Origin of the sequence: Nesterenkonia sphaerica (genome assembly GCF_005771565.1) — a bacterium.
Classification (GTDB): Bacteria; Actinomycetota; Actinomycetes; order Actinomycetales; family Micrococcaceae; genus Nesterenkonia; species Nesterenkonia sphaerica.
Genome location: NZ_VAWA01000005.1, coordinates 111,609 through 169,279 on the forward strand (window position 1 = coordinate 111,609; position 57,671 = coordinate 169,279).

The window sequence follows — 57,671 nt, forward strand, 5'->3', positions numbered from 1 at the left end:
AGGCCAGCTCCTGAAGGCACCCCGGACCTTGACCGCAGTCATGGGCATGAACTTCCTGATTATTCCGATACTTGCTTTCGGGCTGACAGCTCTCGCCATCCCCGGCGACTCCATGCTGCGCTTGGGTGTCCTGATTTACCTGCTTTTTCCGTGTACGGACTGGTTCCTCGGATTCATCCGGATCACCGGGGGCAACACTGTGCTCGGCGCCGCGCTCATTCCGATTAACCTCTGCATCCAGGTGACGCTCTATCCGTTTTGGATCAGCTTGTTCACCGGCGAGCCGATCGGTGCGGTCCTTTCAGCTTTCGGTCCTGCCGCGCTGTACGGCATCGGCATTCCTGTCGGGATCGCGGTCGCGATTCGCCTCGGACTGGGCTTGGCGGCAGACCACAACGCGGCGCAACGGTTCTGCGCCAGGATGTCCAGAGCAGCGCCCTGGATCTTGGCACTGACAATTTTTTCGCTGTTTGCGGCCTTTGGGGAGCTCTCCGTGGCTTCGAAGGATTTCGGGCAGGTGCTGCTGGCGGTGTTCTGCTACTTTGTGGTGACCTTCATTCTCATCGAACTGATCTCTCGGGGGCTGAAGCTGCACCCTCAGGATCACGCACTGCTGACTTTTACCGTGTCTGCGCGCAATGCGCCGTTGATGCTGGCAATCACTGCTACAGCCTTCGGCGATGAGCCTGTGCTGATGGCAGCCATTGTGCTGGGAATGCTCCTGGAATTTCCTCACCTGACGGCACTAACGTGGCTGCTACGGCGGCGTGCCAGCAGCCACCAGGCGCCCTCAGAGATCCGGGTCGGGGTCGGATAGCGTCTCTACGCGCGGGTCTCCGACGGCTGGCACCACCATCACTGGACCCTCGGCCTTGAGCAGGACACCCCGGGAGACCGAACCGAGCACCGCCCCGGAGAAATTACCGCGGCCGTGGGTTCCCAGCACCGTCAGGGCTGCACCACTGGTCTGCTTGCTCATGACCGCGATGGGGTCCCCGGGCTCGAGCACCGTGGTGACGCTCAAAGAGGGGTAGTGCTGAGCAACCCACTGCACTTCCTCATCCAAGAAGTCTTTCAGCTGCGCTGCCCGCCGTTCGAGCAGATCGGTGTCCTTAAGCTCGGGGTACCACAGCAGAGTTCCCGGAAGGGGTAGCGCCATGGTCAGTTGAAGTGAGGTCTCGCGCTCTTCGGCCGCCTGTGCTGCCTGCAGCAGCGCGGCTCGACTCTGCGGCGAGTTGTCCACGCCGACCACTACGGGGGCCTCATGTCCGCCCTCACTGGTCTGTTCAGGGTCAAAGTACCGTGGCACCACGATGGTGGGGCAGTGCGCGTGCCCGGGCAGTCCAGACGCGACAGATCCCAGTATTCGGCCGAGGAACCCTCCTCGGCCGCGTGCGCCGACGATCGCGAGCTGCGCGTCGCGAGACAGATCCACCAGGACCCCGGCGGCGTCCCCGCCCTCACTCCGGTAGCTGACCTCACCTGAATAGTCGCGCAGGTGGTTCCGCGCCTCGCCCAAGAACCGCTCCGAGGCCTCGATCCTCTCCTCAGCCTCGTGCTTTTCGGGGGCAGCGCTGAGCGTGGCGTATATGCTCGGAGGAATGCTGTAAGCATTGACGACAGTCAGTGCTGTGCCGCGACGTCGCGCGATCCGTGCGCCGTAGTGCAGGGCCGCGGTGCTTGCTGCAGAACCGTCGAAACCCACAAGGACGCCGAGCCGTCTCTCCGGGGAATCAAAGGGCAAATTAGCCTCATCTCTACGAATTTCCTTGCTCATGATAGCCTCTTTCTAGAGTGACCAGCATCCAAGTGATCCCCATGGGGTGTTCTCCCATCATATGCTAAGGTTCTCGGTTCGTCATTGGGATATTTCTCTAGTTTTTTTGACACCGCGGGAGGCTCAGTGGAGAAATTCCTCGCTCACCGATGGAAAGGTCATCACATGCATTCGGCCCCGACTTCTCGAGTCGCATGGCGGCTGGGAGGTGCCGTCTCGGCGACTCTGGCCCTGGGATTGGCGGCTTCTCCGGCCGCACACGCCCATGACACGTTGGTGGAATCCGCCCCCGAGTCCGACGAGGTGCTTGAGGAGTCTCCAGACGAGGTGGTCCTGGAGTTCTCCGGTGATGGCATCACCACTGGTGCCGCCATCACCAATGACATCGTGGTGCTGGACTCGGACCAAGAGGATTGGGCCTCCGAAGAGCCGGCAGAGGTGGAGGGGTCCACCATGCGGACTGAGATCCCGGAGCCGTTGCCCAATGGCGAATACGAAGTCCGCTACCGAGTGGTGTACTCAGACGGTCACGACGAGGAACAGGGTTTCACCTTTGAGGTGGAGGCACCGCTGGAGGAGGGGGCGGATGAAGCGACGCTGGGTGACCCGGATGATGCCGAGGCTGCCGAAGAGCCTACGGAGCCCAGCGATGAGAGCCCCAAGACAGCCGAACCCCCGCCGACCGAAGAGACTGATGAGGATGCGGCACTGAGTCAGTCACAGGCCCAGGGTGGAGACGAACGGTGGGGACAGGGACTGTTCTGGGCCGGCCTGGTGGCAGCTTTGGCCGCTATCGTCACCGTCGTGTGGTTCGCGCTCCGCCGCCGCAGCACAGTCTCGGAACCTGGAGGGGGGTCTGAGCGAGGCGGAGACTGAGTCAGCTGACGGGTTCGACCACGGCGGCAAGCCGAGTGTCGCCAAGTCTCGTGATCACCAGCGTCGCGTGGCGAGGCGCGGCCGGCGGCTTTTTCGGCAAGATCTGCCGGCGAAGCCGCTCCGGCACCACATCCACCCCGCGCTTCTTGATATCGACGCTTCCCACGTGGTGGGCTGCGCACCAAAGTTTCAGTCGTTTCGGCGAATACGGCAGCACTTCCAGGACGCGGAACTGCCGTGCCAGCGGTGAGTGGGGTTCACACTTCTCCGCATCGCTGCAGAAGTACGCGATACGCTCATCCAGCAGCCAACCCCCCACCTGCGCGCATAGCTGTGCCACCAGTCCCGAACGGATGACCGCGGGGTCCGGTTCCCACAGCACACCGGTCAGTCCCGCCGGGCCAGCCACAGTCACTGCGGGGTCTTCGCCGAAGTCCGAAACAGCCGTCAGCTCGGTGGCTCCTGCGCTGCGCGAGCCGTGGCCCCGATGGGGAGGTGATGGAGCCGGCTCCGCCGAAGGATCGAGGACGGTGGCGGCTCGTCTGACCCCGGGCCGTGCCAGGTCGTTGAACCACAGGGTCACCTCCACCAGGTCGCCTCCGACGCTAACCCACTCGGCTTCGCATTCGGCAGGTATGAGCTCATGCGGAATGCCGGGGCCCAGTTTCACCCCCAGGGGCACGCCGGTGGAGGCCAGCCGGGTCACGAAGCTCAGTGGGGGGCTGAACTCCTCAGGGTCCCAGATGCGGGCTCGATCGGTCCGGCGTGCCGGATCAAGCCATACTCCCGTGCCGGTGATGGTTCCCGCGGCAAGATGCTCGGCCGCCCACCGCTCAGCCGTGGTGTGGAGGACATGCGCCTCCGGGAACGGGCGCAGATTGATCAGGGCTGCCGCGGCTGTGGGTTCATCGGCCTCAAGGGCCGTGACGTGCATGCCCGCCGAAGCGAAGGCCAGGGAGTCGGCGCCCAGTCCGCACCCCATATCCACCACATGCTCAACTCCGGCCTGACGGAAGCGGTGCGCGTGACCGGCGGCCACCTGCAGCCGCGTGGCCTGTTCCAGGCCCCGCTGAGTCAGCAGCAGCTGATCGGCGAAGGTGCCAAACTTGGCCCGCGCGTCGCGGCGCAATCGCAGCTGTGTGAGCACAGCCGCCACAATCTGCGGATCCCACCCCTGCTTCCGAAGGGTGGTATTCATCGCTGCAGCGCTGTCCTGTGCGTACGGGGGCAAGGAGTTGAGCAGTTCCCACGTCTGCGGCGTCAGCAGGGGCTTCAGAGAATCTGTGGCAGGGTCAGACACCCCTCCACCGTAGCCCAGGCAAGCGGGTGATCCCCCGGGACGGGTCTAGAGCACAACTGTGCGGTTCCCGCTGAGGAACACGCGATTCTGGCAGTGCCATTTCACCGCATTCGCCAGTGCCTTGCACTCGGTGTCGCGCCCGGCTGCGATGAGGTCCTTCGGCTCGTAGGTGTGATCCACCTGAACCACCTGCTGGGCAATGATGGGTCCTTCATCAAGCTGATCATTGACGTAGTGGGCTGTGGCGCCCACAGTCTTTACCCCGCGCTCATACGCTTGATGGTAAGGCTTTGCGCCCTTAAAGGACGGCAGAAAAGAGTGGTGGATATTGATCGCCCGACCAGCCAATGCTGTGGTGAGCTCCGCTGAGAATATCTGCATATACCGGGCCAGCACCACCAGATCAACGTCGAACCGGTCCACCAGTCTCAGCAGCTCGGCCTCCGCCTCCGGCTTCGTCTCCTTGGTGACAGGGATGTGAAAGTACGGGATGCCGTGCCATTCGACCAGCTCACGATGATCGGGGTGATTCGACACCACCGCGACAATTTCGATGGGAAGCTCACCCACCCGGGAGCGGTAGAGCAAGTCGTTGAGACAGTGGCCCGCCTTCGAGACCATGATCATCACCCGGCGCCGTGCGCCGTGGGGCGTCAAACTCCAGTCGGCATCCAGCTCGGCCGCCAGATCTGCGAAATCCTGGTGGAGCGGGGTCTCTTCATCAGTTGCCTCGGTGCTTGTCACTGAGAAATGTATCCGGGAGAAGAAGTGGTCGGTGCGGGCGTCGTCGAACTGTTTGAGTTCGACGATGTCGCCGCCGTGGCGGACCAGGACACCCGTGAGTGAATGGACGATTCCTGCTCGCTGAGGGCACGAAAACGTCAGCACGTACTCCTGCTGAGCCGCTGAATCTGCGCTCTGTGTGGCTGGTGCCATGGTTGCTGTTCTCCTGGATTCTCAACACTCGGTGACATTGACGGCCAACCCACCTAGGGAGGTCTTATTGCATTTGGACAAGATATCCGCGCCGGGCTCCTTCATCGTCGGGATCGCGTCATCCAAGGACACAAGCAGCCGCTGCCGCAGACCAGGAGCCCGACGCCGCACATCAAGTCCGCCGGTGCGCCCCGAGTGGGTGTCTGTGCCTTGTATTCGAATTAGGAGAAAAGCAGCCAGAAGACGGCGGTGGCAGTGCCCGAGCTGACCGCCAGAAAGAGGATGATCCACATCGCAGGCGGAAGCGGCAGCGCTCGCCAGGCTCGGGCGGCTTGGGCGGCGTCGGTCCCAGCGGCGGAGCGGGAGCGGGGGCGCAGATGGACCCGGCAGAGGTCGAGGGTGCCGCGTACCCCGGCCAGCGCATAGAAGACGCCCAGCCCCACCACGGTGGAACCGACGATCTCTGGGTCGTTATGCCACCAGATCAGCCCAGTGCTCAGCGCAGCCAGCAGACAGGAGAGGATGCCCACAGTGTTCCTGGACAGCAGCAGGGCCAGCACCAGCACGGCTTGGTAGGCAGTCAGCGCAGCTCCAGAGTGGCCTGCCGTTGCCAGCCAGACCAGCCCGAGGGCCAGGAACCCAGGAGCAGGGTAGCCGGCGAGGAAGGTGAGCAGGAGGCCGGGACCCTGCGGCCGTCCCCGGGAAACGGTGACCCCTGAGGTGTCCGTGTGCAGCTTGATGCCCGAGACGCGGCGACCGGTCACCCAGGCAGCAAGTACGTGGCCCATTTCATGGACGATGGTCGAGGCCTGCCGCGCGACCCTCCAGATTCCAGGTACAGCGGTGAGCACCACCACCGCGGCCACGAGCACAGTCACGGTTTCCGGGTTCGGAGAGGCCTCCACGCCCCAACGTTCGGCGACGGCGTCCATCGCCGTTCGAGCACCGTCAATCACGCGCGGAGACAGCGGCGGGAGTGAGCGAGCATGTGCAGGTGAACAGCGCCGATGGGTCAGTCCGGAATGGTGGCGAGGACTTCACCAGCTTTGAGACTGGTGCCGGTCTCAATCTTGAGACCTTTGATCTTTCCGGCCTTGTGAGCGGTGATCGGCTGTTCCATCTTCATCGCCTCCAGCACGGCTACGAGGTCGCCTTCCTGGACTTTGGTGCCGTTCTTCACGGCCACCTTCACCACTGTGCCCTGCATAGGTGAGGTAAGGGAGTCGCCGCTGGCGGCTGCTGCTGTGGCGGTGCGGTTGCGCCGCTTCTTCTTCGGCCCGGTCTGGGCGTTGCCGACCAGCTTCCCAGCAGACAGCGCGGCCGGAACGTTGACATGGACACGCTTGCCGTTGACCTCGACCACCACCTCCTCGCGGCCTTCGGCAGCCTCGGGATCTGGGTGCGCGGTGAGGGCATTGAAGGGGGCGATGTCATTGTGGAACTCAGTCTCGATCCAGCGGGTGTGGACCGTGAACTTGTTGGCCCGAGGCGCGGTGAGCTCGGGGGCAAAAGCAGGATCCTCCACCACTTTCCGGTGGAAGGGCAAGACCGTGGGCATGCCCTCAATGGTCATCTCGTGGAGTGCACGACGGGCACGCTGCAACGCCTGCCTGCGGTCTGCACCGGTCACTATGAGTTTCGCGACCATCGAGTCGAACGCTCCGGAGATCGTCTCGCCGGCCCGCACCCCGGAGTCCACGCGTACTCCGGGCCCGGTCGGGAGGTCGAAGCGCTCCAGCCGTCCCGGTGCTGGCATGAAGTTTCGTCCAGCGTCCTCCCCGTTGATCCGGAATTCGAAACTGTGGCCTCGGGTCGGTGGGTCGTCGTAGCCCAGCCGCTCTCCGCGGGCAATGCGGAACTGTTCGCGCACGAGATCCACTCCGGCGACCTCTTCCGTGACCGGGTGCTCCACCTGCAGGCGGGTATTGACCTCCAGGAAGCTGATGGTTCCGTCTGCGCCGATGAGAAACTCGCAGGTCCCGGCCCCGGCATAACCGGCTTCCTTGAGGATGGCTTTGGAGGAGCGGTAGAGCTGCCGGTTCTGCGCCCGGGTGAGAAATGGTGCCGGCGCTTCCTCCACCAGTTTCTGATTCCGCCGCTGCAGTGAGCAGTCCCGGGTGGAGACCACCACGACGTGCCCATGCTGATCTGCCAGGCACTGAGTCTCCACATGCCGGGGCTGATCCAGGAACTTTTCGATGAAGCATTCGCCCCGGCCGAAGGCGGCGGTCGCTTCCCGCACAGCGGACTCGTAGAGCTCAACAATCTCATCGTGCTCCCGGACCACCTTGATGCCGCGGCCACCGCCTCCGTGAGCTGCCTTGATGGCAATCGGCAGGCCCTGCTTCTCGGCGAAGCGGAGCACCTCCTTGGCTGAACTCACCGGCTCTTTGGTTCCCGGTGCCAGCGGAGCGCCCACCTTTTCGGCGATTTGCCGGGCGGAGACCTTATCGCCCAGACGCTCGATGGCTTGAGGACTGGGGCCGATCCACACCAGCCCGGCCTCGGTGACGGCACGCGCGAACTCGGCGTTCTCCGACAGGAATCCGTAGCCGGGGTGCACGGCGTCGGCTCCAGTCGCTGTGGCTGCTGCCAGGATCTTCTCGGCGACCAGATATGAATCCGCGGCGCTGGCCCCGCCCAAGGCATACGCCTCGTCGGCCATCGTCACGTGGACCGCGTCGCGGTCCGGATCGGCATAGACCGCTACGGTGGACAGGCCCTCGTCTTGGGCGGCGCGGATGATGCGCACTGCGATTTCGCCGCGGTTGGCGATGAGCACCTTGGAGAACTCTGTCATGGGGTGTTCCTTACTCCCGTGTAGTCGGTCAAATCATGTCCTAGGCTCGCCAGCAGCCGTTCCACCGCAGCCGGAGAGATCCCGATGACGGCCTCACGGTCACCGTCGACCTGTTCAATGAACTCTGCGGCGCCACCTTCGAGGGTGAACGCCCCGGCACACTGCAACGGCTCCCCGGTCTCGGCGTAGCGGATGATCTGCTCATCGGTGGGGTGCCCGAAGTGCACGTGCGAGGACACCGTCTCACCAGCGGCATTGAGCTGGCGGGTTTGCCCTGTGGGCGCCGAGCCCAGGATGTACTCCAGGCCGGGGGCGGCCCACCGGCTCTTCTTCGACTCGGGGTCCTCGGTGGTATCGACCAGCCAGTGGCCGGTGTGCAGGGTGCCGGTCTTGCCGCGCATGAGCTTCCAACGCTCGAGGACTACGTCAACTTCATACGGCTTGCCGTAGGTGACGCCCTCGAGTTCGAATACGGAGTCGCAGCCCAGCACCAGGGCGCCACGGGCCTCCGGGCTGGCCGCCACATCTTCTGCCTTGGCCCGAGCCAGAAGCAGTGCTTCCTCGGCGGCGCTGAGCGGCCCACCCGCCTCCACGGCTGAGGCGACCACCGCGGGCTCGTCGACGGCGGAGACCACGACGTCGAAGGTGATGCCGGCGTCGTTGAGGATCTGGCGGCGGCTGGGCGAGGCGGAGGCCAGCACCAGGTGGGGCGGAGCCATGCGGGGCCAGATCAACGCAGTCCCCCCGTGGCGTGGTTCCAGGAGCCGCGTCCGGGCCGGCCCCATAGGCCGTGCTGGTCCTGATCCAGACGATGCCTGCGCTGCAGCGCACGGTCGGCCGGGCCCGTGCCGCCGGCATCGGTGGAGTCCGTGGCGGCGGATGCCGCAGTGGCCAGCACAGCGAGCAGGGCCGCCAGCTCAGTCTCCTCCAGATCCACGCCTCTCACCGGCAGCGCCGGTGACTCGGGCTGCGGGGTGTCCGGGGAGTCGGCTGAGGCTGCTGGGGGAGTCGTCATAGGGGGGTGGTGGGGCGGTGTCATGGGGCTACAGCGGGATATTTCCGTGCTTCTTGGCTGGCGGGGTCTCACGCTTGTGATAGGTGGCCTGCAGCGCTTTGCCGATCTGCCACCGGGTTTCGGCAGGCTCGATCACCGCGTCAATGTAACCGAGTTCGGCTGCCTGATAGGGGTTCAGCAGTGCTGCCTCGTAGTCTTCAATGAGCTCTTGGCGGCGGGCTTCCACGTCCCCGCCGTCTTGACTGACCTTGGCCAGCTCCCGGCGGTGGAGAATGTTCACCGCGCCTTGGGCCCCCATCACACCGATCTGTGCGGTGGGCCAGGCCAGATTGATGTCCGCACCGAGCTTCTTGGAGCCCATCACGATGTACGCCCCGCCGAAGGCCTTGCGGGTGATCACCGTGATCTTCGGGACGGTGGCCTCTGCGTATGCGTACAGCAGTTTGGCGCCGCGCCGGATGATGCCGCCCCATTCCTGATCGGTGCCGGGGAGGAACCCAGGCACGTCCACCAGGGTCAGGATCGGAATGTTGAAGGCGTCGCAGAAACGCACGAATCGCGCGGCTTTTTCGGATGCTGCGATGTCCAGGGTGCCGGCCAGTTGACTGGGCTGGTTGGCGACCACCCCCACAGAGCGTCCTGAGATGCGCCCGAAACCGGTGATGATGTTGGGCGCGTAGAGGGCCTGCAGCTGCAGGAAGTAGCCGTCGTCGACAAGCTGCTCCACCAGGGCTGCCATGTCATATGGTGCCGAGGCCGAATCCGGCACCAAACTGTTCAGCGCCTCATCCTCGGCCTCAATCTTGGGGCGTTCCTCAAACGGTTCTTCAGGAGACTCCGCCAGGTTGTTCAGCGGTAGGAACTCCAGCAGCTCTTTGGCGAACTCGATGGCATCCTCTTCGTCGAGGGCCATGTAGGTGGCGGTGCCGGTGGTGGTGTTGTGTGAGCGAGCACCTCCGAGGGCCTCCATGTCGACGTCTTCACCCGTGACGGACTTGATGACGTCAGGACCGGTGATGAACATGTGGGACGTCTTATCCACCATGATCACGAAGTCCGTCAGGGCCGGGGAATAGGCCGCTCCGCCTGCCGCCGGCCCCATAATGAGGGTGATCTGAGGGATCACGCCTGAGGAGTGGACATTGTTGCGGAAGATATCGGCGAACATCGCCAGGGAGGCTACGCCTTCCTGGATGCGGGCACCGCCCCCGTCATTGATACCGATCACCGGGCACCCGTTGCGAGCGGCAAACTCCTGGACCTTGACGATCTTCTCACCGTTGACGGCGCTGAGTGAACCCCCGAAGACCGCGAAATCCTGGGCATAGACCGCCACCATGCGTCCGTCGATGGTGCCGTACCCGGAGACCAGGCCGTCGCCGACCAGCTTCTTCTTCTCCATGCCGAACGCATGGGTGCGGTGCACCGCGAGTGCGTCGAACTCGACAAAGGAGTCCTCATCCAAGAGCATCTCAATGCGCTCCCGGGCGGTGTGCTTGCCCCGGTTGTGCTGCTTGGCGATCGCCTCCTCGCCCGCCGGGGCGAGGGTCTGGTCACGACGACGGCGAAAATCTGCCAGTTTGTCAGCAGTGGTTCTCGGCCGTGCGACACCGGGTGAGGATTTGTCCATAGTGGGCTATCAGGCGCTTTCGTCGTCGTGCTGTACGGGTTCCACAAACTTTGCGCCAGTCTAATGAGCCAGGGGTCCTTTGCGGATGTAGGGACCCTACAAAAACTGAGGCCTTCCAACATTACAATTAACAACGATTCCTACTGATGAGTAAGCTGTGACTATGACCACAAACGCGCTGGCTTCAAAAACCGTTCTCATCTCCGGCGGCAGCCGTGGCATCGGCCACGCTATTGCGGTGAAGCTCGCGGCGGCCGGGGCCAATATTGTGCTGCTGGCGAAGACCGGCCGGGCCCACGATTCACTTCCGGGCACGGTGCACACCGCAGTCGATGATGTGGTCGCCGCCGGCGGTGACGGGCTGGCAGTGGTCGGCGATATCCGCCGCGACGAAGACATCGCGCGGGCAGTGGATGCTGCGCTCGAGCGCTTCGGCGCCATTGACGCGGTGGTGAACAATGCCTCGGCAATTGATCTGAGCCCAGCTGAGCACCAACAGATGAAGCGCTATGACCTCATGCACGACATCAACGCCCGCGGCACCTTCGCCCTCTCCCGGGCCGTGATCCCGCATCTGCGCCACAGCGCGCAACACAGCGGGTGGGTTCCCAAGATCCTGACCCTGTCCCCGCCGCTGAATCTTGACCCCGTCTGGTTCGGCCGGCACCTGGCGTACACCATGAGCAAGTACGCTATGTCCATGACCACTCTGGGGCTGGCCGCCGAGCTGGATGAGGTCGGCGTGAGCGTGAACTCGCTGTGGCCGGCGACGCTGATTGAGACCGCCGCACTGCGCAGTATCCCTGAAGGTGAGCAGCTCGCTCGGGGAGCGCGGTCCCCGCAGATCGTCGCCGACGCCGCCAGCTCACTGCTCAGCGGGGAGGCGGACTTTGGCACCGGGCAGTTTTTGACGGATGAGCAGGTGCTCGCCTCTGTGGGGGTCACTGACTTTGCTCACTACGCCGTGGACCCGGCCAGCGAGCTGGTCCCTGACATCTTCCTGTAGCTGACAGCGATGAGTGCCGACGCTGCTGCCGAACTCGACGACGGGCTGCTGCAGAGCCGACTTGTGGACTCTGGTCTGTTCGCCGCAGTACACCGTGTGGCCAGCACCGGATCCACCAACGAGGACCTCTTGTCAGCTGCCGACAGCGCTGCGGCAGGTGCGGCGATGCCGCATCTGACAGCGCTCACTGCCGAGCAGCAGACCGGCGGCCGGGGGCGTCAGGCCCGCTCGTGGGCTTCGCCGAAGGGGACCTCATTGTCCACCTCGCTGCTGCTGAGGCCGAGCTTGCCGGTGGTGGAACGGCACTGGGTCACCCTCTGCGTAGGACTGGCTCTGGTGCGGGCACTGCGCAGCCGCGGCGTTCCTGGGGCGCTGAAGTGGCCCAATGACGTCCACGTCCGCGGACGCAAGATTGCAGGGATCCTCGCCGCGGTCCCGCTGAGAGATCCTGAGGCTGTGGTGGTGGGCTGCGGCATCAATGTCCTGCTCGACGAGCAGCAGCTGCCCACCCCCACCGCCACCTCCCTGACCCTGGAGCTGGCGCGGGCTGGAGAGCCTATCCCGCTTCCCGGCACGGCCGCTGCCGGGCAGTTGCGCAGCGCGCTGCTCTGCGACTGGCTGGAGGAGGTGGCGATTCTGCTGGAGGACGTCCGGCACCATGGCAGCATTGAACCGGTCCGAGCCGAGATCCTGGCGGTGATCAGCACCGTAGGGCAGGACGTCCGGATTGAGCTCCCCGATGGTACTGCCGTCCGGGGTGCAGCAGTCGCGGTGGAGCACGACGGCGCGCTGACGGTTGAGGTCAGCGGGCGACGTCGGGCTGGTTCCGGGGCCGGTGGGGTGGCGAGCGAGGGTCTGTGGCGCACCGAGCGCACTCCGCAGCGGGAGTCCTTCCATGCCGGGGACGTGGTACACCTCAGGCCTCTCGGGGAGCCCACGTAGACTGGGAGTCCCCGACGGTGCCGAGACAAGACAGGAAGGAGGCGCCTCAGCCGTGCTGTTGAAACTGGTAGAGGGCGAGCAAGCGATCGTGCGCACTCGCGCCCATCACCGCGCCCTGCTTCCGGCCGCGATCAACCTGGTGGTGACCATCGGACTGATGAGCTTCCTGTTGGGCTACGTCACCCGAGACACCCAGCCCGCGTTCCTGCAGCACTACAGCCACATTGCAGTCTTCCTGCTGTGGACAGCGGGGCTGGTGGCAGTAGGCCTGGGCACCGTGAAACCAGTGCTCACGTGGCTGAACCGCCTCACCTACCTCACCACTGAGCGCATTGTGCAGAAGAACTTCCTAGGGGCCCCGCACGCCCGGGTCATCCCACTGGCACTGCTGAGCCAGCATGAGATGCGCCAGTCAGCGCTGCAGGAAATGACGGGGGCGGGTGATCTGGTGCTGCTCCACGGGGCCTACGGCCAGCACCAGCGCACGCGCCTGAGGGACATGCCGGATATCGAACGGTTCAACAGACTTGTGGCCCTGGAACTGGGCGAATACCGGCGCCGTGCCCAAGCCCGGGCTGCAGGCGAGAGGCATGCCCAGCACGCACCGGCGGCCCGTGGCGATGTGCGTGGATCGTCATTCGGGGGCGGACGTGGCTGATGCTGAGCAGCGGGCTCGGCAGCGTGAGCTCGGCATGCACCGGTACATGGACGACGAGACCGAAACTCCTGACCGGGCGGAGCAGACGGAGTACACCGCAGAGGAGCTCGCCGCCGCCCGGGCGGACTGGAGCGACTTCAATGTGCCGCGTCCGGAGCGGCCGAAGCAGACCGCGCCACGGCCCCGCCAGGTGCCCGACCGCGGATTTGCGCCCGAGAGCGTCGCCCCCAGCAGCGCGCACCCCGCGGAACAGCCCACACACGCCCCCGGGGTCGGCGCCACGGCCCCCATTCCCACCCCCAGCTTGGAAGAGCGCGCCTGGCACCGCAACATCCGGGAACTTGAGCACCGGCTGCTCGGAGCGGAACGCACGCTGACCTACCGGGAGATGGCCCAGCGGATGGGTGTCTCCACCCGTTCGGCGCGCAAACTGTGGCGCGCGTTGGGCTTTCCCAACCTGGACGAGGACGTCAAAGCATTCACTGAGGCCGATGCCGAGGCGCTTGCCCAGATGGTGCATCTGGTGGGTGAAGGGCACCTGAACCAGGAGACCGCAATTTCGCTGACCCGTTCCGTGGGGCAGATGACCGACCGCATGGTCGTCTGGCAGATCGAGGCTCTGGTGGAGGACAAGATCGCCAACCAGGAGTATTCCGACGCCGAGGCGCGCAGCCACGTGTTCGACACGCTGCCGAAACTCATCGACCCCCTGCACCAGCTGCTCGGATACGCCTGGCGCCGTCAGCTTTCGGCAGCGCTCCAGCGACTCACGGTACGGGTCGAATCGGGCTTGGCGTCCTTGGACCGCGGCCGGGACCCCGCCGAGCTCGAGCAGTCGCGCGATGACGCGCCGCTGCCGCTGGCCCGTGCCGTCGGGTTCGCCGACCTGGTCTCCTACACCTCGCTGTCCCGGCAGATGAGTGAGCGCACCCTCGCCCATATGGTGCAGCGTTTCGAGTCACGCTGCGCGGAGATCATCTCCATCGGCGGCGGGCGGCTGGTCAAGACCGTCGGCGATGAGGTCCTCTACAACGCAGAGACCCCCGAAGCCGGGGCAGAGATCGCACTAGCGCTTTCGGAGACCATTGCCGCAGACGATGTGCTGCCCGAGGCCCGCGTCTCCGTGGTCTGGGGGCGAGTCCTCTCGCGCATGGGAGACATTTACGGGCCCACTGTGAACCTGGCCGCACGGCTGACCTCGCTGGCCGATCCGGGCACCATCCTGGTGGACGCCTCGACCGCCGAAGCGCTGGAGCTCAGCCAAGATTATCTGCTGGTGCCGCAGCCGCCGCGCCTGGTGCGTGGCTTCGGAGAGGTCTCGCCCAGTCTGTTGCTGCGCGCCCGGACAGGGGGGATCGCACTTGATCACGCCTAAGGCGCACCTGCATCAGGCAAACCCCTTAGTTCGTGACAAGATGGTGCAGTGGACATGAGTGCAGACGCAGGCGCCAGCAGCGCGGTGCCCTATGTTGACTACGGGTACGGGTCCCACGTGGGGCTGCGCCGGGAGCTCAACGAGGATTCATTCGTCGTCACCGACCGGCTCTTTGCTGTGGCCGACGGCATGGGTGGACACGAAGCCGGTGAGGTAGCCTCCTCGCTGGCCGTCCAAGCCCTGGCCCAAGGCTGGGAGTCGTATGCCGGCCAGGTCGGAGAGCGCGAAATCGGGCAGTTCCTTGATGACGCAGACCAGCGGATCCGCTCTGCCACGGACTCTAAGGCCGGCACCACGCTCACTGGCGCGGTGGTGGTCGAAGCGGAGGACAACGCCACCGGTGAAGATACCCAGGGGCAGTGGCAGTGGCTGGTGTTCAACATCGGAGACTCCCGCACCTACCTGCTCAGCGACGGCGCGCTGATCCGCTTGACGCGAGATCACTCCCAGGTTCAGGAGCTGGTGGACTCCGGGATGATCACCGCACAGGAGATGCACTCCCACCCGCACCGCAATGTCATCACCCGCGCACTCGGTGCCGGAGACTCCTGGGGGGCGGACTTCAGCAAGGCCACAGTCCAGCCAGGCCAGCGCCTGCTGGTGTGTTCGGACGGGCTGACGGGGGAGCTTACCGATGAAGAGATCGGCCGAATCCTCAATGCCGGCCGCAATGTGCAAGACACGGTGGATTGGTTGATCCACCAAGCACTTCGTCAGGGCGGCCGGGACAACGTCACGGTGGTGCTGGTAGATGTCAAAGACCACTGAGTCACTACACTGATCCCCGATACCGACACACAACAACTCTCGAGGGAGATTCATGTCTGAGATCTCGCGCGCCGACGTCGAGCATCTTGCCACCTTGGCCCACATCGCCATGACGGACGCGGAACTGGAAAAGATGACCAGCGAACTCGCAGTGATCGTGGATTCCGTGAAGCGGGTGCAAGAAGCCGCTGGGGCCGACGTGCCCGCCACCTCACACCCGCTGCCATTGACCAACGTCTTCCGCGACGACGTCGTCGGCCACGCCTTCACCGCCGAGGAGGCCCTGGCCAACGCGCCCGAGGCTGAAGATTCCCGGTTCAAGGTCCCCGCCATCCTCAATGAGGACGACGACGCGGTGACGGCCAATACGCCGCAGGAAGGAGGGGCTCGCTGATGGCACCCACTCCAGATTCGCTGATTCGGCTCACCGCCGCACAGATGTCGGCCAAGCTGCGCACCGGTGAGATCACCTCTGTGGAGCTTACCCAGGCTCACTTGGATCGGATCGGCGCTGTTGACGAAACCATCAACGCATTCATCCACGTCTCGGGGGACGAGGCCCTGCAGACCGCGGCCGCAGTGGACGCCTCCCGCGCCGCAGGCGGTGCCGAAGCCGAGCAGCTCCACCCCCTGGCAGGGGTGCCGATCGCCATCAAAGACCTCATCGTCACCAAAGGCCAACCCACCACGGCCGGCTCCAAGATGCTGCAGGGGTGGATGAGTCCCTACGACGCCACGGTGGTGGAAAAGATCCGGACTGCCCGGATGCCCATCCTCGGCAAGACCAACCTGGATGAGTTCGCCATGGGGTCCTCCACCGAACACTCGGCATACGGACCGACCCGAAACCCCTGGGACATCACCCGCATACCCGGTGGCTCGGGAGGCGGTTCGGCCGCAGCTGTCGCAGCGTTCGAAGCACCATTGGCGTTGGGCACCGACACTGGCGGATCCATCCGCCAGCCCGGGGCAGTCACCGGCACCGTCGGCACCAAGCCCACCTACGGCGGCGTTTCCCGCTATGGTGCCATTGCGATGGCCAGCTCCCTGGACCAGATCGGTCCGGTCGCCCGCACTGTGGAAGACGCTGCGCTGCTGCACGACCTCATCGCCGGGCATGATGAGAAAGACTCCACTTCCCTGGCCGAGGCCGAGTACCCCGAAGGCAGGATCCCCTCGTTTGCTGAGGCAGCGACGACGAAGAATGTGGCCGGCCTCCGCATCGGAGTGATCAAGCAGCTCCAAGGTTCGGGCTACCAGGCCGGCGTGCTGAGCCGATTTCAGGAGGCTCTGGACCAGCTGCGGGACAACGGTGCAGAGATTGTCGAAGTCGACTGCCCCAGCTTTGACTACGCACTGGGTGCCTACTACCTGATCATGCCCTCCGAGGCTTCCAGCAACCTGGCCCGCTATGACGGGGTCCGCTACGGTACCCGGGTCCTGCCGGAATCTGGGCCAATGACGATTGAGCGGGTGATGGGAGCGACCCGTGCGGCGGGATTCGGTGATGAGGTCAAGCGCCGCATCATCCTGGGCACCTACGCCCTCTCCGCCGGATACTACGATGCCTATTACGGTTCAGCGCAGAAGATCCGTACTCTCATCCAGCGGGACTTCGAGGCGGCCTTCGAGCGCGCTGATGTGCTGGTCTCGCCGACCTCGCCGACCGTGGCCTTCCCGCTGGAGGACAAGCTCGACGATCCTTTGGCGATGTACCTCAACGACGTCGCCACCATTCCGGCGAACCTGGCCGGCATTCCGGGCATCTCGGTTCCCGGAGGCCTGTCCGAGGGTCTGCCGGTGGGCATCCAGTTCCTCGCGCCCGCCAAGGAGGACGCGAGGGTCTACCGGGCCGCTGCCGCTCTGGAGCGGCTGCTCAATGACAACGACGAGCCCCCACTGTGGGCGCAGGTTCCCGCTCTGGAGGAGGTCACGCGATGACGACGACAACTCAGGCCGCCATGGACGCCGCAGAACTGATGAGCTTTGAGGACGCGATTGAGACATTCGAGCCGGTGCTGGGCTTCGAGGTGCATGTGGAGCTCAATACCGCCTCAAAGATGTTCTCCTCCGCCCCGAACGCTTTCGGCGATGAGCCCAACACCAACGTCAATGAGGTGGACTTGGGCATGCCGGGGACCCTACCGGTGGTCAACGGGAAAGCAGTGGAGTCCGCGATCCGGCTGGGACTGGCTCTGAACTGCACGATTGCTCAGCGCTGCCGCTTTGCGCGAAAGCAGTACTTCTACCCGGATACGCCGAAGAATTGGCAGACCAGCCAATACGATGAGCCGATCGCCTTTGACGGTTTCGTCGACGTGGAGCTCGATGACGGTGAGATCTTCCGGGTGGAGATCGAGCGCGCTCACATGGAGGAGGATGCGGGCAAGCTCACTCACGCCGGGACCTCCGGGCGGATTCATGGTGCGGACTACTCGTTGGTGGACTACAACCGGGCTGGCGTACCCCTGATCGAGATTGTCTCCAAGCCCGTCACCGGCGCAGGAAGCCGTGCGCCCGAGATCGCCCGTGCGTACGTGTCCACGATCCGGGACATCGTCAAAGGCCTCGGCATCTCTGACGCCCGCATGGAGCGTGGCAACGTGCGCTGTGACGCCAATGTCTCATTGATGCGCCCCGGTGCCGGTGTTTTCGGGACACGGTCAGAGACGAAGAACGTCAACTCCATCCGGGCTGTCGAGCATGCCGTGACGTATGAGATTCGGCGGCACGCGGGCATCCTCTCGGCCGGCGGGTCCATTGTGCAGGAGACCCGGCACTGGAAAGAGGACACCCGGACCACCAGTTCGGGCCGCGTGAAGTCTGACGCCGACGACTACCGGTACTTCCCGGAGCCGGATCTGGTGCCGATTGTCACCACGCCGCAGTGGGTGGAGTCCCTGCGTGCCGAGCTGCCGGAACCCCCTGCGAAACGGCGCCGCAGGCTCCGCGAGGCATGGGGGTACGCGGAGGCGGAATTCCGCGATGTGATTGCGGCGGGACTGCTGGATCAGATTGAGGAAACCGTTGCCCACGGAGCTTCGCCTGCCGTGGCGCGCAAGTGGTGGATGGGGGAAATCTCCCGGCTTGCCAATGCCCGCGACGTCGAGCCGGCCGTGCTGGGGGTGGAACCGGCCACGATCGTGGAGCTCAATGACCTCATCCAGGCAGGCACCATCAATGACAAGATCGCCCGTCAAGTGTTGGAGCTCCACCTCGATGGTGCGGGCGCTCCGGCACAGATCGTCCAAGACCGCGGACTCGAGGTGGTTTCCGATGACGGAGCACTCGCCGCGGCGGTGGAGAAAGCGATGGCAGAAAATCCCGACGTTGTGGAAAAGGTCAAAGGTGGGAAGTTCAAAGCCATTGGCGCGCTCATCGGACCGGTAATGAAAGAGACCCGGGGGCAGGCAGATGCCGGAAAGGTCAAGGAGATTGTTCTGCAGAAACTGAACATGAACTCCTCATAGCACGCCGCTGACCTGGTAGGACGCTGCCTGTTCATACTCTTGGGTGAGCAGGCAGCGTCTGTTTGTGTAAATTCTTGAGTGTCGTGGCTGAAGTCGTGACCATCGTCACATACTGGGTGTAAGCTAAGTTCGACCTGAAACGTGCTCTTAATACTCGGGTGGAATTTCGCAAACAGTGCGAAACAGTAGACGAGTAGATTGAAGCTCAATCTGGTCCACCCACCGGTGCCCCGCGGCACCGCACAATTGCATTTACGTCCACATGAGGGGATGAACGATATGAGTCCGGAAGGACACCTTCTGGCGGCAGAGCAACAATCGCCGATCCAGGACTTCGCTGACACCATTGACGAGCAATTCGGCAATATCACCGAATTCTTCGTCAATCTGATCTTCGGCACCTCGGTGCAGGTTCCGCTCGGTGATCCTTTCCCTGAGGACACCATGCTGTGGGATGGATCCCTGGTGGTCCTGTGGGCCATCGTGGCGGCCATCGGCTTCACCATTTATTTCAAGGGGGTGCAGTTCACTGGCTTCCACGTGTCGCTGGAAACAGTACGCGGCAAGTGGTCCTCCAAGGATGACCCGGGGGAGGTGACGCACTTCCAGGCCCTGACCGCAGCAGTCTCCGGTACCGTCGGACTGGGAAACATTGCAGGTGTGGCTGCGGCCGTCTCGCTCGGCGGACCGGGTGCCACCTTCTGGATGATCATTGCCGGCCTGTTCGGAATGTGCACCAAGTTTGTCGAGTGCACACTCGGCGTGCGGTACCGCACCATTGATGAGAACGGGATCGTCCACGGCGGGCCCTTCAAGTACCTGCCGGTGGCGTTCCGCCGCCTGGGCCGGGTCCCGGTGGCCATCATTACCGGTATCTTCGCCATCTCCATCATGCTCTTCGGCATCATCGGTGGTGGCATGTTCCAGGCCAACAACGCCTTCTCAGGTATCCGTGATGCGCTTGGCACTGTCACCAATAGTGAAGACACGGTCCTCCACGGTGACGCCGGGGCGCTGATCTTCGGCATCATCTTCGCCGGCCTGGTGGCTCTGGTCATCATCGGCGGCATTAAGTCCATCGCGCGGGTCACCGCCATGCTGGTGCCGGCTATGGCGATCGTCTATGTGCTGGCCGCCCTGTTGGTGATCTTCGCCAACTTCGGCAACATCGGCGCAGCCTTCGGTGCCATTATCGGCGGTGCCTTCTCCCCAGAAGGTGTCGCCGGCGGCGTGATCGGTGTCATCATCATCGGTGTCCAGCGGGCCGCATTCTCCAACGAGTCAGGCATTGGTTCAGCGCCGATCGCCCACTCTGCGGTGAAGACCCGCCGGCCGGTCTCCGAAGGTTTCGTGGCGGCCCTGGAGCCGTTCATCGACACCGTGGTGATCTGCACCATGACTGCGCTGGTCATCATCTTCGCCTGGTACCCGGATCAGGCCACCTGGGACGGCGCTGTGGAGGAGAACGCCGCAGAGCCGATCGGGCTGACCTTCGGTGCGTTCGACACCTTCTTCAACAACTTCTCCGTCCTGTTGGCGGTGGCGGTCTTCCTGTTCGCGTTCTCCACTCTCATCACGTGGAGCTACTACGGTCTGCAGGCATGGCGTTACCTGCTGGGCACCAACCCAGCCACCGATACCATCTTCCGCGTGATCGTCTGTGTCATGATCGTGATCGGCTGCCTGGTCTCCTTCGCCAACATCATCGACTTTGCTGACTCGGCGCTGTTCCTCTGCATCTTCATCAACGTCATCGGGCTGGTCATTCTGGCCCCGGTGGTCAAGAAGGAAATGCAGCAGTACCTGGATGACCGCAAAGCCGGCCGACTCCGGGAAGACCCGGAGTACATCCCCGGGCCGGAGGACATGAGAATTGTGATCGACGAGTCAAAGGTGGCACCGAAGCGCTGATGTTGCGCGCTGCCTGAGGCACGTGACAAGAAACCCCGATGGGGGTCCTGCGCAGAGCGGGAAACTCATCGGGGTTTCTTGCGTGGTCTGGCTGCCTCTCTGCGGCCACAGTGAGGCCTCCGGCGGGGGGAGCCGCCTTTCAGTCCAGGCTATGGGCGGCGCGGCGCAGGCTGCAGCTGGTCGGGGGCCATCCCGATCTCACCGACGATGCACCAATCCGGCGTCTGCGCGCCATCGGCGGACACCGGGCGGCGAACTGGGACACCCGCCTCCTCGGCAATCACGGCAGCACCGGCCCAGTCGTGCTCTTGGATTCCGTACTCGGCGTAGGCATCCTGTGCGCCCTCGGCCACCATGCAGATATCCAGCGCTGCGGCGCCGAGACGCCGGATGTTTCCGAAGTGGTCGTTCATTGCGGCCACAGACTGCGCCTGTTGCGCTTTGCGCTCCGGGTCGTAGCCGAACCCAGTGCCCAGCAGCCCCGAGCTGATCTCACCCTGCGGACCGGACAGCGGCACAGGTGTTGAGCCGTTCCGGGCAGTGAAGGCGCCCAGTCCCCGCGCGGCCCACCATTCCTTGCCCAGGGCAGGTGCAGCGACCACCCCGACGATCCACTGGCCTTCGGGGTCCTGCAGGCCCACGGAGGTGCCGTAGTAGACGATGCCGCGGACAAAGTTCGTGGTGCCGTCCAGGGGATCAATCGACCAGCGGTACCCGGTTGGTGACGTCACCACCGTGGTGCCGTGCTCCTCGCCGGAGATGACATCGTGGGGACGGTGGGCGCTGATCACCTGGCGCACCCGGTCCTCTGCGCGCTTGTCGAAATCGGTGACGAAGTCGGACTCGGAAGACTTTGTGGTGATCCCGTGCCGCCGGTGATCCAGCGGCTGGCCCGCGGGAGCCGCGGCGTCGCGTTCGGCCAGCACCGCGGCGCCGGCTGCGGCGGCCTCGCGTGCGATGGCTAAGAGTTGCTCCAGCATTTCAGTGTCAGTCATCGGCCTGCTTCCATCGTCCTGGTCCATTGCTGAGCAGCTCAGAGAACTCCGCCTCGTCCAACACCGGTATTCCAAGCTGCTCCGCCTTGGCCAGTTTAGATCCCGCATTTGCGCCCGCGACGACCACATCAGTCTTCTTGGACACCGATCCCGCAGCGCGCCCGCCCCGGGCGATGATCGCTTCCTTGGACTCGTCCCTGGAATACCCCTCCAGGGAGCCGGTGACCACGACTGTGACACCCTCCAATGTGCGCGGGGTGTCTTCATCCACCTCGTCTTCCATTCGGACCCCGGCTGCCGCCCACTGGTCCACCAGCCGGCAGTGCCAGTCCACGCTGAACCACTCGCGGACAGAGGCAGCAATGACCGGCCCGACACCATCAATGCCCGCCAGTTCCTCCTCGTCAGCGGCCCGGATCTTGTCCATGGAACCGTATGCCGCACTCAGCGCCCGCGATGCGGTGGGTCCCACGTGCCGTATTGACAGGGCCACCAGCACTCGCCACAGCGGCTGAGCCTTTGCCTTGTGCATTTCTTCAAAGAGCTGAATCGTGTTTGCAGTGGGCTCCGAAGGCTTCTTGAGGGCACCGTGACGGTCCCACTGCGGTTTGGTCCAGAAATACAACGACGGCGCCCACTTCCCGGTGGGCTCGCCGGCGTGCCTGACCTCCCGCCATACGTAGACGTCCTTGACGTCTTCGGCAGTGAGATCAAAGAGGTCCGCCTCATTGCGCAGCACTGGTGTCTGCGGGGAGACTCCCTTCGGCCCGAAAGTCACCGGGGCGCCGGAGGCCTCGGCAGCCTCACGGTCAATCGTGTCCAGTTCAGCGGGGCGACGCAGGTCAGGGTTGGTCAGCGCCAATCCCGCTTCATAGCCGAGGGACTCGATATCGAGTGCGCCGCGTGAGCCGATGTGGGCCACACGCTCACTGAGCTGGGCGGGGCACGATTCGGCATTCGGACAGCGATAGTCCACGTCCCCTTCCTTGCCCGGTGCCAGGACAGTGCCGCAGGCGGGGCAGCGCTCCGGAAACTCGTACTCCCGCAGCTCGTCTTCCCGTCCGTCCCGGGAAGGCAGTACCGGGCCGATCACCTCTGGTATCACATCGCCAGCTTTGCGCACCATCACGTCGTCGCCGATCAGCACCCCTTTTGCCTTCACGACGTCCTGATTGTGCAATGTGGCGCGTTGGACCTCCGAACCGGCCACCTTGACCTTTTTCAGGACCGCGTAGGGTGTCACTCGTCCTGTGCGGCCCACGTGTTCACGAATATCGAGCAGCCGGGTGGCGACTTCCTCCGGGGGGTACTTGTAGGCAGCGGCCCAGCGGGGCACCCGCGAGGTGTGGCCCAAGGAACGCTGTTGGGCGAAGTCGTCGACTTTGATGACCACCCCGTCGATTTCATGGACCAGCTCGTGGCGCTTGCGCTCGTAGGTCTCGAGGTAGTCCAGGATCTCCTCGAAGGAATCCAAGATCGCTGTGTAGGGAGAGACGGGCAGCCCCCATTCGGCCAGAGCCTCATAGGCATGGTGCTGGCTGGTGGGTTCAAAGCCGGATCGGGCTCCGATGCCGTGGACGAACATCGAAAGCGGCCGCTGCGCGGTCTTCCTGGGGTCCTTCTGCCGAATCGATCCCGCGGCAGCGTTGCGGGGGTTGGCCAGCGGTGTTTTGCCCGCGTCTATGAGGGTCTGGTTGAACGCCTCGAAGGCTTCCGAGGGCATGAAGATCTCTCCGCGCACTTCGAGCTCCTCGGGGTGGTTATCCCCGGTGAGGTGATGCGGGATATCGGCAATGGTGCGCACATTGTGCGTCACATCCTCCCCGGTGGTGCCGTCGCCGCGGGTGGCGGCCCAGACCAGCTCCCCGTGGCGATAGAGCAGGCTGATGGCCAACCCGTCAATCTTCAGCTCCACCAGCCAGCGCGGCTGCTCCCCAGGCCGCTGCTCCTGCAGAGAGGCCGACGCTCTGTCATACCAGGTCCGCAGCTCGGACGCGGAGAACAGATCCTCCAGGGAATACATTCGGCGAAGGTGGGTCACCGGAGCGAACGCTTCGGAGGGCGCGCCTCCCACCTGCTGGGTGGGGGAGTCGGCGGAAGCCAGCTCAGGGTGGTCTGCTTCAATGGTGCGCAGCCGGTGGATCAGCTGGTCGTACTGCGCATCGGAGATCAGCGGGCTGTCCTTCTGGTGGTACGCCACCTGATGCCGCGCCACCTCATCTACGAGTGCGGCGTACTCTTCCCGAAGCTCCGAGGAGGCTGTTGTGGCCTCGGCGTGGTCTGCAGTCGTCACTCGTCCCACTTTATCCCTGCGCGTGACAGAAGTGGGGCGTGGGCCTGGCGGTGCAGACGATTAGCACCCCAGGACCACGCCCCACCAGGTCCATGGTCTTAGCCACTCGAGACGGGCTGGGCATCCATCTGGTCCACCGGGGCCTCGTACCGGAGGATTGCTGCCGCGTTATCTGCTACCGCGCTGCCCACCAGTCCCACCGAGGCGTCTACTGCGGCGGCTTCCTGGAGCAGTGTGTCCTCCTGGGCAGCTTCAGCGTCATAGCGAAGCAGCAGCGTCTCTACTGCACCGAGTGTCGCGGCGCGGCGGATGTTCTCGGCGCCTTCGACTGCCAGACCATTGGCGCGGGCGCTGCCGAATCGTTCGGTCTCCGCGGTGGCGCGCTCCAGGGTGATGCGGCGTGCGGTGCTCTGCAGCGCCTCTGTCAGTGCCTGCTCAGCGCCCTCATCCGCTGCATCATTGGAAATGCCGCCACCAGTATCCACCTCGTAGGTGAGCTGACGCAGCTGGGGCGGCAGCTCCTCGAGCAGCATGGTCCGTCCCTGGACCTCTCCGGCGACCACGATCGCGTCCGGGTCCCACTTTTCCGCGGTCTTGCGGACACGTTCGGTGATGTCGCGAATGTTCAGCCACGCGGCCTCATCGGCCCGCTGCTGCATGCGGCGGTGGTGCTCGGCACCCTCGCGCGGCTTATGCACGCTTTCGGTAGCGGAGCCTTCGACGGCTGACTCGCTGCCGGATTCCAGCACCCCGGCGGAGGTGAAGACCTCGCGCCGCAGCGTCGCGCGCTCCTTGTCCACCAGGATCACCAGGCCGCGCACCGAGCGAGCCCGCTGCCGAATGTAGTCGCCCAGGGCGGGGGGTTCCCCGAAAACGGCCCGGTCCCCGCCATCGCGGGTGGCATCGAAGTCTTCCTCCAGCAGCAAGCCAGTGCGGTTGGCGACCAGCACTCGGCCCTCGGTCTGCACAGCGGTGATGTCCTCAGTCAGCACAGCAGAGTCCAGGGCAGCCAGGGTCTCGTCATGGGCCCCGGCGTCAGCCAGCTGCCCCCGCAGCGCGTCCCAGCGCAGTCGCACCTCCTGCTCCGCATCGGGGCTGGCGGACTGAGCCTGCAGGTACACAGTCGCGAACGGGGCCTCAGCCTCGTAGATGGATCGAATGGCGGCCAGCTTCACAGCCTTCGCCCTCCTCAGAATCGGTGTCATCGATCAGTTAACCAACACCGATCACGCTAAAAGCCGCACGTCAGTGCGGGCATAAAGCCAGCTGGGCATTTGCTGGAGGTTCAGCGGAAGATTGCTTATGCGCTTCTGCGGAGGGTCTCTGTCACTTCCAGCCGGGCGATGCTGAATTCACCGGCCCGGTGGTGACGGCAGAACCCGCCGTCGGGAATCTGTTCCAGGTAGGCCGCCATATGTGCCAGCTCCGCGGCAGAGAACTCGTCAGGCCGGCGTCGTCGAGGTGCGGCCTCACGGACAGCCTCGGCAGCGGCGGCCACCTCCACCCCGAAGATGGTCTGCAGCGCCGCCGCGTATTCCTCGGCGCGCCCCTGCGCGGCGAGTTCCCGAGCACGCACCGAGGGGGTGTGCAGGAGTTTGCGGACCATCCGGCGCAGCCCGAACTCCACCTCTTCCGCTGCAGCGGTGCACCCGTGCTGCCTCCGTACTTTCGCCATCTCCTCATCCAGCATGGAGTGCACATGCTTGCGCAGCGTGACGATCGCGTCATCCGCGGTCCGCTCAGCCCGCTCCGCCAGGTAGGTCTGGACTGATTCGCCGACCACTGCGCGGGCATCGTCCACAGAGGCGGAGGTCTCCTCCGGGGCAGCGACCTTCACCGACTCCAAGGTGATCAAATCCACCCCGGGCAGCTGGGCGACGTCGGGGGTGAAGTCATGAGACAGGGCCAAGTCGATCACCGTCAGGGGCACCTGCCGCTCGTCCAGTGCGGCCAATGAGCGGATCTCCGCGGCGGTGATCTGCCGATTGCCGCCCGAGCACCCAATAATGACGTCCGCTTCGCGGAACGCCGCAGTCAGCTGATCCATCCGCAGGGGTTGGGCCCGTGACCCGCGTGCGAGCAGCGCCTCCTGGCGCGCCGCCAGGAATTCTTCGGCACGGCCGGAGCCGGAGAAGACGCCGATCTGCGGCACTTCCCGCTGTGCCAGCTGGGCAAGTGCCGCGCCCGCATACGCTCCGGTGCCGATGAGCACCACCTTGGCCTCCCGGTAGAAGGCTGGACCGTGGCCGCGCATGTCCCCGGCGATGTCGAGGGCTACCGAGACGATCGAGCGTCCCCGGGAGCCCAGTGCGGTCTTCGCGCCGACGTCCTTGGCCGCTCGTGCGGCCGATTCGAAGAGTTTGGTGAGGGTGCCGGAGGCTGTGCCGGCCGCCTGCGCCTCAGCCAGTGAGCGCCGGACTTGGCCTGCGATTTCCCGTTCGCCCACCACAGCTGAGTCCAGGCCGGCGCCGACTTCGAACAGGTGATGAGCGGCCTCATCGTCCACCAGCGTCTTGAAGGAGCGGGCCACCGTGTCATGGTCGAGGCCGGAGGACTCCGCCACCGCCTTCAGCAGAGCGCTGCGACCCTCCTCAACAGCTTCGGGAGTGTTCGAGCCGGACTCGGCGTAGATCTCCAGGCGATTGCATGTGGCCAGTGTGACGGCAGGCAGATCCACAGCAGCGGCGACATCGGCCGCTCCTGCTGAGAGGGTCCCGACTGTCTCGAGGTCGAGATCTGTGTGGGTTGCGATAAGTGAGAAGAGAACCACGGCAGACCAATTCTATCGTGCGTAGAAGAAGTTCGTGCTTCGTGACGCAGCGCCTGAGGGTTCAAGGCAGAATGGGACCATGACGACGTCGCCCGCCACTCACCTCCCGCCCGATCACCCCCTGAGCCGAGGACTGACCTCCGAATCGGCTCTGCTGAACCAGTACCGCGGCTCGCGGACCAGCACCGGGGCTGCAGCGAAGCCGGAGCGGCGTCCGGTGTGGTTCATGCGCCAGGCCGGGCGCTCGCTGCCGGAGTACCGGAAGCTGCGTGAGGGCACCTCCATGCTCGACTCCTGCCTGAACCCAGAGCTGGCAAGTGAAATCACGCTGCAGCCGGTGCGCCGCCATGACGTGGACGCCGCCATCTTCTTCTCCGACATCGTGATACCCCTGCGGCTGGCCGGGGTGGGAGTGGAGATCAAACCCGGTGTCGGGCCTGTGCTGGATGCCCCGGTGCGCACGGCCGCTGACGTGGCGGCGCTGCCTGAGCTCGACGACGCCGCGTTCGCCCCGATCACCGAGGCTATCGAGCGCACCACGGCCGAATTGGGCCGGGTTCCGCTCATCGGCTTCGCCGGAGCGCCGTTTACTCTGGCTGCCTATATGGTGGAGGGTCGGCCCTCCCGCGATCACTTGGGGCCGCGGGCCATGATGCACGCCGACCCGCAGACCTGGAACGCCCTGGCGGCCTGGGCGGCCGATGTCTCCGGCCGATTCATGCGCGCGCAGCTGATGGCTGGAGCCTCCGCCGCTCAGCTGTTCGACTCCTGGGCCGGTTCGCTGGGCCGCGCTGATTATCAGCAACATGTGTTGCCGCACTCCGCGGCCGCGTTCTCCTACGTCTCCGGCCTCGGACCAGCCGACGGTGCACCGGCACCTCTGGTGCACTTCGGGACCGGGACCAGCGAGATCCTAGACCTGCTGAAGACCGCTGGGGCCGATGTGATCGGTGTGGACTACCGGCTCGATCTCACCGAGGCCACGCGCAGGCTGGGCCCGCAGACCCCGCTGCAGGGCAATATTGACCCCGCCTACCTCCCCGCCGAGTGGCCGGTGCTGGAGGCCCACATCCGTCAGGTGGTGGCCGCCGGATCGGCGGCTGCCGGGCATGTGCTCAACCTCGGCCACGGGGTCCCGCCCGAGACCGACCCCGAGGTGCTGACCCGGGTGGTGGAGCTCATTCACTCGATCGGCCCATGACGCACACCGCGATCATCGGCGGCGGCATTGCAGGACTGACAGCCGCCTGGGAATTGGCGCGCCGCGGGCACCGGGTCGAACTCTTTGAGGCTGCAGACCGGCTCGGCGGGGCCATCGCGCCATTGAACCTGAGCGGGATTCAGGTGGACGCGGGGGCCGAGGCCTTCGCCACCCGAACGTCAGCGGTCCGCGACTTCCTGCACACCCTGGGACTCGATGACCAGGTGATCACCCCCCGCCCGCTGGCCGCCTGGCTCCAGCTGCCGGACCAAGCCGCCCCGATGCCCGCCACCGGGGTGCTGGGCATACCGGCCGACCCGCGGAGCCAGGATGTGGTCGCAATCCTGGGGGCCGGGGCGGCCGCACGTGCCGCCGAGGATCTTCAGGCCCCCATGACCTGGACCGCCGACCAGAACCCCACTCTGGGGGAGGTGGTCGCCGACCGCATGGGCGCAGCCGTGGTCGAGCGCTTGGTGGCACCCATCACCTCCGGGGTGCACTCGGCCGATCCGCACCGACTTGCTCTCAGCTCCGCCCACCCCGAGCTCTACCGCACGATGCTCGCCGAAGGGTCATTGGCGCGTGCGGTGGGCAGTCTGCGCCGCGCCGCGCCGGCGGGAAGTGCCGTCCAATCGCTCCGCGGGGGGATGCACACCCTGATCAGCGCATTGGAAGCGCGGCTGCACCAGCTCGGAGTCAGCATCCACCTCAATGCGGAGAGCCAGGACCTCGGCACCATCGACGCCGATTCCGTGATCCTGGCCACCGATGGTGCACCGGCGCAGCAGCTGCTCAGCGGAGCCGGCGTCCTGCCCGGGGTGGACCGGTCCGGCAGCGTGCCTGTTCCCTCCGAACGTCCGGACCAGGCCGCCGGGGTAGCCCTGGTGACGCTGCTGGTCCACGCCCCGGAACTGGACGCCCTGCCGCGGGGGACCGGAATGCTTGTGGCCCCGACCGTGGAAAACATTGGAGCCAAAGCCATGACCCATGTCTCTGCCAAATGGGAGTGGGTCGCCCAGTCGCTGCAGCGTCAGCTGGGCCCCGGCCATCATGTGCTGCGGCTGTCCTACGGGCGGGTCACCGACCCCGCCTCCGGACTGGGCTTCGGGTCCTCCGACCATGACCTGCTCAGCGCCGCCCTGGACGACCTTCCCGCCCTGACCGGGCACTCGGTGAGCGGTGATCAGGTGATCGGCCACGCCGTCGTGCGCTGGAAATCCGGGCTTCCCGGAGGCTCCCCGGAGCAGCGGTCTCAGACCCGTCGCCTCCGGGAGCAGCTGCGCGCCCGAGGCATCGCACAGCGACCGCGCATCGTAGTCACCGGCGCCTGGGTCTCCGGCACCGGACTGGCTCAGGTCATCCCCGATGCGCAGCAGGCGGCGTCGCAGGTCCTGACACCGTGAGCGCATCAGGCTCTCGGTCATTGTTCTACACAGCGTAGAAGCCAGTTGCCGTGCGCGATAAGCTGGCCCCATGACATACGGCCGCAACCCGCAGCGCAGCCCGGAGGATGTCAACTCCTCCGGAAAAGACTGGTTCACCCTCTTCACCGTGTTCGCCCGGACACAGCCTCAGCGCCGCTCCCAGGCACCCACCGGAGACGCAGCCCAAGAGACCGCCGATGCCTTCGATGAGCTCGTGAGCTCCCTCGCCGGCGGGGGACTGGGAGCCGACGACGACGCCGCGCAGCTGCGGGGTATCTACGACGTCTCCGGGATGCGGGCCGGGGCCGACGTAATGCTCTGGCTCACCGGCCACAAGGCGGAGAAGCTCCAGGCGGCCCTGCGGGCCCTGCACCGCACCGACCTGCTCCACACCACAGAAATCGCCTTCTCCGCCATGGGTGTGCACCGCACAGCGGAGTTCGCCCGCGGCCACGTCCCGGCTTTCTCCCGCGGGGTGGAGCCGGAACAGTGGCTGACTGTCTACCCCTTCAACCGCAGCTACGACTGGTACCTGCTGGACCCAGCCAAGCGCGGCAAGATGCTGCGCGAACACGGCGAGCTGGGCCAGGAGTTTCCCTCGGTGCTCGCCAACACCACCTCCGCGTTCGCACTTAACGACTGGGAGTGGCTGTTGGCATTGGAAGCCCCAGATCTGCGTGACCTGGTGGACATGATGCGCCGGCTGCGTGAATCCGAGACCCGGTACCACGTGCGTGACGAGATCCCGTTCTACACCGGCCGCAGACTGAATGAGACCCTCGACGCGCTTGACGTGCTGGCCTGATGGAGACCTTCCGGGTCGGCACACGGGGCAGCAGGCTCGCCGTGCGGCAGAGCACCACCGCCGCCGAGGCCCTCGCTGAACTCGGCGGCCTCGATTTTGAGCTGGTCACCATCAAGTCCGAGGGTGATGTGCTCACCGGTCCACTGAGTCAGCTCGGCGGCACCGGGGTGTTCGCCACCGCACTGCGCCAAGCGCTGTTCGACAGCGCGATCGACGTGGCAGTGCATTCACTGAAGGATCTGCCCGCCAAAGATGTCGACGGGCTGAGCATCGCAGCGGTGCCCGAACGGGCCGATGTCCGTGACGCTTTGTGCGCAGCTGATGACCTCACCTTGGACGAGCTCCCGGAGGGCGCGCAGGTCGGCACGGGTTCCCCGCGGCGTGCCGCACAGCTGCGGGCAGCTCGTCCCGACCTGAGAATCGTGGACATCCGTGGCAATGTGGGCACCCGCCTAGCGCGGGTCCGCGGTCGCGAAGACGCTGCGGAGAAGTCCAGCCAAGCGCCCGACGCCGCCCGCGGGGACTTGGACGCCGTGGTGCTCGCAGGTGCCGGGCTGGCCCGCCTGGGCCTCCATGACCACATTTCAGAGCTGCTGGATCCTGAGCTGATGCTGCCAGCTCCGGGGCAGGGGGCGCTCGCGGTCGAGGTGCGCAGCGCGCACTCGGCCCCCGGGCCCTCGCTGACGGTGGGCCTGGCGCAGCTGGACCACCTGGAGACCCGCCTGGAGACTACCGCGGAGCGGGCGCTGCTGGCTCGGCTCAACGCTGGCTGCTCCGCGCCCATAGGAGGGCTGGCCCGGTGTGCTGATGAACCTGACGGTGGGGTGAACCTGCGTTTGGACACGATGGTCTGTGCTCCCGATGGCGCTGAGGTTCAGCGCGCGGGTCAGGAGCTCACCTTGGAGCCCGGCCTTACTCGCGAAGCTGGCATCGAGGCCGCCGCTGCCCTCGGAGTCCGAGTCGCTGAAACACTCCTGTCCGAGGACCGCGGGCTGCTTCAGCACGTTGTCGACAGCTGACGCAGCATCGGGAGAAGACTGTGGACCCGCGGCTCCCTGACCCCCAGCGCCAAGCCAGCGGGCGCATCGTCCTGACCCGCCCGGAGGCGCAGGCCTCCGCACTGGAGGAGGGCCTGCTCAGGGCTGGCCACACCGTCGCCCACATGCCGCTGACTCAGCAGGTGGCTCCTGACGAGCCCGGGCGGCTCCGCCGCGCCCTCGCGGAGCTGCTCGAGGGTCAGTTCGACTGGTTGCTGCTCACCAGCGCCAACACGGTCCGTGCACTGGTTCATTGTGGCTGGGACGGCACCCTGCCAGCACGCACGCGCCTAGGGGTCGTGGGCCCGGGGACCGCTCGGGTGCTGCGCGAGCAGTCCGGGGCACCCACCCCGTGGGTCCCGCAGCAGCACAGCGCCGCGGGGATCCTTGCCGAATTGCCCGCTCCGGCCTCCGGGGCACGCCTGCTGCTTCCGCAGTCGGCCCAGGCCCGGCCGGAGCTTGCCGCAGGGCTGAGCGCCAAGGGGTGGGACGTCACCCATGTGAGCGCCTACGCCACACGCGCCCTGGACCGGCCAGCGGTCAGCCTGCGCCACGGCGACACTGTCCTGGTCACCAGCTCCACGGCCGCAGCGGCCTGGGTGCGCCTCCAGGTCCATTCGGTGCGTGTCCTGGCCATCGGTGAGCCCACCGCCCAGACGCTGCGGCAGCTGGGCCGGCCGGCGGACGCGGTGCTGTCTGAACCGACTGCCGCGGGGGTCAGGGAGGCGCTGGCCCGACTGGGCGTGTCAAGGCCTGTTGGGGAGCCCTAGACTGAAGATCATGGCTTTCCCGCACTTACGACCCCGCCGGTTGCGCCGCACCCCGGCCCTGCGCAGGCTGGTGGCCGAAACCCGGCTGCACCCAGCGGACTTCATCCTGCCGGTCTTCGTCCGAGAAGGCCTGGACGAACCAGCACCGATCAGCTCCATGCCTGGGGTCTTCCAGCACACGGAGGAATCGCTGCTGCACGCCGCGGACGAGGCAGCCGCCCTGGGCCTCGGCGGCATCATGCTCTTCGGCATTCCCGCCGAGCGCGACGCCCACGGCACCGCCGGGCTCGACCCCGAGGGGATCCTCAACCGCAGCATCCGCTCAGTCACCCAGCAGGTCGGTGGTGCCTTGCCGGTGATGAGCGACCTCTGCCTGGATGAGTTCACCGACCATGGTCACTGTGGGGTGCTGGACTCCAACGGCGAGGTGGACAATGACACCACCCTGCAGCTGTATGCGCAGATGGGCGTCGTCCAGGCTGAGGCGGGGGCTGACGTCGTCGCCCCTTCCGGAATGATGGACGGACAGGTGGCAGTGATCCGCGAAGCGCTCGACGCCGCCGGCCACCAAGGTGTGTCCATACTCGCCTACTCCGCGAAATACGCCTCAGCGTTCTACGGCCCGTTCCGGGAAGCGGTGGATTCGCAGCTTGAGGGGGACCGCCGCCAATACCAGATGGATGCGGGGAACCGCACTGAGGCGCTGAAGGAGACCCAGCTGGACCTGGATGAAGGTGCGGATATGGTGATGGTTAAGCCTGCCAGCGCCTACTTGGACATTCTCTCGGACGTGGCCGAGCTCAGCGACGTGCCGGTCGCGGCCTATCAGGTCTCCGGCGAGTACGCGATGATCGAGGCCGCCGCAGCCCAGGGATGGGTGGACCGCAGGGCGGTGGTCCTGGAGACACTGACCGCCATCCGGCGTGCCGGAGCCACCAATGTCTTGACCTATTACGCCGCCGAGGCAGCCCGTTGGCTGCAGGAGAAATGATGACCACCAACCAGAACCTCTTTTCCACTGCTCAGACCCTGATGCCGGGAGGCGTGAACTCTCCGGTGCGCGCGTTCGGCTCCGTGGGGGGAACGCCGGTGTCCATGGTGCAGGGCAGGGGCGCCTACCTGACAGATGTGGAAGGTAAGCAGTATGTGGACCTTGTGGGATCCTGGGGTCCGGCTCTGCTGGGTCACAGCCATCCCGCGGTGATCGATGCGGTGCACGCTGCCGTGGACAACGGACTCGGTTTCGGCACCTCACACCCGCTGGAGGCGGAACTGGCGGCGCTGGTGCGCTCACGGGTGCCTGCCGCAGAGATGATCCGGATGGTCTCCACCGGCACTGAAGCGACCATGACTGCTATCCGGCTCGCCCGCGGAGCCACCGGAAAGAACCTCATCGTGAAATTCGCCGGCTGCTACCACGGTCATTCTGACGGACTGCTGGCGGCGGCAGGTTCTGGGGTGGCGACCCTGGGGCTGCCCGGCTCAGCAGGTGTTACGGAGGCCCAGGCTTGGGAGACCATCGTGATCGAGTACAACGACCGCGAGGCTTTGCAGGCGGTCTTCGCGGAGCACGGCGGTAACATCGCGGCGGTCATCACCGAGGCCACCCCGGCAAACATGGGCGTGGTGGCCCCGGAGCCGGGATTCAACCAGCTGATCCGTGAACTCACCGCCGCCGACGGCGCGCTGATGATCTTTGACGAGGTGATGACCGGTTTCCGCATCACAGAGGCCGGCTACTGGGGAGCGTCGGGACGGCAAGAAGGGTGGACCCCGGACCTGTTCACCTTCGGAAAGGTCATCGGCGGGGGGCTGCCCACGGCGGCGCTGGCCGGCCGTGGTGAGGTGATGGAGCGGCTGGCTCCCACCGGTCCCGTTTATCACGCCGGCACACTGTCCGGGAACCCGGTGGCTATGGCTGCTGGGGTCGCGACTCTGCACCATGCCACCGCGGCGGTGTACGAGCATATTGATCGAAAAGCGCAGGTGGTCGCCGAGGCGCTGGCCGCTGCGCTGACCGATGCTGGGGTGGATCACACCATCCAAAAGGTAGGCTCACTGTTTTCGGTGGCCTTCGGCACTTCGGCTACAGGCGTGCACAACTATGCCCAGGCTCAGGCTCAGGAGTCCTTCCGGTACGGGCCGTTCTTCCACGCGATGCTGGACCAGGGAGTCTACCTGCCGCCCAGCGTGTTTGAGGCCTGGTTCCTCTCCGCAGCCCATGACGACGCCGCCGTCGACCGTGTGCTGCGCGCCCTGCCGCGCGCCGCGGAAGCTGCCGCCGCGGCGGGCTGAGGCGCCGCCGGTCAGCTCAGGCCCAGGACCAGCAACGCCGGCTGAACCGATTCCCCCCACCCGCCGAGATTGCTGTAGTCGACGTACTGCTGGCGCCAGCGGCGGAAGAGCCAGAACCCGAGCACGAAGATCCCAGCCGCGATCACCAAGACGCTTATCGGCAATGCGCCGGAGGCGGTGCGCGGCACGTCGTCGGCGTGGTCACGGCTCCACCTCTGGTCGAACCGGCGCTCGCTGTCGTCTCTGTCCGGATCTCCGGTGGTCTCAGTCATAGGTCCTATTGTTGCGCACTTGCCCCCTCTCAGACGGTCACAGCGGCCACGAACCGTCGATCACGGTGTCGGTCTTGCCCTGCCGGCGCAGGTACGCCTGAAAATCCTCCGCCTGGTCGGCCTTCCACACCACCTGGAGGTCATGCAGCTGCTGGGCGGGCATCTGCAGTTCTGGATACTTCTCGGCCTGACAATCTGCCACCTGGACGGCGGCCAGAGCATCGGGGGCCGCGGAGTGAGCCTCGGCCAGCTCGACCCCGTGCACGCCGCAGAGGTCGTGCAGCCGGCGCTTCCCCCGCCGGTACTTGTCCACCTGCTTGTCGATCACCAGTGGGTCGATCACCGGACTCGGGCGGGGGAACTCAAACCCGTAGCGCGCCGCTTCAGCGCGCAGCACCGCCAGATCATAGGGGGCGTTCATCACCACCACCGCGGTTCCGGCCAAGAATTCGCGGGTCAGGGCGGCCAGCAGCTCCCCGACGGCCTCTGCGGGTTCCTGGCCGTGCTCCCGGAGATAGTCGGTGCTCAGTCCGTGGATCTTCACCGTCTCCTCCGGAACGTCTATTCCTGGGTTGACCAGCCACTCCCGCACTCTGGGGGAGCCAGAGTCCTCGGGGTCACAGGTCACCAGCGCAGCGGAGACAATCCGCGCTTCAGCGGGAAACCGAGAGGTGGTCTCCAGATCAAACCCCACCCGGCGCCGTCGATGCCAGGAGGCGCCGGAGGGATGGAGCTCAAACAGCGCGTCGCTTTCCATGCACGCCACCCTACCGGGCAGCCCGGAGGTGCCCCGGCACCAGTGAACCGGAGTCCGAGGATGTCAGAGGGTGGGCCTAGGCTGGGAGAACCGCAGCGTGCAGCTCTCACCCCGCAGGCAGACTGAGACAGGCAGGAGACCATGGACACACAGGCGCAGCTCACCGAAGAGCGTGGCTCAGAGATACCGCTTGCTCCGTCCTGCCCCACTTTGGTCTACGGGGCGCCCGGGGCCGGCAAGACCGGCGCAGCGGTGGAGTCGGCACTGGACTTCCTGCGCACCGGTGAGGACTCCCGTCACCTGCTGGTGCTCTCACCGACTCGCGACGCCTCCGCCCGGCTGCGCGATGAAATCGAAGCACGATGGGGGGCCGAATCCCCTGAGGCCGCGCTGAGCGAGCAGCCCTCGCGGTCGTTCGCCTCCTACGCGTTCTGGGTGCTGGGCGAAGCTCGGCGTCGCAACATGCTCCGCTTCGCCGCGCAGCGGCCCAGACTGCTCTCCGGGGCGGAGCAGGACCGCATTATCGGAGACATCCTCCAGCAGATGGCAGGCGAGGGGGTCATCGACCGGTGGCCGGAGAGTCTGCGGGAGGCCACCCACGCCGCCGGTTTCCGCAGAGAAGTCCGCGAATTGCTCGACCGCGCGCGCGAGTACGGCGTGACGGCCTCCTGGCTGGAGCGCGCTGCTCAGGCGCAGCACATCCCCGAGTGGCGGGCAGCAGCTGAGGTGTATTCCCGCTACCTGGAAAGGTTCAGCTCGGCGGAGTTTGAAGATGCCTACGACCCTGCCGGGCTGATCAGCGAGGCTGGCCGGCTCCTGGAGGAAAATCCCGAGCTGCTCGACGCAGAGCGGCGTCGGCTGCTGCGCATTGTGGTTGACGACCTCCATGAAGCCAGCCCCAGCGTCTACCGCATGTTGAGGCTCATCGGTGCCGGCAGGCCGGTGTTGGCGATGGCAAACCCGGACACGGTGACTCAGGGTTTCCGCGGTGCCAGGCCGGACAGGCTCAAAGGTTGGACCGAGCTGATGGCACCCGATCCCGCCCGGGGACTCCACGGAACGGACCCAGAGATTCACCTGCTCACCGGGCATCACATGTCGGGGCCAGTGGCGCAGGTCTATGCGAAAGTCGCACAGCGGATCGCAGCCCCGGCGGAAACGGCTCTCCGGCGGATGTGGCAGCCCTACTTGCACGGGGAGGCTGGCGGATCCGACCCAGACGGATCGGCAGAGGCCGTGACCGCGGTCAGCGCCCACGCCGCTGAACGCGCAGTGCTGACCGAAATCTTGCGCCGCCACGATCATCAGCGTGTGAGATTCAGTCAGATCGCGGTGATCGCCCGCAGTGGCAGTGGCGCCCGGCGGATCAGCAGAGCACTGGCGGCACATGGAGTGCCGGTGCGTCAGTCCATGCGCGACGTCGTCCTCCACCAGGAACCGGCTGTGGCCCCGCTGCTGACTCTGCTCTCCTGGTCGGGCCGTGAACCCCACCCTGGCGGGTTCAGCCTCAGTGAAGTCCTGGAACTCCTCGACTCCAGATACGGGCTGGCCGACCCACTGCGGCTCAGGGGGGTGCGGCAGCAGCTGCGGAGCCAGGAGCGCCAGCTCGCTTCCGCGGAGGGCAGGCAGGTCCGCAGCTCGGATGAGCTGATCCTTGCCGCCGCCCACGATCCCCAAGACCCAGTTCTGCGCGCCGTCGCCGCTCCGGCCAGGGGTAGCCGTGCAGAGAACTCGGCATATGGGCTCAGACGGATCGCGCTCATGCTCGGAGCGGTCGGCTCAGCGGGCACACATTCCGCCCCAGGTGAGCTGCTGTGGCAGATCTGGGACGCCGCAGGGCTCGCTGAGCCCTGGCGAGAAGCCACCAAACACACAGGCTGGGAGGCAGAACGAGCTGACCGGGACCTCGACGCTGTCCTGGCACTGTTCCACGCCGCTGAACGGTACGAGCAGCAGAACCCGACCGGCAGCGCGGCAGACTTCGCCCAGCACCTGCAGCGGCTGGAACTTCCCATGGATACCCTGGCGCAGACCACCTCGGCTGACGAGGGGGTCGAGGTGCTGACCCCCACCACTGCTGCAGGCCGGCACTTCGACACCGTCATTGTATTGGACCTCCAGCAGGGCATCTGGCCGAACCTCCAGCCTCGTGGGCAACTTCTGCGCAGCCAGGAATTGGCCGATGTGGTCGAGGGACACAGCAGCGTCGCCAGTCGCAGTGTGATGGTCAAGCGGATCCAGACCTTGCAGGACGAATATCGTCTTTTCGCCTCGGCGCTCTCCCGGGCGACCAACCGCCTGTTCGCCGTCGCCGTGGAGACCCAGGAAGAGCGGCCGAGTGCTCTGCTGAGCCTCATCACCGCCGCCGAGGATCGGCCAGCACCCTCCGAGGCTGATTCCCGCCCCCTGACAGAGGTCACCTTCGTCGCGGAGCTGCGCCGAGCATTGGAGGACGACCCCACAGACCTCCACGCCGCGCAGGCATTGGCAGCACTGGCCCGGCACCACATCACCGGCGCCAGCCCGTCCACCTGGTGGGGACTGCCGCAGCTGAGCACCACGGAACCGGTCCATCCTCCTGAAGACGAGCTGCGCGTGTCACCCTCATCAGTCGAGACCGCCATCACTCAGCCCCTGGAGTGGTTCATCAAACGAGTCGGCGGGACCGAACCCACTGACTTCAGCCGTCAGCTCGGCACGCTCATCCACTCCATCGCTGAGCAGCATCCCGAAGAGACTGAGGTCGAAAAACTGCACCAGGTGCTGGACGCCCGATGGCACGAGCTGCGGCTGCAAGGGTGGGAGGCAGATGCTGAGAAGGCTCGGGCCAGAGAGATGCTGCGGCAATTGGCTCGGTATCACGTAGGCGTGGGCAACCGGGAGCTTATTGGCACAGAGATCCAGGCCACCGCCGGCGCGGAGGCCGCCGACTCGGAGAGGGAAGGCCCAGTCATCATCACCGGGGTCATCGACCGCATCGAGCGTGAACACGGCAAGCTGCACATCATCGACCTCAAAACCGGCCGGAAAGCACCGACCCGCGATGCGGCGAAGCGTCACCCGCAGCTGGGCCTATACCAGCTCCTGGCCGCAGGTGACCCTGCCCTGAGCGGACTCGGACAGTTGGAGAGGGCGGCGTTGCTGTATGTGGCGGCGAACCAGAACCCCACAGTGCGGGACCAGGACGCGGCCCCGCTGGAGGCTCCCAGCGCCTGGCCGGTGCAGCAACTGCGCGAAGCCGTCCACGTCATGACCCAGCCGAGCTTCGTCGCGCGGATCGCTGCCGATGCGGGGTCCGGCCGGTGGAATACCTGTCGGGTCGGGCCGCTGTGCCCGCTCTGTGAGGAATCCAGGCAGGTGACCCAGCCATGAGACTTGAGGAGACAACCTTGAAATTCACCCCGGCTGAGATCGCCCAGGCCCTCGGAGAGTTCACCCCCACCCCGGAACAGTGCGCGGTCATCGAAGCCGGGCTTGAGCCGATGCTGGTCGTGGCAGGCGCCGGCTCCGGCAAGACCGCCACCATGGCGGACCGAGTGGTGTACCTCGTCGCTAACGGCCTGGTGACTCCGCCTGAAATCCTCGGCGTGACGTTCACCCGCAAGGCCGCTGGCGAACTGGCTGAGCGCGTTACTGAGAAGCTGCACAAACTTGTTGACAAAGGACTGATCCAGGCCGAGGACCTCATTCCGCAGGAGCTTCGCACCCTGGCATACCGCAATGCGGAACACCCTGAAATGGACCTGGCCAGTGTCGTGGAGCCCCATATCTCCACCTACCACTCCTACGCGCACTCCCTGGTGAGCGAATACGGGTTGCATATGGGGCTTGAACCGGACTCGGAGCTCATCGGCGGCGCCCAATCATGGCAAATCATCACTCGCCTGATCACCGAATACCAGGACGGCGCCGCGCTGATCCAGGCCGACGTCACTGCCAGTACTCTGCCGGGACAGGTGCTGAAACTCTCCCAAGACATGGCAGAGCACCTCAGGACACCCGATCAGGTCATCGAATGGCTCACCGCAGAGATCTCCCGCGCTGAACAGTGGGAACACGAGATGAGCAAAGGTGGCCAGGGCCTGCTCAACACGCTCAGGCTGCGTCGGGAAACAGCCAAGCTTGCCGCCCAGTACCAACAGGTCAAACAGGCGGAGGGTCTCATGGACCACGGAGACCTCTTGCGTTATGCCGCGCAGCTCGCCTCAGCCGAGAACTCGCCGGTTCGATCCCGAGAGCGGGAAAAGTACAAAGTGGTGCTGCTGGACGAATTCCAGGACACCTCGCACGCGCAGCTGACGCTTTTCACCGACCTGTTCGGCGGCGGCACCGGGCATGCAGTGACCGCAGTCGGTGACCCCAATCAGTCCATCTACGGTTTCCGAGGGGCCTCCGCCGGGCAGCTGTTCCAATTCCCCCAGAAGTTTCCCGCGGTGGACCCACACACAGGACGCGCCAGGCCAGCAGCACTGAAACAGCTGACCATAGCCTGGCGCAACGGCCGCAGCATCCTCGAGGTGGCCAACACCCTGGTCCGGCCTTTTGCGCGCTACACGGAGACCACCGGCCCACGCTGGCATCAGGGTACCGGCAGGCTGCGGCGGCAACTGAAGGAACTCATCACCGCCGACCGCATGGATACCCGTGGCCGAGTCCTGACTGAGGAGGGGGTGCCGGTCACCTCCAGCGCAGAAGGCTGCTCGACGCCGGTGCAGCGCATCGCGCCCGTGGACGCTGTGGCCGACGGACGCGTCACCTACGGCTTCTTCGCCACCGAAGACCAGGAGGCCGCCGCCATCGTGGAATATATGCGCTCGGCCCTGGAGAGCGCACCCGCGGCGGATCCTCCGGAGTGCGCGGTGCTGGCCAATACGCACAGTCAATTGGGGAAGATTGCAGACGCCCTCCGCCATGGCGGAATCCCGTACGAACTCGCCGGACTCTCCGGGCTGCTGCACCGCCCTGAGGTGGTGGAGCTGCTCGCCTACCTGCGTGTCCTCGCCGACCCCCAGCGTTCCGACGAGCTCTTGAGAATCCTCGGCGGGGCCCGCTTCCGCATCGGCCCGAAGGATCTGTATCTGCTGGGTCGCCGCGCCTCCGGCAGCGCGCGGAAACGCACGGGAAAGGTCATCGAGGCCGACGAGGAGACCCAAAGTTCCTTGGAGCCCGAGCTCGACGAGATGCCATCATTGGTGGAAGCCCTCGACCGATTCGACGTGGATCCCACCGCTGAGGAACCTTCCCGGCAGGGCTTCTCAGCATCCGGGATCGAGCGGATCGCTCGGGCCCGTGACCAATTCCGCACCCTGCGCGGACTGCTCCACTTGGATCTGGGCAGCCTGATGCAACGCATCATCAGCGAAACCGGTCTCGGAGTGGAGGTCGCCGCGCGTCCCTGGGAAGTGGGCAGCCATCCGACCCGACAGCTGGACGCGCTTATCGACTACGCGGAAACGTTCGCCGCATCCTCCTCAGGCCAAGACCTCTCCGGTTTCCTCGAATGGCTCAGTGCAGCCTCCCATCAGGAGCGGGGACTCGAGCAGGCAGCCGCCGACCCGCAGCCCGGCGCCGTGCAGCTGCTGACCGTGCACGGCTCCAAGGGACTGGAGTGGGACGTAGTCGCGGTGGCCGGACTGCGCAGGGACCGCTTTCCGCGCCCGCCCGGCATGGCGGGCCGGTGGACCAAGAAGGAGGGCGACCTGCCATGGCCGCTTCGCGGTGATGCCGACTCGCTGCCTCAATGGGACTGCGATCAGCCGCAGGATACCAACAAGCGCACCGCACAGGTCTGGGTGCGCTCAGCGGGGGAAACTGGCTCCCTGAAGGGCTACGAAGGTCCAGTCTATAAGGAGGACTGCCGGGAGTTCAGCGAGGAGGAAGACCGCCGCCTGGCCTACGTGGCGATGACCAGGGCGAGGGCCCGTCTGCTGTGCACCGGGGCGTGCTTCTACGGAGCCTCTGGAGGCCAGGATGCCTCTCCGTTCCTTCTTGAGATCCGGGAACTGGGGCAGCGTACTGCCAGCAGCCGGCAGTTCGAAGAGTTGGCCTGGCACGAGTATGACCCCGATGCGAAAAACCCGTTGTCGGACATCACTTTCAGCGCCGCTTGGCCGTACGATCCGTTGGCCGAGGTGGATGTGCGGCGCCACCGGCTCATCAAAGCCGACCTGAGCGATCCCACATCGATCGACACCTACGAAGACCTCGACCCCGCCGATCCGCCGCGCCGTATCAGTCGCCGACCAGCCTTGGAGCAGGCGGCGGAACTTGTCGCCGCTGAGCTGGGTGCGGCGGAGCTTGCGGCGGGAGACTCACATCCGTGGATGCAGCAGGCGCGGCTGGTCATCCAGCGCGCCGAACAATGGCGGTCCTCCGCCCGGGCGCTGCAGCTGCCCCGTCAGCTATCCGCCTCATCCATCGTCCAGCTCAAACACGACCGGACCCAGGTGCTGGAACAGGCGCGGCGTCCCATCCCGCAGAGGCCCTCGTCTGCGGCGCGGCGGGGAACCGCAATTCACGCGATTATCGAACAGGTCCTGGAAGTGCAGGCTTCCCTGCCGGATATCGACGAACTCTTCTCTGCACATGAGGCGGAAGACACCGAAGGAACGCTGGAGCTGGAGCGAGTCCGAGCCAGCTATCAGAACAGCCCTTGGGCAGCCCAGCCAGCTTTCGCAGTCGAAATCCCGTTGGAGACCACGATTGCCGGCACCACACTCCGGGGCAGGATCGATGCCGTGTTCGCGACAGATGCCCAGGGCGCGGCACTGAGTCATCATGTCTTCGAGACCTGGACCGGGCTGCCGCGGACTGAGCGCGACCACAGAATGGCCACATGCACTTTCGATCTCGTCGACTGGAAGACTGGAGAGGTGCCCCGAGGCCCTGAGTTGGAGGAGAAGGAACTGCAGCTGGCGGTCTATCGGATTGCCTTCAGCAGGCTCTACAGCGTGCCGCTGCACCATATCCGCGGGCATTTCGTCTATCTCGACCGGGATACAGTCCATTCCCCTGAGACACTGGCCGATGTCAGCACTGTGGAATCCATCATCCGGGGGGACTCCGTCATCCCGGCATCGGCCGGGTGAGCTCCGGCCCGGGGGCCAGCGGACTTCACACCTTCTGACCAGCCCGACGGGTGAGCACAATGGCATAAAGCACGATTCCCACACCCACCACTGCGGCGATGGAGCCCGCATAGGCGGGCGCACGCAGCCCCAGCCCGGCGTCGATGGTTACTCCGCCCACGATGGCACCGAGTGCATTCGCGGCATTGAACGCCGAGTGATGGAAGCTGGCCGCCAGCTGCGGAGCCCGCGGAGCGGTGTCAATCAGGTGCGTCTGCATCGCCGGGCCGAGGTTTGCTGCCGAGACCCCGACGCAGAAGAGCAGCAGAAGCATCAGCCACGGGATATGAGCGAACGTCGCGAACAACCCCATGAAGACCGCCACGAGGACCATAGCCACCAGCACTGTGCCCAGGACCGACTTATCGGTCGCCGCACCACCGGTAAATGTGCCGATGACCATGCCTGCACCAAAGATCAGCACCACCCACGGCAGCACACTGTCACTGAACCCGGTGACCTCCACGGCCACGTGGGACAAATACGTGTAAATGGCGAACATGCCGGAAAATCCGATGATCGCCAAGCCGATACCGACCCATAGCCGCTGATTGGCCAGTGCGCGCAGTTCCCCTCTGACTGATGCGCCGGCCGGAGCTGCCTGACGTGGGGCCAGGTATGCCACCGCAAGCATCGTCACCCCCGCCAGGATCGCCACAATCAGAAACATCCAGCGCCACCCAAACAGCTGCCCCACCCATGTGACAGCCGGCACCCCGGAGACGTTGGCGATCGCCAATCCAGAGAGCACCACAGCGATCGCCCGTCCTCGCTTGGCCGGACCCGCCATCTGGGCGCTCATCAGCGCCGCTGTGGCGAAATACGCCCCGTGGGGGAGCCCGGAGAGAAACCGTCCAGCAAGCAGAGTTTCAAAATTGGGGGCGACGAAGCTCAGCACGTGGGCGATGATGAACAGCACCAGCAGGAACAGCGCATAGGTTTTCCGTTCGCGTTTTGCGCCCATCAGAGCCAGGATGGGCGCCCCCACCACCACGCCCAGCGCATATGCGGAGACAAGCATCCCGCCCTGACCGTAGCTCACCCCGAGATCCAGCACGATCTCCCGCTGCAGGCCCATTATGGCGAATTCCGTGACGCCGATGGCGAAGCCCCCGGTCGCCAGTGCCAGAATCGCCCAGGCCATCTGGGTCCGACTCATGTGGTTGGTGGTCACCGACAACCCAACCGCGGACCGGCGAGGATCATTCCCCGCCTCGACATTCTCAGTCGGAATCGCAGGTCAGCTGCCCGGCGGACGCAGGCCCGGGTGACGGTCATAGAGGGAGGCGGCGGAAGCCGGACTCGGTGCTGACCCAGCGGAGTCGTCAGCGCCGTGTGACTCCGCGGCGCCGCCGGAGTCCGCAGATGACGCGGAGGGTGCCGAGGCGGCGGAAGCCGCAGAGGACGAGGACGCCGACGAGCTGGCCGAGCGTGCGCTAGCCGCCGAGGCAGCCGAGGACGGAAAGAAGTTCTTCTGTTTGGCCCGGCGTTCGGAGGCGTCGTCGGGCTGGATCGGCAGCGAACCAGTCGCGGGCGCAGGTAGGTCGAACTCACCGGCGTCATCGACATAGGCCGGCAGCTCCTCTGTCAGGGGGTCTGCCGCGAATGCGGCCGGAGCAGGGCTCTGCTGGTCAGCGTCAGCTGCAGCGTTCGCGACATCAGCGTCGGTGACATAAGCCGGCTCGTCGTCGTCCTCGTCAGGGCTGAACGAACCTGCCCCAGCGACAGTGGCCGCCGCCCCGGCTCGCCGGACAGGCTTGGAGTCCTGTTGGTCCGCGGGGGCTGGGGAGGGCCCGTCGGCCGGCGAATCCAGTGCGATCGGACGCCCGCCGTAGGTTTCAATGTCTGTTGCCAGCTGCCGTAGCAGGCCTGCGGCCTCCTCGATCATCTGGGTGTTGCCGCTGGTGGTGCCCCGGATCATCCACTGTGCAAGGGCAAATTCAGCCGAGAGTGCGGCACGGCGCAGCACATGCTCGTCCGGCACCGCGTGCCGGTGTGCGGTGTAGGCGCTGAGCACGCGGTCGCTGAAGGTGTGATCGGGGGAGGCGATGAGCCAGGCCAGGTCATCGGCGGGGTCTCCCACATGTAAGTCAGTCCACCCGGTGACGGCCATGACGCGGTCACCCTCGATGAGCAGGTTGTCCTCGTGCAGATCCCCGTGGACCACGGTGGGCGCAAATTTCCACAGCGCCCGATCCTCCATCGCACGCTCCCACCGCCGCAGCAGCAGTGGGGGGATCTGACCGGTGGCGGCCGCGGCGTCGAGTTCATTGAGCCGACGCTGGCGGACTCGTTCGGCACTGTAGGCAGGGAGGTCCGCATGGTCCACCACAGATTCGGTCAGATCGTGCACCGCAGCGATGGTCCGGCCCAGGTCCTCAACCAGCTCCGGTGATGCCCCCACCAGTTCGCTCAGCGCCACCGGCTCCCCGGGCAGGTGGTTGTACACAAAGACGCGCATCTCCTCGACGCGAGTCGCGCCGGCGACGCTGGGGACTCGGAACGGCAGTTCGGCGCGGATAGCGGTGGAGAACCCTCGCAGCACCTGAACCTCGGTCTCCAAGCGCATGGCGGCCTGTTGGTGCTGTGGGCCGCGGACCCGCCAGCGGTTTCCGGAGTCGTCGACGACCACTGCCGACATGAAGTCCCGGGCGTCGTCGGGCGCATCGGCCACACCGGTCGGAGACAGACCCGGCACCGCGCGGGTCGCCAGGGCAGCCAATTCCATCGAAGTCCATCGCACGGATCTCAGCCTAGCCACCAGTGGCCTCATAACCGGCATGCAACGCGGAAGACTGTGGAAAACATCCTGGGCAGATCCTGCTGCGGCGGTACCGTAGACCCTATGACTAATGCCCTACGGGAGGCTGCGCCCGAATCAGTGCTGAACGGGCTGGATGCCGAGCAGCGGGCCGCCGCCTCCGCGCTGACCGGTCCGCTGTGCATCCTCGCCGGGGCTGGGACCGGCAAGACCCGGGCCATCACGCACCGGATCGCTTACGGCGTGCGGGCCGGAGTGTATGACCCGCACCGGGTGCTGGCGGTGACCTTCACCGCCCGAGCCGCAGCCGAGATGCGCTCCCGTCTGGCGGCCCTTGGTGCCCCCGGGGTCCAGGCGCGGACGTTTCACGCGGCCGCGCTGCGCCAACTGCAGTACTTCTGGCCCGTGGCCATCGGCGGAAGCCTGCCGCAGATCCTGGACTACAAGATCAAACTGCTGGCAGAGGCCGGCAAGCGGCTGCGCATGACTACCGACCGGGCCGGGCTGCGTGACTTCGCCTCCGAGATTGAATGGGCCAAAGCCTCCACCCTGACACCTGAGGGTTATCTCGCCCACGCTGGGCAGCGGGAGGCCCCCGCGGGGGTTGACCACCAGGCCTTCGCCCGGCTCTATCAGGCCTATGAGGACCTCAAGGAGGACCGTCACCTGATGGACTTCGAAGATGTGCTGCTGTTCACCGTCGGCATGCTCGAATCGGACGAGCGGGTCGCTGCTCAGGTCAGGCAGCAGTACCGCCATTTCATCGTCGACGAGTACCAGGACGTCTCACCCCTGCAGCAGCGCCTGCTGGACCTCTGGCTGGGCGGACGCGAGGAGCTGTGCGTGGTCGGAGACGCCGCCCAGACCATCTATTCCTTCACCGGGGCCACCCCGGAGTACCTGCTGAACTTCCGGCGTCGTTATCCGCAGGCGCAGGTGGTGAAGCTGGTCCGTGATTACCGCTCCACTCCGGAGGTGGTGAAGCTGGCCAACACTCTTCTGGCCGATCGCCGCCCCGGGGGAGATGCGCCGTGGTCACCACCGCTGCAACTGATCTCCCAGAGGCAGGGCGGTCCCCGTCCCGAGCTGACAGAGCTGGCCGACGACGACGCCGAAGCCGCCTGGGTGGCGGAGAAAGTCTCCGAGGCAGCCGAGGCGGGGACGCCGCTGAGTGAGATCGCGGTGCTCTACCGGACTAACGGGCAGGCCCAGGCACTGGAACAGGCGCTTGCCACCGCTGGCCTCTCCTATCAGCTGCGCGGCTCGGAACGGTTCTTCTCCCGCCCGGAGGTCAGGGAAGGCATCGCTGCTCTGCGAACGAGTTCACTGGTCGCGGATGACTCTGCCGACTCTGTGCCGGAGGCAGTTCGCGGGGTGCTCTCCTCGATCGGTTGGACCGCTCAGGCGCCGCCCTCCGCCGGTGCTGTGCGAGAGCGGTGGGAATCCCTGGCAGCGCTGGTGGGTTTGGCTGAGCGGCTGGCCCAAGAGCGCCCGGATCTGACCCTGAGGCTGTTCCTGGCTGAACTCGACGAACGTTCCGCTGCGCAGCACGCGCCCACCGTGGAGGGGGTGACGCTGGCCTCTCTGCACTCCGCCAAAGGGCTTGAATGGGAAGCGGTCTTCCTGATCGGACTCTGCGAAGGGCTGATGCCCATCACTTTTGCGCAGTCTCAGCGGGAACTCGACGAGGAGCGGCGGCTGCTCTACGTGGGCATCACCCGGGCAAAGACCCGGCTGTACCTGTCCTCGGCAGCCGCGCGGCACCCCGGCGGGCGCGGCCGGCGCAAGAGCTCCAGGTTCTTGATTCCGCTGCGCAAAGAACTCGGCTTGGAGCAGACGACGCGACGGATCGCCCCCGGGGGTGGGAAACTGAGCCCCAACGCCGCAGCCCGGAGCCGCAAAGCAGCAGTCTGCGCCGGGTGCGGAGAGGTGCTGACGGTGGGAACACAGATTTCCAGGCGCCGGTGCGCGGACTGCCCACCCCGCTACGACGAACAGCTCTTCGAACATCTGCGCGCGTGGCGGAGGGGTTACGCCAAGGAGCTGGACACGCGTGCCTTCATGGTCTTCTCCGACTCGACGTTGGAGCACCTGGCAGAGCACAAGCCGCTCTCAGACCCCGAGCTGCTGAAGATCCCGGGGATCGGCGAGCGCAAACTGGAACTTCACGGGGAGCGTCTCAAAGCGGCCATCGAGGAGTTTGGTCGCACGGATTAGCGTCACGCCTGCTGGTCCGCCCAGGTGACGCCAGCAAGAAACGCGTCAGCCTCCCGAGTGCGCGGATAACGGTCCACCAGCGCTTGGAACCCCGGTCCATGATCGGGCTCAATCAGATGAGCCAGCTCGTGAACCAGCACTGCGTCGACCACCCATCCCGGCATGCCGCGCAAGCGGGCGGAGAGCCGTATATCCCCGGTGGTGGAGGTGGTGGAGCCCCATCGTTTCAGCTGCCGCTGTGACCAGGTCACCGAGGCCGGTCTCACCGTCTCCGTAAAATACTCGCCGGCAAGTTCCTGAGCCCGGGTGAGCAGGGCCTCATCGCTGCGTCCGGCGCGCGCGGCCCGGCTGGCCAGCCGCTCCCGGAAAGCACGGGCGTGCTTTTCGACGTCTCTGCGCGGAAGGCGCATCGGCACACGCAGCCTCAGGGCGCCGTGTGAGATATCGGCGCTCACCGTGCGTCGACGCTTCGTGGAGCGAATCACCACCACATCTTCGCCATCAACCTGGATCCGGGACTGCTGCTGTGCCATCGGAGGTCAGTGTACGCCGCGCACCTGCTGCGCACTGTGGAAAACTCATTCTGCCGAAGGCTGATCAAGAGATAATGAACGGTGTCAAAAGACTTCAAACCTGAGGCGCGTGTCATGAGTACTGCCCCTGAGCTGGAGAGCTGGGCCCCGGCTGCCGTCTGTCAGGCCAGGCGCCGGCTCGCCGTGGTGGTGGTCGAAGGGCTCTGCCCTGCAGGGCTGCAGATTGCACAACATCTGATCAGAAGCAGAATCGGCACCCTGGTGCTGCGTGATGACCAGCCGGTCACACGTGAAGACACCGGATTGCGATCCATGGACGCCGGGCGACGCCGGGCCGAGGCCGCCGCCGGGCTGCTCGGCGGGGCATCGGGGGAGACGGCTGTCATCGAAGCCCCGCCGGAATCCTCAATACGCGGCGCAGATCTACACCTGCTGGTGGGGCAGCGTCGAGCATCAGACGCCATGCTCAGCCGCAGGCTCGAAGAGTCACCGGTGCTGCTTCCGGTCTCGGTCACCACTGCGGGCTGGCGAATCGGGCCCCTGCTGCACCAGGCATCCCTGGTGTGCAGTCACTGCATGGGAATCAGCCCGTTCAACCAGCAGCAGACACCCGCCGCAGACGCGGATATCACTGTGCTGCAGGCCGCTGCCGCCGCGGTGGCAGCGCAGCAGGTCGTCATACTGATTAATGGTCTCACCCCCGGGGTCCTGAGGGGCGCGGGGCTCATGGCGGAGGCGGCAACCGGACGCATCAAGACTATCCAGCATGATCCGCGACGGGAGTGCGTGTGTGGGTAAGGCGCGCGGGCTGGCCGCGGGGCAGGTGGCGAACGGGCTGTGAGCGAACGAAGACGGCATCGGCCAGGCACCAGCGATACCCTTTAGACTCACGCTTTGTCTCAACTGGAGCAGGAGCCAGCGATGTCTGATCAGCCCGACGACAACGAGCGCCGCGAGCCCAACGAAGAAGAGTTTCTCCGCAAGCTCTTCGGCGAGGCCTTCGGTGACAAGTCCAGCGACGGTGAGGAGGACTCACCCAAGAGTGCCTCCGGCCCGTCAATGGGCTTTACCGGAACCCCCGGGGCAGGGCAACAGTCCGGATCCGCCAGCGGCTTCCCCGGATTCCCTCCCGGCTTCGACCCCTCCCAACTGCCCCCGGGCTTCGGCGATCCTCAGATGATGCAGCAGATCATGGGCCAGGTGCAGGCGATGTTCTCCGCCATGCAGAACCAGGGTGAGCAGACGGTGAATTGGGAACTGACCAAGAACGCCGCGGTGACCGCACTGGGGGAGGACGACGCCGCCGTCACCCCGGTGGAGAGCAAGCAGGTCGACGACGCACTCCGGCTGGCCGAAATGTGGCTCAATGAAGCGACAAGCTTTGAAGCCCTCGGCGCCATCGGCCGGGGACTGAGCCGCAAACAATGGATCGAGCAGACCTTCGCCTCCTGGCAGCGGCTGACCGAACCGGTGGCCGAGTCAGTGGGCCGCGCCATGGGGCAAGTGGTGCGCCAGCAGCTTGAGGATGGCGAGGGCCTCAACCTCCCCGAAGAGATGAAGGGCATGCTGCCGCCTGATGCGGCCGGTCAGGTGGCCAGCATGATGGAACGCATGGGCGGTGTCGCCTTCGGTGCGCAGATCGGCCAGGCCATCGGCGAACTCGCCGGTGAGGTGCATTCCGGCTCGGACATCGGCTTGCCGCTGGCAGGGAAAGCGATGGCCCTCGTGCCCGGCAACATCAAGAGTTTCGGCAAGGGTCTGCAGGTGGAGGATGAGGAAGTCCTGCTGTACCTCGCGCTGCGGGAAGCTGCCCGGATGCGCCTCTTCGTCCGAGCGCCCTGGCTGGAGGACGATCTCTTCAACGCAGTGGCCCAGTACGCGGCCGGAATCCACATCAACATGGAGCGGGTCGAGGAGGCGGCCAGCCAGATCGACCCCTCGAATCCTCAGGAGATGGAGGACCTGTTCGGCGAAGGGCTGTTCCAGGCGGACCGCACTCCTATGCAGGAAGCTGCCCTGACCCGCATCGAGACCACCCTGGCGCTTGTCGAAGGGTGGGTGGACGACGTCGTGGCTGAGGCCGGTGCCCACCTGCCATCACTGGCCAAGCTGCGCGAGACCATGAACCGGCGCCGAGCCACCGGAGGGCCGGCTGAGGCCGCCTTTGCTGCCCTGGTGGGCCTGGAGCTGCGTCCGCGGCGCCTGCGCGATGCCGCTGCGTTGTGGGCCCACCTGCGCCAGCAGGATGGCGTCGAGGGACGCGATGAGGTCTGGGCCCATCCAGACCTGCAGCCCGATGAGGCCGATCTGGACGACCCAGCTGGCTTCCACCGCCGGCGCGCCGAGCGCCAGGCGGAGGCGGCGAAGATCGACGACGAGCTCAAGAAGCTGCTCGACGGCGGGTACGACGGCCCGGGCACCCCTGCCGGAGACCAGGGGTGACTCTTCGCAAGTCAGTCCAACGGTTCACCGGGGCCGGCGCGCTGCTCGCTGGCTTGGGCGCGCTGGCGCTCCCCAGCGCCTATCTGCTGGAGTCACCGGGTCCCATCTTCGATACCCTCTCCGACATCGACGACCAGCCGATCATCACCGTCGACGGGGCGGAAACCTACGACACCGAGGGAAGTTTGGCGCTGACCACCGTCTATGTCAACGGTGCTCCCACCTCCACGGTGCGGGTTCCCGACGCCATCCGAGGGTGGCTCGCCCCCAGCGTTGATTTGACTCCCCAGGAGTTGATCTACCCCTCCGGGACCACCGAGGAGGAAGTCCGCCAGCGCAATACCGCGGCGATGGCCTCCTCGCAGGAACTGGCCCTCGCGGCGGCACTGGAGCACCTGGGGGTGGACTATGCGGTGGAACTGTCCATCATGGACTTCACCGAAGAGGCTGTGGCGGCGGGGACTCATGAGTCGTTGGCGGCCGGGGATATCCTGCTCAGCGCAGGCGGCGAAGAGGTGACCGGTATCGAGGGGCTGCGCCAAGTCGTCAACGACGCCGCCGGGGAACCGATAGAATTGACCCTGGTTCGGGACGGAGAGCTGATCGAAGTCGAGGCACCCACCTATCAGGAAGCAGATGGGGAATACTACGTCGGTATCCTGTTGGGCAGCGAATTCGAATTTCCGGTCCGGGCAGACATTCAGCTCGAAGAGGTTGGAGGGCCCTCGGCTGGGCTGATGTTCACCCTAGGAATCATCGACACCATGACCGAGGATTCACTGACCGGCGGAGAGGACTGGGCCGGAACCGGAACAGTCGATCCCGACGGGAAGGTAGGAGCCATCGGCGGCATTGCTCAAAAGGTCGCCGGCGCTCGCAGCCAAGGGGCTGAGCATTTCTTGGCTCCACGTGATAACTGTGATGAGCTGGACGGCAGGCTCCCGAACGGCCTGGAAGTTTACGGAGTGGACGATGCTGATCAGGCAGTCGAAATCCTGGCAGCGGTCCGAGACGGCGATGAGGACTTTCTTGCGGGGCTCGCGCCCTGCGGCCGGTGAGATCCCGGCACACTTGCACCTAAAAATGAGTACATATAGAGATGAGGACAGACGTTGAGCTTCTCACAGGGATTCGGCAACTCGAACCCCTTCTCCGGGGGTATCTTCGGCTCCGGCGCGGGCAACAGTGGCAATCGTGGCGGTGGTGAGGGCTCCGGCGGTGGTCAATCGCAGGGAGGCTCCGGGGGGCGGCGTCGCCCCTCCGCGCTGATTATCACCATCATCATCATCGCAGCCCTGTTAGGCGCGTTTGTGGCCTTCGCGGGGTTCTACGCAGAGGTGATCTGGTACACCCATCTGGGGTACTCCGAGGTGTTCTGGACTGAGTGGATTGCCCGGGCTGCGCTGTTCGCCGTGGCCTTCGTGGTCATGGCTGCGTTGGTGTGGGTCAGCCTGATTATGGCCTTCCGTAACCGTCCGCTGGGGTTGGAGGGGCAGCTCGGGGAGGCGGTCAACCGCTATCAGTCGACGCTGACCTCTATGCGGCGACTGCTGATATTCGGCCTGCCGACGCTGATGGGGCTCTTCGCCGGCACCGCAGCTCAGGCCAACTGGCAGCAGGTGATGCTGTTCTTCAATCAGGAGTCCTTTGGCCAGAGGGACCCAGAGTTCGGTTTGGACTTCAGCTTCTTCATTTTCACCCTGCCGTTCTTGAGCTTCATCAACGGCTTCCTCATCTCAGCGGTTCTCGTGGCGGGAATCGCCGGTATTCTGTGCCACTACCTGTTCGGTTCCATTCGCATTGAGAGCACCGGCAAGTTCGTGGTGGAGAAGGCTGCCCGCTGGCATGTCGCCATCGTTGCTGCGCTGTTTGTGTTGCTGCAGGGTGTGAACTGGTGGCTGGGACGCTACGCCACGCTCCAGGACCAAGGTGGCAACTGGGCAGGTGCGCTCTATACCGACGTCAATGCCGTGATTCCCGCACAGACCATTCTGGCGATCGCCGCGGGTCTGGTAGCGCTGGTGTTCCTGGTCACCGCTATCACTGCTCGTTGGCGGTTCTCCATCATCGGCACCGCTATGCTCATCGTCACCGCGATCATCGGCACCGGCGTGGTGCCGTTCTTGGTGCAGGAGTATCAGGTGCGGCCCACCGAACAGTCGCTTGAGGCGGAGTACATTGAGCGGAATATGGAGCTCACCCGCTTCGCGTACGGCCTCGATGAGCTGAACAAGATCAACTACCGGGCCACCCAGCAGGCGGAACCGGGCGCCCTCTCCGGGGACGCTCCCAATATTGAGAACGTCCGTTTGCTGGACCCGAACCTCGTCTCGGCCGCCTACCGCCAGTTCCAGCAGTTCCGCCAGTACTACACGTTCCCGGACACGCTGAGCTTCGACCGTTACGACATCGACGGGGAGACCTTTGACACGGTCATCGCCGCACGTGAGGTCAATGCCCCGGAAGGCTCGTGGGTCAACCAGCACCTGGTGTACACCCACGGGTACGGGCTTGTGGCGGCCAATGCGAATACCGTCACTCCCGAGGGTCGGCCCGACTTCAGCCTGCAGGGCATCCCCACCACGGGTGACCTCGCCAGCGATGAGGACTACGAACCTCGCATCTACTTCGGGGAGTCCACCCCTCAGTACTCCATTGTCGGCGCCCCCGAAGGTGCTGCCCCCCGCGAGCTGGACCGTCCCGCGGTGGAACTGACCGACGACGAAGAAGGGGAGGAGGCCGCGGAGAATGGCGATGATGGCCAGGACACTCAGTACACCTTCACCGGTGACGGCGGGCCCTCTGTGGGTAACCTGTTCAACCGGCTGATTTACTCGTTGAACTTCCAGTCCCCGGAGATCTTCCTCTCGGGTGACGTCAACGAAGAGTCACAGATCCTCTACGATCGGCACCCACGCGAACGCGTGGAGAAGGTTGCCCCCTACCTGGAAGTCGACCAGAACATCTACCCGGCCATCGTCGATGGGCGCGTGAAGTGGATTGTGGAGGGATACACCACCTCCAATGACTTCCCCTACTCCACCCAGCAGCAGCTGGAGTCCGCCACGCAGGACGCGCTGACGCAGGGCGCTCCGCAGCTGACCGGGCAGGTGAACTACATCCGGAACTCGGTGAAGGCGACTGTGGACGCCTACGACGGCTCCGTGACGCTCTATGCGTGGGATGACGAGGACCCCATCCTGCAAGCATGGCAGCAGATCTTCCCCTCCTCCTTGGAGCCCTACTCGGATATGAGCGCGGAGCTTCTGGATCACGTCCGTTACCCAGAAGACATGTTCCGCATCCAGCGCCAGCTGCTCACCGAGTACCACGTGGATGCCCCGAACGACTTCTACGAGGGCAACGATGCGTGGTCGGTCCCCGAGGACCCCACCAGGGAAGGTGGCGATCCTCAGCCGCCGTACTACATGACGCTCCAGATGCCTGAGCAGGAGGAGCCGAGCTTCTCCTTGACCTCGACCTTCATCCCCGCCACTGAAGCTGACGGGCAGCAGCGCAACGTGCTCTACGGCTTCCTCGCCGCCTCCGGTGACGCTGGAACCGGTGAGGACGGGGTGAAGAACGAGGATTACGGCAGACTCAGAATGCTTGAGCTTCCACGTGATACTGCGGTGCCCGGTCCGGGTCAGACCCAGGCGAACTTCGACTCGAACTCGACGATCGCCTCGCAGCTGAACGTCCTGGAGCTCGGCGGGTCGCAGGTGCTGCGCGGGAACATGATTTCCATGCCTGCCGGCGGCGGAATTCTCAACGTTCAGCCGGTCTATGTTCAGGCGACCGGAACGGGTGCCGCGTACCCGGCGTTGCGCATGGTGCTGGTTGCCTTCGGTGAGAATGTCGGTTATGGCGACACTCTCCAGGACGCGCTCGACATGGTCTTCGGCGGAGACGCCGGAGTGGAAGCCGCTGAGGGCGCCGGCGTCGACGCCGACGAGGTCGAGGAGCTCGTCGACGCAGACCCGGTGGAGGACCCCGAGGGCCTTGTTGAGGAAGAGGACGAGGCGCCTGCCGAAACGGAAGAGGCCACCGCCCCGGAGGATGAGGACGAAGACGACGCCCCGGCAGCTGAGGGTGACGAGGAGCGTCTGGAAGAGCTTCGTCAGGAGGCAGCCGAGATATGGGCAGAGCGCAACGAGGCCTTCGGAGAAGGTGACCTGGCGCGTTTCCGCGAGCTCGACGTGGAGTTCGAGAGCACTCTCGATGAGCTGTTTGAACTCGAAACACAGTTAGGTGACTAGGCCTGAGGCCAACCACTGAATTGGCGGCGGATCCGGGCAGGAACCCCGGGTTCGCCGCCAATTTTGTGCCCGCCTAGCCACCATGTAAGATAAACAAGTCCCGGAAACGGGAAGCCCAACGCGGGGTGGAGCAGTTCGGTAGCTCGCCGGGCTCATAACCCGGAGGTCGCAAGTTCAAATCTTGCCCCCGCAACTGTGAAGGGCCGCTGACTAGGAGTTTTCCTGGTTAGCGGCCCTTTTTCGAGCCCTAGCTAAATGGGATCTACGGGCTAGTCTACGGTCAACTTTTCACGTCTAGTGCTTCTGCGCGGAAACGCACCCCCGGAGTTGCTGGCGCCATGAACGTGATCCGGTTTGATGCCAACACCAGGCCCCTCGTATGTGCCAGGCAAGGTTTGTTCGAAGAATTCTCAGGACACTTCAGCAGCGAGCCCTTGGGGAGACGATTAGACGGACTCGCTCACCGTTTGGGGACTACTCTCTGGTGGGGGTTCGTCAGGCAATTCAAGCCCCGCCAGTCGCTTCACAGTGGAAGATGTATCCCGCTTTAGCGCTTCATTGAACGAGGCCGTGACCCGGGCAGCAAGTATCTTTCTACGCAACTTCTCCAGTGCTTGAGACTCCGTCGCCTGGTCCGGCACCTGAGGACCGTGCCACCTGTCGTGGCGCCTGAGCACCTCACTTACTGGCGGCAGATCCATGTCGGCTAAGCGTCGCACAGGCGGGGGAGTCTCAGGCTTCAACTCTTCATTGAATGCGACCGTGACGCGGGCAGCCAGAATCTCACGACGCACCCGATTTCGCGCCTGAGTCCTCACCATTTCACGGGGAGCTTCTTGGCTTCTCATCTGACGCCCTCCTGACTGATCCCATTGTCAGCGATCGACTATCCGGGGTCCAGGGGGCGGGACTACTTTGCGAGTCGCTCTGCAGGTATCCGCTTCCGCTTGGTGAGATTGCCGGCATAGCTGCAGCTATGCGTCTTCTTCGGTCAGCGTCTGCTGGGCATGAGCCAAATCAGTCTGTGCCCCTTTGGCGCAGCACCTCATGACGGTCAACTTCGAAATCGATTTGGGCCTCGAGAAGCTGACGAATGAAGTCGTTTACTCTGGTTCTTTTGTCCTTGAACAGCGTCTCGTCGACCTCAGCCACCAGCTCGCGTGGGATGTCCTTATTGAATCGCATCCGGTAGGCGATGCTCTCTTTTTCGGCCTTGAGTTCTTGCACGGTGCGGGGGGCCGTTTTCTCTGTGGCCTTCCAATAACCGACACCCTCGTAATCCCGTGACCAGCATTCTGCGAGATTTGCGAGCAGCTCCGGGATCGACTCGCCGGTTTGCGCGCGGCCGGAGCTCGCTTGTTGAGGAGCGGCCGCGGCTTTGACGAATCCGGAGATAGCAACCCCAATCATCATTCCAATGACCCCGAGTACGAGAGCCGTAGGCAGGTTTCCACCCCACGCGTAACCAACACCAGCTCCAATGAGGCCACATACCGTCAGCACGAGGCCGCTAGCTGAATAGTCATTCACAAAGGTCCCCCAAGCTCTTTGTCCTGTTTCGAGATCTCACGTGATACAGCCGCCCGAATACAGGACCTCCCGGGACTTTATGAAGCTGTCCCTCCCGCAGTCCGATGAAGTCGCCAATAGAAGCGGCCGTGGTCGTCGCAGTTCATCCATCTTTGAACCGACACGCCGACGTTGACGGGCCGACCCCCAATCGTGTCATGAGGTGAGACGCTCCTACGCTCGACGGTTCCCGCTGGAGAACACGCGTGAACTGCACGTTCGCTCGTATTAGCCCCTGTTGGCGGGGAATAACGGTTCTCCCTAGTCGCGGGGTCCGACACTCACCCTTGATCACCGCCGCCTACGGGGAGCACGCTGCCGGTGATGTAGGACGCCTCGCCGGAAGCCAAGAACACTATCGGGGCAGCCTGCTCTTCGAGAGTTCCGTAACGCTTGAAGTAGGTGCTCTCGGTCGTTTGATCAACGATCTGTTGGTACCAGCGTTTGTCCTGCTCGCTGAGCTCTGCCGTATTGCGCGGAACTGCTCGGGGTGGCGCAGACGTCCCACCTGGGGCAGTGGCGACTACCCGGATGCCATGGGGAGCTGCTTCAAGGGCAAGTGAGGCCGTTAATGCGTTCACACCGCCTTTAGCTGCCGCGTACGGCACCCGGTTTATGCTTCGAGTGGCTATAGAGGAGACGTTTACAATCGTGCCTCCACCCTGAGCAATCATGGTTCCGAGTGCTGCGCGGGTAGTCCAAAGCGTGGGGTACAGCGATCGATTAATCTCTGCTTGGATTTCTTCGATGCCATAGGACTGGTAGGGCTTGGTCCAGATGGTGCCGCCGACGTTGTTTATTAGGACGTCGATCTTGCCAAAGGTTTCTTGGGCGGCATCGATGAGGCCCTGTGCGCCGTCGAATGTTTCCAAGTCACACTCGTGACTCTTTACGGCGCTCTCGCCGGAAGTCAGCGTCTCGGCTACCTGAGCAACTAAGGGTGACCGGTCCCCAAGTAGTAGTTCTCCTCCTTCTTCGGCAATTCTTTGTGCGACTGCTGCCCCAATACCTTGGGCAGCCCCGGTGACTACGACAGCTTTCCCTCGGAATCGCTGGCTCATATCTTGGTGTATTCTCCTGACGCGCGAATTCTTCGCTGGTGCGATGGATGGGTGACGTGATTACTCTTGCCGGCCAACTGTCGCCGGGCCTGGGCGCTCTAGGTCGGGCTCTTCCTCGGTGTGAATCCGGCCAACTTCGTTGAAGTCCATGGATTGCCGATCTTCCTTCGGTAGAGCTAGATAATGGTCCTCTGCTGCCACGACGTCGATACCGTTGCGCATCTGGTATCTGCGAACGAAGGCCACAATGAAAGGCGCAAGGAACGCGGTGGTCACAACGGCTGCAGCGATTTGAGCTGTCGCAACGCCCTCAACTGCTGCGAAACTCGGGTCTACGGCAACGACTGCTGCGGGTGTAGCGATCGCGTTGCCTGCCGTAGTTGCCTCAGCGGCACCGCCGATGAAGTTGCGTGTCGGCTTTGGCTTCCGACGGATAATGTTCCACAGGACCAATGCTCCGATGGCCATACCTCCTGAGAACACCACGGTAGCGATGCCGAGAAGGATACCGATGGCCCCAGAACCGAAGAGCACGTCGAACGAGATGCCTGAGCCCAGG

45 protein-coding genes and 1 tRNA gene (2 of these 46 cut by a window edge) are annotated in these 57,671 nt (G+C 65.1%); 26 read left to right on the forward strand and 20 right to left on the reverse strand.

The window, feature by feature from the left end; genetic code table 11:
• On the forward strand, window positions 1-817 hold the 3' portion of the coding sequence (locus tag FEF27_RS05700; protein ID WP_138169889.1) for an arsenic resistance protein. Its footprint begins 47 nt before the window's first position; 817 of the gene's 864 nt are visible here — the last part of the coding sequence; its start codon lies beyond the left edge, outside the window; the stop codon is at window positions 815-817.
• Here FEF27_RS05700 and FEF27_RS05705 read toward each other — a convergent pair.
• Window positions 791-1,777 carry a universal stress protein gene (locus FEF27_RS05705; RefSeq protein WP_138169890.1) on the reverse strand — a complete coding sequence of 329 codons (987 nt, stop codon included), beginning with the start codon at window positions 1,775-1,777 and terminating at the stop codon, window positions 791-793. The genes FEF27_RS05700 and FEF27_RS05705 overlap by 27 nt on opposite strands.
• Before the next feature lie 165 nt (window positions 1,778-1,942).
• Between FEF27_RS05705 and FEF27_RS05710 the strand changes: the two genes are divergently transcribed.
• Window positions 1,943-2,653, forward strand: coding sequence for a copper resistance protein CopC (locus FEF27_RS05710; protein ID WP_138169891.1), 711 nt, complete (start codon window positions 1,943-1,945; stop codon window positions 2,651-2,653).
• Window position 2,654: 1 nt separating this feature from the next.
• Here FEF27_RS05710 and FEF27_RS05715 read toward each other — a convergent pair whose 3' ends face one another.
• From FEF27_RS05715 to FEF27_RS05745, 7 genes are all read right to left on the reverse strand, one after another.
• Window positions 2,655-3,953 (reverse strand): class I SAM-dependent methyltransferase, encoded by a 1,299-nt coding sequence (locus FEF27_RS05715; protein WP_138169892.1) that lies wholly within the window; start codon window positions 3,951-3,953, stop codon window positions 2,655-2,657.
• Window positions 3,954-3,998: 45 nt separating this feature from the next.
• The gene (gene purU / locus FEF27_RS05720; protein ID WP_138169893.1) at window positions 3,999-4,889 is read right to left on the reverse strand and encodes a formyltetrahydrofolate deformylase; all 891 of its coding nucleotides are present in this window, start codon (window positions 4,887-4,889) and stop codon (window positions 3,999-4,001) included.
• 221 nt (window positions 4,890-5,110) lie between these two features.
• A complete protein-coding gene (locus tag FEF27_RS05725; protein WP_138169894.1) occupies window positions 5,111-5,845 on the reverse strand; it encodes a M50 family metallopeptidase in 735 nt (244 codons plus the stop codon).
• Window positions 5,846-5,901: 56 nt separating this feature from the next.
• On the reverse strand, window positions 5,902-7,689 hold the full coding sequence (locus tag FEF27_RS05730; RefSeq protein ID WP_138169895.1) for an acetyl/propionyl/methylcrotonyl-CoA carboxylase subunit alpha: 1,788 nt from the start codon (window positions 7,687-7,689) through the stop codon (window positions 5,902-5,904).
• A complete protein-coding gene (locus FEF27_RS05735) occupies window positions 7,686-8,408 on the reverse strand; it encodes a Maf family protein (protein WP_138169896.1) in 723 nt (240 codons plus the stop codon). The genes FEF27_RS05730 and FEF27_RS05735 overlap by 4 nt, the downstream gene beginning before the upstream one ends.
• 11 nt (window positions 8,409-8,419) lie before the next feature.
• Entirely contained in the window at window positions 8,420-8,704 is a 285-nt protein-coding gene (locus FEF27_RS05740) for a hypothetical protein (RefSeq protein ID WP_138169897.1), read from the reverse strand.
• A gap of 28 nt (window positions 8,705-8,732) precedes the next feature.
• Window positions 8,733-10,334, reverse strand: coding sequence for an acyl-CoA carboxylase subunit beta (locus FEF27_RS05745; RefSeq protein WP_138169898.1), 1,602 nt, complete (start codon window positions 10,332-10,334; stop codon window positions 8,733-8,735).
• A 163-nt stretch (window positions 10,335-10,497) separates the two neighbouring features.
• On the opposite strand from FEF27_RS05745, the gene FEF27_RS05750 reads away from it, so the two are divergent.
• From FEF27_RS05750 to FEF27_RS05790, 9 genes are all read left to right on the forward strand, one after another.
• Complete coding sequence (locus tag FEF27_RS05750; protein ID WP_138169899.1) at window positions 10,498-11,340, forward strand: SDR family oxidoreductase; 843 nt, start codon at window positions 10,498-10,500, stop codon at window positions 11,338-11,340.
• Window positions 11,341-11,349: 9 nt separating this feature from the next.
• Complete coding sequence (locus FEF27_RS05755) at window positions 11,350-12,282, forward strand: biotin--[acetyl-CoA-carboxylase] ligase (protein ID WP_138169900.1); 933 nt, start codon at window positions 11,350-11,352, stop codon at window positions 12,280-12,282.
• A gap of 52 nt (window positions 12,283-12,334) precedes the next feature.
• Window positions 12,335-12,940 carry a hypothetical protein gene (locus FEF27_RS05760; protein WP_138169901.1) on the forward strand — a complete coding sequence of 202 codons (606 nt, stop codon included), beginning with the start codon at window positions 12,335-12,337 and terminating at the stop codon, window positions 12,938-12,940.
• A 142-nt stretch (window positions 12,941-13,082) separates the two neighbouring features.
• Entirely contained in the window at window positions 13,083-14,315 is a 1,233-nt protein-coding gene (locus FEF27_RS05765; protein ID WP_424991669.1) for an adenylate/guanylate cyclase domain-containing protein, read from the forward strand.
• Window positions 14,316-14,369: 54 nt separating this feature from the next.
• Window positions 14,370-15,143 carry a PP2C family protein-serine/threonine phosphatase gene (locus FEF27_RS05770; protein ID WP_138169902.1) on the forward strand — a complete coding sequence of 258 codons (774 nt, stop codon included), beginning with the start codon at window positions 14,370-14,372 and terminating at the stop codon, window positions 15,141-15,143.
• A gap of 52 nt (window positions 15,144-15,195) precedes the next feature.
• Complete coding sequence (gatC, locus tag FEF27_RS05775; protein WP_138169903.1) at window positions 15,196-15,537, forward strand: Asp-tRNA(Asn)/Glu-tRNA(Gln) amidotransferase subunit GatC; 342 nt, start codon at window positions 15,196-15,198, stop codon at window positions 15,535-15,537.
• Complete coding sequence (gatA, locus tag FEF27_RS05780; protein WP_138169904.1) at window positions 15,537-17,084, forward strand: Asp-tRNA(Asn)/Glu-tRNA(Gln) amidotransferase subunit GatA; 1,548 nt, start codon at window positions 15,537-15,539, stop codon at window positions 17,082-17,084. Before gatC ends, gatA begins: the two co-directional genes overlap by 1 nt.
• Before the next feature lie 20 nt (window positions 17,085-17,104).
• A complete protein-coding gene (gene gatB / locus FEF27_RS05785; RefSeq protein ID WP_138169934.1) occupies window positions 17,105-18,613 on the forward strand; it encodes an Asp-tRNA(Asn)/Glu-tRNA(Gln) amidotransferase subunit GatB in 1,509 nt (502 codons plus the stop codon).
• Between the two features lie 279 nt (window positions 18,614-18,892).
• A complete protein-coding gene (locus FEF27_RS05790; protein ID WP_243729108.1) occupies window positions 18,893-20,524 on the forward strand; it encodes an alanine/glycine:cation symporter family protein in 1,632 nt (543 codons plus the stop codon).
• A gap of 149 nt (window positions 20,525-20,673) precedes the next feature.
• On the opposite strand, the gene FEF27_RS05795 is transcribed toward FEF27_RS05790, so the two are convergent.
• The 4 genes from FEF27_RS05795 to FEF27_RS05810 form a co-directional block, all read right to left on the reverse strand.
• On the reverse strand, window positions 20,674-21,519 hold the full coding sequence (locus FEF27_RS05795) for an inositol monophosphatase family protein (RefSeq protein WP_138169905.1): 846 nt from the start codon (window positions 21,517-21,519) through the stop codon (window positions 20,674-20,676).
• Window positions 21,512-23,821, reverse strand: coding sequence for an NAD-dependent DNA ligase LigA (gene ligA / locus FEF27_RS05800; protein WP_138169906.1), 2,310 nt, complete (start codon window positions 23,819-23,821; stop codon window positions 21,512-21,514). The genes FEF27_RS05795 and ligA overlap by 8 nt, the downstream gene beginning before the upstream one ends.
• Window positions 23,822-23,910: 89 nt before the next feature.
• A complete protein-coding gene (locus tag FEF27_RS05805) occupies window positions 23,911-24,987 on the reverse strand; it encodes a baeRF2 domain-containing protein (protein WP_138169907.1) in 1,077 nt (358 codons plus the stop codon).
• Window positions 24,988-25,112: 125 nt separating this feature from the next.
• Entirely contained in the window at window positions 25,113-26,582 is a 1,470-nt protein-coding gene (locus tag FEF27_RS05810; protein WP_138169908.1) for a glutamyl-tRNA reductase, read from the reverse strand.
• 79 nt (window positions 26,583-26,661) lie between these two features.
• Between FEF27_RS05810 and hemE the strand changes: the two genes are divergently transcribed.
• The 7 genes from hemE (at window position 26,662) to hemL (ending at window position 34,114) form a co-directional block, all read left to right on the forward strand.
• Window positions 26,662-27,783, forward strand: coding sequence for a uroporphyrinogen decarboxylase (gene hemE / locus FEF27_RS05815; protein ID WP_138169909.1), 1,122 nt, complete (start codon window positions 26,662-26,664; stop codon window positions 27,781-27,783).
• Window positions 27,780-29,186 carry a protoporphyrinogen oxidase gene (gene hemG / locus FEF27_RS05820; protein WP_138169910.1) on the forward strand — a complete coding sequence of 469 codons (1,407 nt, stop codon included), beginning with the start codon at window positions 27,780-27,782 and terminating at the stop codon, window positions 29,184-29,186. Before hemE ends, hemG begins: the two co-directional genes overlap by 4 nt.
• Before the next feature lie 70 nt (window positions 29,187-29,256).
• Window positions 29,257-30,012 carry a hydrogen peroxide-dependent heme synthase gene (gene hemQ / locus FEF27_RS05825; protein WP_138169911.1) on the forward strand — a complete coding sequence of 252 codons (756 nt, stop codon included), beginning with the start codon at window positions 29,257-29,259 and terminating at the stop codon, window positions 30,010-30,012.
• On the forward strand, window positions 30,012-31,031 hold the full coding sequence (gene hemC / locus FEF27_RS05830; protein ID WP_138169912.1) for a hydroxymethylbilane synthase: 1,020 nt from the start codon (window positions 30,012-30,014) through the stop codon (window positions 31,029-31,031). The genes hemQ and hemC overlap by 1 nt, the downstream gene beginning before the upstream one ends.
• A gap of 20 nt (window positions 31,032-31,051) precedes the next feature.
• Window positions 31,052-31,819, forward strand: coding sequence for a uroporphyrinogen-III synthase (locus FEF27_RS05835; RefSeq protein WP_138169913.1), 768 nt, complete (start codon window positions 31,052-31,054; stop codon window positions 31,817-31,819).
• Window positions 31,820-31,829: 10 nt separating this feature from the next.
• A complete protein-coding gene (gene hemB, locus FEF27_RS05840) occupies window positions 31,830-32,810 on the forward strand; it encodes a porphobilinogen synthase (protein ID WP_138169914.1) in 981 nt (326 codons plus the stop codon).
• A complete protein-coding gene (gene hemL, locus FEF27_RS05845; RefSeq protein ID WP_138169936.1) occupies window positions 32,810-34,114 on the forward strand; it encodes a glutamate-1-semialdehyde 2,1-aminomutase in 1,305 nt (434 codons plus the stop codon). Before hemB ends, hemL begins: the two co-directional genes overlap by 1 nt.
• An 11-nt stretch (window positions 34,115-34,125) precedes the next feature.
• On the opposite strand, the gene FEF27_RS05850 is transcribed toward hemL, so the two are convergent.
• Together FEF27_RS05850 and FEF27_RS05855 are read right to left on the reverse strand one after the other, a co-directional pair.
• Window positions 34,126-34,386, reverse strand: a complete 261-nt coding sequence (locus FEF27_RS05850; RefSeq protein ID WP_138169915.1) for a hypothetical protein — start codon at window positions 34,384-34,386, stop codon at window positions 34,126-34,128.
• A gap of 37 nt (window positions 34,387-34,423) precedes the next feature.
• Window positions 34,424-35,143, reverse strand: coding sequence for a 3'-5' exonuclease (locus tag FEF27_RS05855; protein ID WP_138169916.1), 720 nt, complete (start codon window positions 35,141-35,143; stop codon window positions 34,424-34,426).
• A 141-nt stretch (window positions 35,144-35,284) separates the two neighbouring features.
• On the opposite strand from FEF27_RS05855, the gene FEF27_RS05860 reads away from it, so the two are divergent.
• Together FEF27_RS05860 and FEF27_RS05865 are read left to right on the forward strand one after the other, a co-directional pair.
• The gene (locus tag FEF27_RS05860; RefSeq protein WP_138169917.1) at window positions 35,285-38,515 is read left to right on the forward strand and encodes an ATP-dependent DNA helicase; all 3,231 of its coding nucleotides are present in this window, start codon (window positions 35,285-35,287) and stop codon (window positions 38,513-38,515) included.
• Window positions 38,516-38,532: 17 nt separating this feature from the next.
• Window positions 38,533-42,231 (forward strand): ATP-dependent helicase, encoded by a 3,699-nt coding sequence (locus tag FEF27_RS05865; RefSeq protein ID WP_166429924.1) that lies wholly within the window; start codon window positions 38,533-38,535, stop codon window positions 42,229-42,231.
• Window positions 42,232-42,256: 25 nt separating this feature from the next.
• Here FEF27_RS05865 and FEF27_RS05870 read toward each other — a convergent pair whose 3' ends face one another.
• Both FEF27_RS05870 and FEF27_RS05875 read right to left on the reverse strand, forming a co-directional pair.
• Window positions 42,257-43,429, reverse strand: a complete 1,173-nt coding sequence (locus tag FEF27_RS05870; protein WP_138169919.1) for an MFS transporter — start codon at window positions 43,427-43,429, stop codon at window positions 42,257-42,259.
• 81 nt (window positions 43,430-43,510) lie between these two features.
• A complete protein-coding gene (locus FEF27_RS05875; RefSeq protein ID WP_138169920.1) occupies window positions 43,511-45,013 on the reverse strand; it encodes a macrolide 2'-phosphotransferase in 1,503 nt (500 codons plus the stop codon).
• A 102-nt stretch (window positions 45,014-45,115) separates the two neighbouring features.
• Between FEF27_RS05875 and FEF27_RS05880 the strand changes: the two genes are divergently transcribed.
• Window positions 45,116-47,248: an ATP-dependent DNA helicase UvrD2 gene (locus tag FEF27_RS05880; RefSeq protein ID WP_138169921.1), complete on the forward strand. Its 2,133-nt coding sequence runs from the start codon at window positions 45,116-45,118 to the stop codon at window positions 47,246-47,248.
• A 2-nt stretch (window positions 47,249-47,250) separates the two neighbouring features.
• Here FEF27_RS05880 and FEF27_RS05885 read toward each other — a convergent pair whose 3' ends face one another.
• Window positions 47,251-47,781 (reverse strand): M48 family metallopeptidase, encoded by a 531-nt coding sequence (locus FEF27_RS05885; RefSeq protein ID WP_138169922.1) that lies wholly within the window; start codon window positions 47,779-47,781, stop codon window positions 47,251-47,253.
• Between the two features lie 114 nt (window positions 47,782-47,895).
• On the opposite strand from FEF27_RS05885, the gene FEF27_RS05890 reads away from it, so the two are divergent.
• The 5 genes from FEF27_RS05890 to FEF27_RS05910 all read left to right on the forward strand — a co-directional run bounded on the left by FEF27_RS05890 (window position 47,896) and on the right by FEF27_RS05910 (window position 54,675).
• A complete protein-coding gene (locus tag FEF27_RS05890; RefSeq protein WP_138169923.1) occupies window positions 47,896-48,579 on the forward strand; it encodes a ubiquitin-activating E1 family protein in 684 nt (227 codons plus the stop codon).
• A gap of 123 nt (window positions 48,580-48,702) precedes the next feature.
• Window positions 48,703-50,223, forward strand: coding sequence for a zinc-dependent metalloprotease (locus FEF27_RS05895; RefSeq protein WP_138169924.1), 1,521 nt, complete (start codon window positions 48,703-48,705; stop codon window positions 50,221-50,223).
• On the forward strand, window positions 50,220-51,281 hold the full coding sequence (locus FEF27_RS05900) for a YlbL family protein (RefSeq protein ID WP_138169925.1): 1,062 nt from the start codon (window positions 50,220-50,222) through the stop codon (window positions 51,279-51,281). The genes FEF27_RS05895 and FEF27_RS05900 overlap by 4 nt, the downstream gene beginning before the upstream one ends.
• A 54-nt stretch (window positions 51,282-51,335) precedes the next feature.
• Window positions 51,336-54,482 carry a UPF0182 family membrane protein gene (locus tag FEF27_RS05905; protein ID WP_138169926.1) on the forward strand — a complete coding sequence of 1,049 codons (3,147 nt, stop codon included), beginning with the start codon at window positions 51,336-51,338 and terminating at the stop codon, window positions 54,480-54,482.
• Between the two features lie 119 nt (window positions 54,483-54,601).
• Window positions 54,602-54,675, forward strand: a tRNA-Met gene (locus FEF27_RS05910).
• Between the two features lie 824 nt (window positions 54,676-55,499).
• Here the strand turns inward: FEF27_RS05910 and FEF27_RS05915 are convergent.
• The 3 genes from FEF27_RS05915 to FEF27_RS05925 all read right to left on the reverse strand — a co-directional run.
• Window positions 55,500-56,012, reverse strand: a complete 513-nt coding sequence (locus FEF27_RS05915; protein ID WP_138169927.1) for a hypothetical protein — start codon at window positions 56,010-56,012, stop codon at window positions 55,500-55,502.
• Between the two features lie 320 nt (window positions 56,013-56,332).
• Window positions 56,333-57,112, reverse strand: a complete 780-nt coding sequence (locus FEF27_RS05920) for a 1,6-dihydroxycyclohexa-2,4-diene-1-carboxylate dehydrogenase (protein ID WP_138169928.1) — start codon at window positions 57,110-57,112, stop codon at window positions 56,333-56,335.
• Window positions 57,113-57,172: 60 nt separating this feature from the next.
• On the reverse strand, window positions 57,173-57,671 hold the 3' end of the coding sequence (locus tag FEF27_RS05925; RefSeq protein WP_138169929.1) for a 2-keto-3-deoxygluconate permease. The gene runs 614 nt beyond the window's last position; 499 of the gene's 1,113 nt are visible here — the last part of the coding sequence; its start codon lies beyond the right edge, outside the window; it ends in the stop codon at window positions 57,173-57,175.

Excerpts from the sequence above, each read along its gene's own strand:
- FEF27_RS05705 (WP_138169890.1), bottom strand. The coding sequence starts at position 1,777 with ATGAGCAAGGAAATTCGTAGAGATGAGGCTAATTTGCCCTTTGATTCC.
- FEF27_RS05710 (WP_138169891.1), top strand. The coding sequence starts at position 1,943 with ATGCATTCGGCCCCGACTTCTCGAGTCGCATGGCGGCTGGGAGGTGCC.
- purU (WP_138169893.1), bottom strand. The coding sequence starts at position 4,889 with ATGGCACCAGCCACACAGAGCGCAGATTCAGCGGCTCAGCAGGAGTAC.
- FEF27_RS05730 (WP_138169895.1), bottom strand. The coding sequence starts at position 7,689 with ATGACAGAGTTCTCCAAGGTGCTCATCGCCAACCGCGGCGAAATCGCA.
- FEF27_RS05735 (WP_138169896.1), bottom strand. The coding sequence starts at position 8,408 with ATGGCTCCGCCCCACCTGGTGCTGGCCTCCGCCTCGCCCAGCCGCCGC.
- FEF27_RS05740 (WP_138169897.1), bottom strand. The coding sequence starts at position 8,704 with ATGACGACTCCCCCAGCAGCCTCAGCCGACTCCCCGGACACCCCGCAG.
- FEF27_RS05745 (WP_138169898.1), bottom strand. The coding sequence starts at position 10,334 with ATGGACAAATCCTCACCCGGTGTCGCACGGCCGAGAACCACTGCTGAC.
- FEF27_RS05750 (WP_138169899.1), top strand. The coding sequence starts at position 10,498 with ATGACCACAAACGCGCTGGCTTCAAAAACCGTTCTCATCTCCGGCGGC.
- FEF27_RS05755 (WP_138169900.1), top strand. The coding sequence starts at position 11,350 with ATGAGTGCCGACGCTGCTGCCGAACTCGACGACGGGCTGCTGCAGAGC.
- FEF27_RS05770 (WP_138169902.1), top strand. The coding sequence starts at position 14,370 with ATGAGTGCAGACGCAGGCGCCAGCAGCGCGGTGCCCTATGTTGACTAC.
- gatC (WP_138169903.1), top strand. The coding sequence starts at position 15,196 with ATGTCTGAGATCTCGCGCGCCGACGTCGAGCATCTTGCCACCTTGGCC.
- gatA (WP_138169904.1), top strand. The coding sequence starts at position 15,537 with ATGGCACCCACTCCAGATTCGCTGATTCGGCTCACCGCCGCACAGATG.
- gatB (WP_138169934.1), top strand. The coding sequence starts at position 17,105 with ATGGACGCCGCAGAACTGATGAGCTTTGAGGACGCGATTGAGACATTC.
- FEF27_RS05790 (WP_243729108.1), top strand. The coding sequence starts at position 18,893 with ATGAGTCCGGAAGGACACCTTCTGGCGGCAGAGCAACAATCGCCGATC.
- FEF27_RS05795 (WP_138169905.1), bottom strand. The coding sequence starts at position 21,519 with ATGACTGACACTGAAATGCTGGAGCAACTCTTAGCCATCGCACGCGAG.
- hemE (WP_138169909.1), top strand. The coding sequence starts at position 26,662 with ATGACGACGTCGCCCGCCACTCACCTCCCGCCCGATCACCCCCTGAGC.
- hemG (WP_138169910.1), top strand. The coding sequence starts at position 27,780 with ATGACGCACACCGCGATCATCGGCGGCGGCATTGCAGGACTGACAGCC.
- hemQ (WP_138169911.1), top strand. The coding sequence starts at position 29,257 with ATGACATACGGCCGCAACCCGCAGCGCAGCCCGGAGGATGTCAACTCC.
- hemC (WP_138169912.1), top strand. The coding sequence starts at position 30,012 with ATGGAGACCTTCCGGGTCGGCACACGGGGCAGCAGGCTCGCCGTGCGG.
- hemB (WP_138169914.1), top strand. The coding sequence starts at position 31,830 with ATGGCTTTCCCGCACTTACGACCCCGCCGGTTGCGCCGCACCCCGGCC.
- hemL (WP_138169936.1), top strand. The coding sequence starts at position 32,810 with ATGACCACCAACCAGAACCTCTTTTCCACTGCTCAGACCCTGATGCCG.
- FEF27_RS05850 (WP_138169915.1), bottom strand. The coding sequence starts at position 34,386 with ATGACTGAGACCACCGGAGATCCGGACAGAGACGACAGCGAGCGCCGG.
- FEF27_RS05855 (WP_138169916.1), bottom strand. The coding sequence starts at position 35,143 with ATGGAAAGCGACGCGCTGTTTGAGCTCCATCCCTCCGGCGCCTCCTGG.
- FEF27_RS05860 (WP_138169917.1), top strand. The coding sequence starts at position 35,285 with ATGGACACACAGGCGCAGCTCACCGAAGAGCGTGGCTCAGAGATACCG.
- FEF27_RS05870 (WP_138169919.1), bottom strand. The coding sequence starts at position 43,429 with ATGAGTCGGACCCAGATGGCCTGGGCGATTCTGGCACTGGCGACCGGG.
- FEF27_RS05880 (WP_138169921.1), top strand. The coding sequence starts at position 45,116 with ATGACTAATGCCCTACGGGAGGCTGCGCCCGAATCAGTGCTGAACGGG.
- FEF27_RS05885 (WP_138169922.1), bottom strand. The coding sequence starts at position 47,781 with ATGGCACAGCAGCAGTCCCGGATCCAGGTTGATGGCGAAGATGTGGTG.
- FEF27_RS05890 (WP_138169923.1), top strand. The coding sequence starts at position 47,896 with ATGAGTACTGCCCCTGAGCTGGAGAGCTGGGCCCCGGCTGCCGTCTGT.
- FEF27_RS05895 (WP_138169924.1), top strand. The coding sequence starts at position 48,703 with ATGTCTGATCAGCCCGACGACAACGAGCGCCGCGAGCCCAACGAAGAA.
- FEF27_RS05920 (WP_138169928.1), bottom strand. The coding sequence starts at position 57,112 with ATGAGCCAGCGATTCCGAGGGAAAGCTGTCGTAGTCACCGGGGCTGCC.